Source organism: Gulosibacter sp. 10 (assembly GCF_900163695.1).
In the GTDB taxonomy this organism is placed as follows: Bacteria; Actinomycetota; Actinomycetes; order Actinomycetales; family Microbacteriaceae; genus Gulosibacter.
Genome location: NZ_FUIC01000011.1, coordinates 112,344 through 168,565, shown reverse-complemented (window position 1 = coordinate 168,565; position 56,222 = coordinate 112,344). Strand labels below are relative to the sequence as shown.

The 56,222-nt window shown below is 71.7% G+C and carries 51 protein-coding genes and 2 riboswitches (2 of these 53 cut by a window edge); of the genes, 18 read left to right on the top strand and 33 right to left on the bottom strand.

The genetic code is table 11. The features are described from left to right. The 5 genes from FM112_RS04385 to FM112_RS04365 all read right to left on the bottom strand — a co-directional run. Positions 1-1,270 carry the 5' portion of an MFS transporter gene (locus tag FM112_RS04385; protein ID WP_087004014.1) on the bottom strand. 38 nt of this gene lie to the left of the window's left edge, so the window shows 1,270 of its 1,308 coding nt (coding positions 1-1,270); the start codon lies at positions 1,268-1,270; the stop codon falls past the left edge of the window. A gap of 11 nt (positions 1,271-1,281) precedes the next feature. Further along, the gene (locus FM112_RS04380) at positions 1,282-3,054 is read right to left on the bottom strand and encodes a gamma-glutamyltransferase (protein ID WP_087004011.1); all 1,773 of its coding nucleotides are present in this window, start codon (positions 3,052-3,054) and stop codon (positions 1,282-1,284) included. Positions 3,055-3,969: 915 nt separating this feature from the next. Further along, positions 3,970-5,331, bottom strand: coding sequence for an FAD-dependent oxidoreductase (locus FM112_RS04375; protein ID WP_087004008.1), 1,362 nt, complete (start codon positions 5,329-5,331; stop codon positions 3,970-3,972). Between the two features lie 82 nt (positions 5,332-5,413). Then, positions 5,414-6,535 (bottom strand): polyprenyl synthetase family protein, encoded by a 1,122-nt coding sequence (locus FM112_RS04370; RefSeq protein WP_087004005.1) that lies wholly within the window; start codon positions 6,533-6,535, stop codon positions 5,414-5,416. Next, positions 6,532-7,260, bottom strand: coding sequence for a class I SAM-dependent methyltransferase (locus FM112_RS04365; RefSeq protein WP_254910374.1), 729 nt, complete (start codon positions 7,258-7,260; stop codon positions 6,532-6,534). Before FM112_RS04365 ends, FM112_RS04370 begins: the two co-directional genes overlap by 4 nt. A gap of 165 nt (positions 7,261-7,425) precedes the next feature. Here FM112_RS04365 and FM112_RS04360 point away from each other — a divergent pair, with 165 nt between their 5' ends. Next, entirely contained in the window at positions 7,426-8,703 is a 1,278-nt protein-coding gene (locus tag FM112_RS04360) for an isochorismate synthase MenF (protein WP_254910373.1), read from the top strand. Between the two features lie 89 nt (positions 8,704-8,792). On the opposite strand, the gene FM112_RS17505 is transcribed toward FM112_RS04360, so the two are convergent. Together FM112_RS17505 and FM112_RS04350 are read right to left on the bottom strand one after the other, a co-directional pair. Next, positions 8,793-10,823: a 2-succinyl-5-enolpyruvyl-6-hydroxy-3-cyclohexene-1-carboxylate synthase gene (locus FM112_RS17505; RefSeq protein ID WP_254910372.1), complete on the bottom strand. Its 2,031-nt coding sequence runs from the start codon at positions 10,821-10,823 to the stop codon at positions 8,793-8,795. After that, positions 10,820-11,284: a PLD nuclease N-terminal domain-containing protein gene (locus FM112_RS04350; protein ID WP_087003993.1), complete on the bottom strand. Its 465-nt coding sequence runs from the start codon at positions 11,282-11,284 to the stop codon at positions 10,820-10,822. Before FM112_RS04350 ends, FM112_RS17505 begins: the two co-directional genes overlap by 4 nt. 63 nt (positions 11,285-11,347) lie before the next feature. Here FM112_RS04350 and FM112_RS04345 point away from each other — a divergent pair, with 63 nt between their 5' ends. Then, positions 11,348-11,803, top strand: coding sequence for a DUF4229 domain-containing protein (locus tag FM112_RS04345; RefSeq protein ID WP_087003990.1), 456 nt, complete (start codon positions 11,348-11,350; stop codon positions 11,801-11,803). A 54-nt stretch (positions 11,804-11,857) separates the two neighbouring features. Here FM112_RS04345 and FM112_RS04340 read toward each other — a convergent pair whose 3' ends face one another. Genes FM112_RS04340 through FM112_RS04330 form a run of 3 tightly spaced genes read right to left on the bottom strand, consistent with a single transcriptional unit; the run spans position 11,858 to position 14,909 of the window. Continuing rightward, on the bottom strand, positions 11,858-12,811 hold the full coding sequence (locus FM112_RS04340; RefSeq protein ID WP_087003987.1) for a 1,4-dihydroxy-2-naphthoate polyprenyltransferase: 954 nt from the start codon (positions 12,809-12,811) through the stop codon (positions 11,858-11,860). Between the two features lie 36 nt (positions 12,812-12,847). Then, positions 12,848-13,780 carry an aldo/keto reductase gene (locus FM112_RS04335; protein ID WP_087003984.1) on the bottom strand — a complete coding sequence of 311 codons (933 nt, stop codon included), beginning with the start codon at positions 13,778-13,780 and terminating at the stop codon, positions 12,848-12,850. After that, the gene (locus tag FM112_RS04330) at positions 13,773-14,909 is read right to left on the bottom strand and encodes a dipeptidase (RefSeq protein WP_176386662.1); all 1,137 of its coding nucleotides are present in this window, start codon (positions 14,907-14,909) and stop codon (positions 13,773-13,775) included. The genes FM112_RS04335 and FM112_RS04330 overlap by 8 nt, the downstream gene beginning before the upstream one ends. A gap of 241 nt (positions 14,910-15,150) precedes the next feature. Between FM112_RS04330 and FM112_RS04325 the strand changes: the two genes are divergently transcribed. The 7 genes from FM112_RS04325 to FM112_RS04295 are packed head-to-tail and all read left to right on the top strand — an operon-like array spanning position 15,151 to position 22,394. Beyond that, positions 15,151-16,095 carry a MetQ/NlpA family ABC transporter substrate-binding protein gene (locus FM112_RS04325; RefSeq protein WP_087003979.1) on the top strand — a complete coding sequence of 315 codons (945 nt, stop codon included), beginning with the start codon at positions 15,151-15,153 and terminating at the stop codon, positions 16,093-16,095. 57 nt (positions 16,096-16,152) lie between these two features. After that, on the top strand, positions 16,153-17,178 hold the full coding sequence (locus tag FM112_RS04320) for a methionine ABC transporter ATP-binding protein (protein WP_087003976.1): 1,026 nt from the start codon (positions 16,153-16,155) through the stop codon (positions 17,176-17,178). Between the two features lie 3 nt (positions 17,179-17,181). After that, on the top strand, positions 17,182-17,844 hold the full coding sequence (locus FM112_RS04315; protein ID WP_087003973.1) for a methionine ABC transporter permease: 663 nt from the start codon (positions 17,182-17,184) through the stop codon (positions 17,842-17,844). Continuing rightward, the gene (locus FM112_RS04310; protein WP_176386661.1) at positions 17,841-18,848 is read left to right on the top strand and encodes an FAD-binding oxidoreductase; all 1,008 of its coding nucleotides are present in this window, start codon (positions 17,841-17,843) and stop codon (positions 18,846-18,848) included. Before FM112_RS04315 ends, FM112_RS04310 begins: the two co-directional genes overlap by 4 nt. After that, positions 18,845-20,044, top strand: coding sequence for a PLP-dependent aminotransferase family protein (locus FM112_RS04305; protein ID WP_087003967.1), 1,200 nt, complete (start codon positions 18,845-18,847; stop codon positions 20,042-20,044). The genes FM112_RS04310 and FM112_RS04305 overlap by 4 nt, the downstream gene beginning before the upstream one ends. Positions 20,045-20,100: 56 nt before the next feature. Further along, positions 20,101-21,111 (top strand): LLM class flavin-dependent oxidoreductase, encoded by a 1,011-nt coding sequence (locus FM112_RS04300; protein ID WP_087003963.1) that lies wholly within the window; start codon positions 20,101-20,103, stop codon positions 21,109-21,111. Beyond that, entirely contained in the window at positions 21,108-22,394 is a 1,287-nt protein-coding gene (locus tag FM112_RS04295; protein ID WP_087003960.1) for an LLM class flavin-dependent oxidoreductase, read from the top strand. Before FM112_RS04300 ends, FM112_RS04295 begins: the two co-directional genes overlap by 4 nt. Here the strand turns inward: FM112_RS04295 and FM112_RS04290 are convergent. Genes FM112_RS04290 through FM112_RS04280 form a run of 3 tightly spaced genes read right to left on the bottom strand, consistent with a single transcriptional unit; the run spans position 22,391 to position 25,033 of the window. Then, positions 22,391-23,656 (bottom strand): AMP-binding protein, encoded by a 1,266-nt coding sequence (locus tag FM112_RS04290; protein WP_087003957.1) that lies wholly within the window; start codon positions 23,654-23,656, stop codon positions 22,391-22,393. The genes FM112_RS04295 and FM112_RS04290 overlap by 4 nt on opposite strands. Continuing rightward, positions 23,656-24,567 (bottom strand): 1,4-dihydroxy-2-naphthoyl-CoA synthase, encoded by a 912-nt coding sequence (locus FM112_RS04285; RefSeq protein ID WP_087003954.1) that lies wholly within the window; start codon positions 24,565-24,567, stop codon positions 23,656-23,658. The genes FM112_RS04290 and FM112_RS04285 overlap by 1 nt, the downstream gene beginning before the upstream one ends. A gap of 40 nt (positions 24,568-24,607) precedes the next feature. After that, positions 24,608-25,033 (bottom strand): hypothetical protein, encoded by a 426-nt coding sequence (locus FM112_RS04280; RefSeq protein WP_140400568.1) that lies wholly within the window; start codon positions 25,031-25,033, stop codon positions 24,608-24,610. Between the two features lie 154 nt (positions 25,034-25,187). Further along, positions 25,188-25,282: riboswitch (TPP riboswitch) on the top strand. A gap of 95 nt (positions 25,283-25,377) precedes the next feature. On the opposite strand from FM112_RS04280, the gene thiD reads away from it, so the two are divergent. Genes thiD through FM112_RS04265 form a run of 3 tightly spaced genes read left to right on the top strand, consistent with a single transcriptional unit; the run spans position 25,378 to position 27,508 of the window. Further along, positions 25,378-26,202, top strand: a complete 825-nt coding sequence (gene thiD, locus FM112_RS04275) for a bifunctional hydroxymethylpyrimidine kinase/phosphomethylpyrimidine kinase (protein WP_254910371.1) — start codon at positions 25,378-25,380, stop codon at positions 26,200-26,202. After that, complete coding sequence (locus FM112_RS04270; RefSeq protein ID WP_087003945.1) at positions 26,199-26,861, top strand: TenA family protein; 663 nt, start codon at positions 26,199-26,201, stop codon at positions 26,859-26,861. Before thiD ends, FM112_RS04270 begins: the two co-directional genes overlap by 4 nt. Further along, the gene (locus FM112_RS04265; RefSeq protein WP_087003942.1) at positions 26,858-27,508 is read left to right on the top strand and encodes a TenA family protein; all 651 of its coding nucleotides are present in this window, start codon (positions 26,858-26,860) and stop codon (positions 27,506-27,508) included. The genes FM112_RS04270 and FM112_RS04265 overlap by 4 nt, the downstream gene beginning before the upstream one ends. A 33-nt stretch (positions 27,509-27,541) precedes the next feature. On the opposite strand, the gene FM112_RS04260 is transcribed toward FM112_RS04265, so the two are convergent. From FM112_RS04260 to FM112_RS04250, 3 genes are read right to left on the bottom strand one after another with little or no spacing between them, the layout of a single operon-like run. Then, positions 27,542-28,330 (bottom strand): ABC transporter ATP-binding protein, encoded by a 789-nt coding sequence (locus FM112_RS04260; protein ID WP_087003939.1) that lies wholly within the window; start codon positions 28,328-28,330, stop codon positions 27,542-27,544. Further along, positions 28,320-29,096, bottom strand: coding sequence for an ABC transporter permease (locus FM112_RS04255; RefSeq protein WP_087003936.1), 777 nt, complete (start codon positions 29,094-29,096; stop codon positions 28,320-28,322). The genes FM112_RS04260 and FM112_RS04255 overlap by 11 nt, the downstream gene beginning before the upstream one ends. Next, positions 29,096-30,142 (bottom strand): ABC transporter substrate-binding protein, encoded by a 1,047-nt coding sequence (locus FM112_RS04250; RefSeq protein WP_087003933.1) that lies wholly within the window; start codon positions 30,140-30,142, stop codon positions 29,096-29,098. Before FM112_RS04250 ends, FM112_RS04255 begins: the two co-directional genes overlap by 1 nt. A gap of 83 nt (positions 30,143-30,225) precedes the next feature. Further along, positions 30,226-30,320: riboswitch (TPP riboswitch) on the bottom strand. 90 nt (positions 30,321-30,410) lie between these two features. On the opposite strand from FM112_RS04250, the gene FM112_RS04245 reads away from it, so the two are divergent. Both FM112_RS04245 and FM112_RS04240 read left to right on the top strand, forming a co-directional pair. Beyond that, positions 30,411-31,424 carry an o-succinylbenzoate synthase gene (locus FM112_RS04245; RefSeq protein ID WP_087003930.1) on the top strand — a complete coding sequence of 338 codons (1,014 nt, stop codon included), beginning with the start codon at positions 30,411-30,413 and terminating at the stop codon, positions 31,422-31,424. Positions 31,425-31,759: 335 nt separating this feature from the next. Beyond that, complete coding sequence (locus tag FM112_RS04240) at positions 31,760-32,950, top strand: Fic family protein (protein ID WP_087003927.1); 1,191 nt, start codon at positions 31,760-31,762, stop codon at positions 32,948-32,950. Between the two features lie 90 nt (positions 32,951-33,040). Here FM112_RS04240 and FM112_RS04235 read toward each other — a convergent pair whose 3' ends face one another. From FM112_RS04235 to FM112_RS04225, 3 genes are all read right to left on the bottom strand, one after another. Then, positions 33,041-33,682 (bottom strand): methylated-DNA--[protein]-cysteine S-methyltransferase, encoded by a 642-nt coding sequence (locus tag FM112_RS04235; protein ID WP_254910370.1) that lies wholly within the window; start codon positions 33,680-33,682, stop codon positions 33,041-33,043. Beyond that, a complete protein-coding gene (locus FM112_RS04230) occupies positions 33,679-34,176 on the bottom strand; it encodes an RNA polymerase sigma factor (protein ID WP_087003920.1) in 498 nt (165 codons plus the stop codon). Before FM112_RS04230 ends, FM112_RS04235 begins: the two co-directional genes overlap by 4 nt. 73 nt (positions 34,177-34,249) lie before the next feature. Beyond that, positions 34,250-34,840 (bottom strand): hypothetical protein, encoded by a 591-nt coding sequence (locus FM112_RS04225; RefSeq protein WP_087003917.1) that lies wholly within the window; start codon positions 34,838-34,840, stop codon positions 34,250-34,252. Between the two features lie 884 nt (positions 34,841-35,724). On the opposite strand from FM112_RS04225, the gene FM112_RS04220 reads away from it, so the two are divergent. Further along, positions 35,725-36,696, top strand: coding sequence for a hypothetical protein (locus FM112_RS04220; protein WP_087003914.1), 972 nt, complete (start codon positions 35,725-35,727; stop codon positions 36,694-36,696). Then, on the top strand, positions 36,693-37,001 hold the full coding sequence (locus tag FM112_RS04215; protein ID WP_087003911.1) for a transcriptional regulator: 309 nt from the start codon (positions 36,693-36,695) through the stop codon (positions 36,999-37,001). The genes FM112_RS04220 and FM112_RS04215 overlap by 4 nt, the downstream gene beginning before the upstream one ends. A 626-nt stretch (positions 37,002-37,627) precedes the next feature. On the opposite strand, the gene ccsB is transcribed toward FM112_RS04215, so the two are convergent. From ccsB to FM112_RS04190, 5 genes are all read right to left on the bottom strand, one after another. Then, positions 37,628-38,731 (bottom strand): c-type cytochrome biogenesis protein CcsB, encoded by a 1,104-nt coding sequence (gene ccsB, locus FM112_RS04210; RefSeq protein ID WP_087003909.1) that lies wholly within the window; start codon positions 38,729-38,731, stop codon positions 37,628-37,630. A gap of 90 nt (positions 38,732-38,821) precedes the next feature. Then, complete coding sequence (locus tag FM112_RS04205; RefSeq protein ID WP_087003906.1) at positions 38,822-40,483, bottom strand: cytochrome c biogenesis protein ResB; 1,662 nt, start codon at positions 40,481-40,483, stop codon at positions 38,822-38,824. Next, positions 40,467-41,348, bottom strand: a complete 882-nt coding sequence (locus FM112_RS04200; RefSeq protein WP_369678160.1) for a cytochrome c biogenesis CcdA family protein — start codon at positions 41,346-41,348, stop codon at positions 40,467-40,469. Before FM112_RS04200 ends, FM112_RS04205 begins: the two co-directional genes overlap by 17 nt. Next, positions 41,345-41,953: a TlpA disulfide reductase family protein gene (locus FM112_RS04195; protein WP_087003902.1), complete on the bottom strand. Its 609-nt coding sequence runs from the start codon at positions 41,951-41,953 to the stop codon at positions 41,345-41,347. The genes FM112_RS04200 and FM112_RS04195 overlap by 4 nt, the downstream gene beginning before the upstream one ends. After that, positions 41,950-42,624: a histidine phosphatase family protein gene (locus FM112_RS04190; protein WP_087003899.1), complete on the bottom strand. Its 675-nt coding sequence runs from the start codon at positions 42,622-42,624 to the stop codon at positions 41,950-41,952. Before FM112_RS04190 ends, FM112_RS04195 begins: the two co-directional genes overlap by 4 nt. Positions 42,625-42,739: 115 nt before the next feature. On the opposite strand from FM112_RS04190, the gene aspS reads away from it, so the two are divergent. Next, on the top strand, positions 42,740-44,050 hold the full coding sequence (gene aspS, locus FM112_RS04185; RefSeq protein WP_087003895.1) for an aspartate--tRNA(Asn) ligase: 1,311 nt from the start codon (positions 42,740-42,742) through the stop codon (positions 44,048-44,050). 35 nt (positions 44,051-44,085) lie between these two features. Here aspS and FM112_RS04180 read toward each other — a convergent pair whose 3' ends face one another. Both FM112_RS04180 and FM112_RS04175 read right to left on the bottom strand, forming a co-directional pair. Continuing rightward, complete coding sequence (locus FM112_RS04180) at positions 44,086-44,505, bottom strand: PIN domain nuclease (RefSeq protein ID WP_087003892.1); 420 nt, start codon at positions 44,503-44,505, stop codon at positions 44,086-44,088. After that, on the bottom strand, positions 44,496-44,720 hold the full coding sequence (locus FM112_RS04175) for a hypothetical protein (RefSeq protein WP_087004143.1): 225 nt from the start codon (positions 44,718-44,720) through the stop codon (positions 44,496-44,498). The genes FM112_RS04180 and FM112_RS04175 overlap by 10 nt, the downstream gene beginning before the upstream one ends. A gap of 560 nt (positions 44,721-45,280) precedes the next feature. Between FM112_RS04175 and FM112_RS04170 the strand changes: the two genes are divergently transcribed. Beyond that, positions 45,281-47,794, top strand: coding sequence for an ATP-binding cassette domain-containing protein (locus tag FM112_RS04170; RefSeq protein WP_087003889.1), 2,514 nt, complete (start codon positions 45,281-45,283; stop codon positions 47,792-47,794). Between the two features lie 30 nt (positions 47,795-47,824). Here FM112_RS04170 and FM112_RS04165 read toward each other — a convergent pair whose 3' ends face one another. The 7 genes from FM112_RS04165 to pdhA all read right to left on the bottom strand — a co-directional run. Continuing rightward, positions 47,825-48,568 (bottom strand): DUF1345 domain-containing protein, encoded by a 744-nt coding sequence (locus tag FM112_RS04165; RefSeq protein ID WP_176386659.1) that lies wholly within the window; start codon positions 48,566-48,568, stop codon positions 47,825-47,827. 393 nt (positions 48,569-48,961) lie between these two features. Beyond that, the gene (locus FM112_RS16775) at positions 48,962-49,366 is read right to left on the bottom strand and encodes a hypothetical protein (protein WP_140400567.1); all 405 of its coding nucleotides are present in this window, start codon (positions 49,364-49,366) and stop codon (positions 48,962-48,964) included. 344 nt (positions 49,367-49,710) lie between these two features. Further along, positions 49,711-51,093, bottom strand: a complete 1,383-nt coding sequence (locus FM112_RS04160; RefSeq protein ID WP_254910369.1) for an amino acid permease — start codon at positions 51,091-51,093, stop codon at positions 49,711-49,713. Further along, complete coding sequence (gene hisC, locus FM112_RS04155; RefSeq protein ID WP_176386658.1) at positions 51,090-52,169, bottom strand: histidinol-phosphate transaminase; 1,080 nt, start codon at positions 52,167-52,169, stop codon at positions 51,090-51,092. Before hisC ends, FM112_RS04160 begins: the two co-directional genes overlap by 4 nt. Positions 52,170-52,358: 189 nt before the next feature. Further along, a complete protein-coding gene (locus FM112_RS04150) occupies positions 52,359-53,966 on the bottom strand; it encodes a dihydrolipoamide acetyltransferase family protein (protein WP_217874417.1) in 1,608 nt (535 codons plus the stop codon). Beyond that, positions 53,966-55,123, bottom strand: a complete 1,158-nt coding sequence (locus FM112_RS04145) for an alpha-ketoacid dehydrogenase subunit beta (RefSeq protein WP_254910368.1) — start codon at positions 55,121-55,123, stop codon at positions 53,966-53,968. Before FM112_RS04145 ends, FM112_RS04150 begins: the two co-directional genes overlap by 1 nt. Beyond that, a protein-coding gene (gene pdhA / locus FM112_RS04140) for a pyruvate dehydrogenase (acetyl-transferring) E1 component subunit alpha (RefSeq protein WP_087003879.1) crosses the window boundary here: on the bottom strand, positions 55,120-56,222 show its 3' portion. The gene runs 145 nt beyond the window's last position; only the last 1,103 of its 1,248 coding nucleotides appear in the window; the start codon falls outside the window, past its right edge; its stop codon occupies positions 55,120-55,122. The genes FM112_RS04145 and pdhA overlap by 4 nt, the downstream gene beginning before the upstream one ends.

The following is a 56,222-nucleotide window of genomic DNA, read 5'->3' as shown; positions in this document are numbered from 1 at the left end:
TCTCCCGCAGGCCGAGCGAGCAGAGGATCAGCACGAGCATCACGAATGCACCGTACACCGCCACCGAGACCGGGTTGCCGTCGAACACCACGAGCAGCCAGGTGGCGATGAACGATGCCGTGCCGCCGCCGAGCGCCGCGCCGATCTGGTAGCCCGCGGACATGCCGCTGTAGCGCAGGTGCGAGGGGAACTGCTCGCCCGAGAACGTGGGGATGGGGCCCTGCGTGATGCCCGTCAGCAGGCCGGTGATCCCGAACGCGATCGTCGCCATCGCCACGCTCATCGTGCCCACCATCGGGAAATAGATGAACAGGAACACCGCCATCGAGACGCCGCCGATCACCATCACCTTCTTGCGGCCGATCACGTCCGACCACAGCGCGCACAGCGGCGCGCTCGCGACGAGGACCGCGCTGTAGGCGAGCTGGCCGATGAGCGCCTGCGTCGAGTCGTAGCCGAGCGAGGTGAGGTACGACAGGAAGAAGGTGAAGCCGATGTACGCGATCGTGTTGTAGCCGTAGCTGACGCCGAGCACGAGGAAGATCTGCTTGGGGTGCTTCTTGAACATCTCGACGAAGGGGATGGTGCCCGAATCCGAGGTCTTGACCGGTTCCTCGCTCGGCATGCTGAGCCGTGCCAGCAGACCGATGATCACGAGCACGCCGCCGAGCCAGAACGGGATGCGCCACGCGAACTCCACGAGGTCGCCGCCCGCGACTGCGCTCGTGATGGCGAAGACGCCGGTGCCGATGAGCGTGCCGAGGCCGATGCCCATGCTGGTGAAGCTGCCCCACAGGCCGCGGCGGTTCGATGGCGCGTTCTCGAGGCCGAACAGCGCCGCGCCGCCCCATTCCCCGCCCGCCGCGAAGCCCTGGACGAGGCGCAGGAGCACGAGCAGGATCGGCGCCCAGATGCCGATCGTGGCGTAGGTCGGCAGGAACCCGATCGCCAGCGTCGAGACGCCCATCGTGATGAGCGTCAGCACGAGCATCGGCCGCCGCCCGATGCGGTCGCCGAAGTGGCCGATGATGACGCCGCCCAGCGGGCGGGCGAGGAAGCCGGTGCCGAAGGCGGCGAACGCGTAGAGCGTGCCGATGATCGGGTCGACCTCCGGGAAGAACACCACGTTGAAGACGAGGCCGGCGGCGAGGCCGTAGATGAGGAAGTCGTAGTACTCGAGGGCCGTGCCGATGCCCGAGACGAGGAACGTCTTGGTGGCTGTGACGTCGGTGAGCGGTTTCGTCGAGTCGTGGTCTGTGGTCGTGTGCATGATTTCGCCTTCTACGAGTTGTGCTGCGAGGCCGCGATCGCGGACTCCGTGCGGCCGTCGCCCAGAGCCCGTGCGATGTTCGGGCGGCTGAAGTCCATGGGATAGGGGTCGTTCGACTCGGGGATGATCCGCAGCCCGAGGTCGGAGACGCGGCCCGCGTGCCGCTGCAGCGACTGGGGCAGGATCAGCGAGGGGCCGCTCGCGTCGATGCGCGGCGTCGCGAGGGCGTCCGCCGCCGTCATCCCGCCGTCGACGAGCGCGATGACGAGCTGCGCGACGGCGCTGACGATCCGCCGTCCGCCCGAGGCGCCGATCGCGCTCTTCGTCCCGTCGCCGTGGAGCACCACGACGGGGCCCATGTTCGCGAGCGCCCTCGCACCGGGGGCGATGCTGTTCGCGGCGCCGGGAGCGGCGTTGAACCAGGCCATCGACGAGTCGAGGAGGAGCCCCGTGCGGGGGCAGACGATGCCGCTGCCGAAGTGGTTCGCCGCGGTGTGAGTGATGCTGATCACCCTGCCCTCGGCATCCGCTGCCGAGACGTGGGTGGTACCGCTCGTCGGGCCGTTCGCCCCGGCGGGACGCCAGACGGGCGTCTCCGCATCCTCCCCCGCGTGCCGCCACGGATCGTGCACGGCGTGGGAGGCGTACGTGAGCCAGGGGGCGCCGGCGGCCCAGCCGAGGACGTCCTGGCCCTGCTCGACGAGTCGCGCGAGCTCCGCGGCGTACTCGTCCGAGAGCAGCTCGTCGACGGGAACGGGGCGGAGCGCCTGGTCGCCGAGCCAGTGATAGCGGTCGGCGAACGCGTGCCGGAGGGCGAGGGAGAGGGCGCGCAGGCCCTCCCCCGAGTCGGCCGGCAGGGCTGGCTCGGGCCTCGCGCGCTGCCAGATCGCGAGGGCCTGCAGCTCGGTGAGGGCGCCCGAGGGCGCGTGCGAGGCGGCGACGACCGCCTCCCGATACCGCAGGAGGCGGGCCTCGCGGATTCGCGGCGCCGAGCGCTCGAGGTCCTCGGCGGCGAGGATGCCGCCCCGCTCGCGCGAGGATGCCGCGAGCGCCTCTGCGATCTCCCCGCGGGTGAGGCAATCCGCTCCGCGGTCGGCGACGAGCTCCAGGGTGCGGCCGAGCTCCGGCTGCATGATCGGCGGGTACTCGCCGAACGTCCGCCCGTAGCCGGCAGCCGTGGCCGCGCCCTTCGGCAGACCGCGGTCGTCGAGGAACACCCGGCGGGCCATCGGGTCGGCGCGCAGCCGCTCGATATCGCTCAACGCGGCCGTGATGTGCCAGGCGTCCGGTCGGTACCCCGAGTGGGCGGCCTCGATGGCGGGGCCGAAGACGGCCTCGCGCGGGAGCGCGCCGAACCGCTCCTGCGCGGTCGTGAGCCCCAGCAGCGTCCTGGGCACGCCCGAGGCGAGCGGCCCGTCCACGTTGGCGTTGCCGACCACCGGTGCGAGCCCGAGCACGGCCGGTTCGGCGCCCCGGCCCGGCTCCTCGAGTTCGAACATCCCGGGCGATGCGGCGAGGGGCGCCGTCGGCCCGAAATCGATCTCGACCGGCTCGCGGCCCTCCTCGGCGAGAATCGCGAAGCCGCTCCCCGCAAGGGTCGTCTCTGTGGGCTCGATCACCCCGCTCACGAGCGCCGCGGCCACTGCCGCATCCACGGCGTTGCCGCCTCGCTCGTACATGGCCAGCCCGGCCTGCACCGCCTGGTCGTGCGGCGCCACCACTGTTCCCGAGCCGCGATTCTCGCGAGTCGCGATCGCCGGCCTCTCCGTCGAATGTGCATGCATCCGGGTCTTCCTTCCGCTCCGTTGCAGGTCCGGGGAGCCTATGGAGGAAGCGAAGGCGCGACAATGAAATTTGCGTTCTTTGCGCAAAGAACGCAAAGCTCCTGCCTTGACCGGATGCCCCCGGCAGGGCCTCCCCGGCAGACTTCCCCGGCCGGACTACTGCCGCCGGACCTCCTCGGCAGGAGGCCATCGGCGGAGAGGCGCCCGTGGCGGAGGTGGGTCGCAGGATGCCGGGCTGCGGAGGGCGCCCTCGGCGGAGCGCGGGCACCGATCGTGGGCGACCGGGGCCAGGACTGGGCGAATAGCCGAGCGAACCCGCCCACCGACGCGGTGAGGCTATTCGCCCCGAACCGGGTGCCAGAACCGGCCGCCCGCCGAACCAGCCGACCGGCAGCCCGGCCATTCGAACCAGCAGCCCAGGGGCTCAGCCACTCGAACCGGCAGCCCAGGAGCCCAGGAGCCCAGGCACTCAAACCAGCTTCCTACCGGCTCAGCGGTCCGCCGCCCCGACAGCATCGGGAGGAATAGCCGGGCGGCACCGCATACTCCGCCGAATAGGCTATTCACCCCAAACCGGACATCCCATACACCGCTCCCCGCCCGCACCCGAGCCCGTTCACACCGCATCCGGGACGAATAGCCGAGCGGCGGCGCCTACAAGATCGAGCAGGCTATTCGCCCCGAACCGGGCGAACCGCCATCCCAGCCGGCGCCGGGTTCATCCGCTCCCCGCTACCAGCAGAGCTACCAGCACCGCGCCCGTCCGGCGCACGCGCTGCGCTCTCCCCCAACCGGGACGAATAGCCGAGCGAACCCGGCCACCGGCATGGCGAGGGTATTCGCCCCGGCCCCGCCGATCGGCCCTGCCGCAAACGGGGCGGGGCGGCCGGAGACGGGGCAGGGTACGAGCCGGGGTCAGTCCTCGCGCGAGATGCGCAGCATCTCGTCGCGGTCCACAACCTTGATGCGCTCGCGCTCGTGGGGCTCGCCCAGCGAGATCTCGTGCGAGTCGAGGTTGTGCCAGCCCTCGAGGTCGGTGAAGCGCACCCGGCGCTCCTCGAGCAGCCCGAGGATCTCGTTCTCGTCCTCGATGCTCGGCCGCCACCAGGTCTCCTCGCCCGCGAGCAGGTGCTCGATGGTCTCCTTGGCGTCCGACTTCGTGTGGCCGATGAGGCCGACCGGCCCGCGCTTGATCCAGCCGGTGGCGTACATGCCCGGCAGCTGCTCGCCGCCCGCGTCGACCACGCGGCCGCCGTCGTTGGGGATGACGCCGCGCTCGGGGTCGTAGGGCACCTGCTCGAGCGGGGATCCGAAGTAGCCCACGGCGCGGTAGAGCTGGCCGATCTCGTAGTCGCGCATCTCACCGGTGCCGCGCACGCCGCCCGAGCCGTCGGGCTCGGTGCGCTCGACGCGCAGCGCGCGCACGCGCCCCCGCTCGTCGGCGAGCACCTCGTGCGGGCGCGACCAGAAGTGCAGGTGGATGCGGCGGCTCGCCCCGGTCGGCGCATCCGCCGCGCGCCACTTGCCGAAGATGCGGCTGATGACGAGCAGCTGCTTGTTGCGCTTCGACTCCTCGTCGGCGGCGGGATCGCGGTCGAAGTCCTCCTCGTACACGACCATGTCGGTGTCCGGCACCTCGCCGAGCTCGCGCAGCTCGAGCGGGGTGAACTTCACCTGCAGCGGGCCGCGGCGGCCGAACACGTGCACGTCGGTGACCTTCGAGTCGCCGAGCCCGCGGTACACGTTCTCGGGGATCTCGGTGGGGAGCATGTCGTCGGCCTGCTTCGCGAGCACGCGCGCGACGTCGAGCGCCACGTTGCCGTTGCCGACCACCGCGACGTGCTCGGCGTCGAGCGGCCACTCGCGCGGGACGTCCGGATGCCCGTCGTACCAGTTCACGAAGTCGGCGGCGCCGTAGGAGCCCTCGGCCTCAATGCCGGGGATGTCGAGGGGCGCGTCGTGCATCGCGCCCGTCGCGAAGATCACCGCGTGGTACCGCTCGCGGAGGTCCTCGATCGTGATGTCGCGGCCGAAGTCGACGTTGCCGAAGACCCGGATGCCGCCGTTGTCGAGCACGTCGCGCAGCGCGTTCACGACGCCCTTGATGCGGGGATGGTCCGGGGCGACACCGTAGCGGACGAGCCCGTAGGGCGCGGGGAGACGGTCGAACAGGTCGATCGAGACCTCGTGGCGGCCCTCGGCCTCCTTCCGCAGGATGTCCGACGCGTAGATGCCGGCCGGTCCGGCCCCCACCACGGCGACGCGCAGTTTCGACATTCGTAACCTCCCCGGGCCAGCGGCCCTCTCGTGTCTCGGCGGGCCGACGGCCCGCCGCCTGGGCGCCCCGGGTCGGGGCGCGCTAGAAGTCCCGTGTGACGAGGCGCTCCGCGAACTCGCGCAGCGCCGTCTTCACGACGCCGTTCGGCAGCACGTCGAGCGAGCCCGTCGCCCGCCGCACGTGCTCCTGGGCCGTCTCGACGGTCTGCGCGGTCACGGCGTGCTCGCGCAGCTCCGCGATGATCGCATCCACTTCTTCGGGATCGCTGGAGCCCGCGGCGTCCTCGCGCGCGAGCGTCGGGTCGGCGCTGCCGGGCTCCGAGCCGGAGACGCGGGTGCGGATGCGCCGGAGCAGATCCGCCGCTTCCTCGTCGCCCTCCTGGGCCCGGCGCTCGAGGAGCAGCACGGGCAGGGTCTCGACGCCGGCGCGCAGGTCGGTGCAGGCGCGCTTGCCGGTGGTCTCGGCGCTCGGCGAGAGGTCGATCACATCGTCGACGATCTGGAAGGCGACGCCCACCGCCTCGCCGAACTCCGCCAGCGCGGGCCGGTACTCCTGCGGCGCGCCCGAGAGCATGATGCCGAACTCGGTGGCGGCACCGATGAGCGAGCCGGTCTTGTCGGCGAGCACGCGCAGGTAGTGCTCGATGCGGTCCTCGTCCTCGGAGGGGCCGATGGTCTCGTGCATCTGCCCCAGCACGAGCCGCTCGAACACGGTGGCCTGCAGCCGGATGGCCTCGGCCCCCAGGTGCGAGAACATCTGCGAGGCGCGGGCGAACAGCAGGTCGCCCGCGAGGATCGCGGTGGAGTTGCTCCAGCGCAGGTGCGCGGCGGTGACGCCGCGGCGCAGCGTGGCCTCGTCCATGACGTCGTCGTGGTAGAGCGAGGCGAGATGCGTGATCTCGGTCGCGGCTGCCGCGGTGAGCACCGCATCCGCGTCCGGGTCGGGGCCGAGCTGGGCGCTGAGCAGCACGAGCATGGGCCGCAGGCGCTTGCCGCCGGCGCCGAGCAGGTAGGAGGTCGTGACCTGCGCCACCTCGTCCGCGTACTGCACCTGCTCCAGCAGCGTGTCCTCCACGCGCGCGAGGCCGTCGTCGAGGGTCGCCTTGAGCTTGCGCTCGGCCGGGCGGCCGAACAGCTTGCCCGCGAACTTCGAGCTCACGTTGCCGTGCGCGGGCCGGCGGGTCGCCGAGGGCTGGGCGGTCAATTGCTCTCCTGCGCGGTCGTGGGGATCGGCTTGACGCCGCGGTGCAGCGCGACGATGCCGTAGGCGAGGTTGCGGTGCGCGACCTGCTCGTAGCCCGCCTCGCGCAGCCAGCTCGCGAAGGTGCGCTGATCGGGCCAGTCCTGGATGGACTTGAAGAGGTAGTCGTAGGCCTCCGGATCGGAGGAGACGAGCTTGACGATGCCGGGCATCGCGACGTTCATGTAGGTGTCGTATCCCCAGCCGATCACGGCGTTCGTGGGGCGCGAGAACTCGCACACCACGATCCGGCCGCCGGGCCGGGTGACGCGCAGCATCTCCGCGAGCGCCTTCTCGGGCCGCTGCACGTTGCGGATGCCGAAGCTCACCGTCGTGACGTCGAAGCTGCCGTCCTCGAAGGGCAGGTCGGTCGCGTCCCCCTGCTGGAAGGCGATGTTCGGATGGTCGCCGTGGCGCCTGATGCCCTCCTCGATCATGCCCTTGGAGAAGTCGAGCCCGGTGACCTCGGCGCCGTGGTCGGCGAGGATGCGCGAGACCGTGCCGGTGCCGCACGCGACGTCGAGCACGCGCTGGCCGGGACGCGGGTCGATCGCCTGCCGCGTCCGCGCGCGCCAATAGGGCGCGATGCCCGCGGTGAGCACGTCGTTCGTCAGGTCGTACTTTCGCGAGACGCGATCGAACATGCTCGACACATCGGCGGGGCGCTTTTCGAGGTCGACTTTGGTCACGCCCTTCATCCTATCCCGTGCCGTCAAGACGCACCCCCTCCGGAAGGAGGGGGTCGGCGGGGCCGTTTCCCCGGCTCCCCCGGCGCTGCTCCGCGGTCTCGGGCCGTTCCCGGGGCGAAGACCGGCGGCGCGGGCGATTCCGGGAGAGGACTAGGCTGAGACGACGTGAACGGCATCCCTCGACTCCGAGCTCGCACTCGCCCCATCGCTGATCCGGGCGATCTGCTGCGATTCGCCGATCCGCTTTCCCCCTCGGCCTGGCTGCGGCGCGGCGACGGGATGGTCGGGCGCGGCTCGGCCTGGCGCGCCGAGTTCTCGGGCCCCTCCCGCATCCGCGACGCCCGCCGCGCGTGGGCCCGGATCGTGGCCGAGGCCCGGGTGGAGGACTCGATCCGGCTGCCCGGCTCCGGGCTGATCGCCTTCGGCGCCTTCGCGTTCTCGGGGTCCTCGGCCGCCGCGAGCGTCCTCGAGGTGCCGGAGATCGTGATCGGCCGGGTGGACGGCCGCGCGTTCATGACCGAGATCTCCGTCGCGCGCGACGCCGCCGACGCGGGCCCGGTGCCGACCGTGCCCGTGCGGCTGCCCGTCCCCCTGCCGCACGGCGAGGACGCGCGCACGGAACTCGAGCCCGGCGTCATGGGCCGGGAGCGCCACCGCGAGGCGGTGGCCTCGGCCATCGCGCGCATCCGCGCCGGCGAGTTCACGAAGGTGGTGGTCTCGCGCGACCAGCGCGGCCGCCTGCCGGAGGGGACGGATCGGCGCCATATCGTGCGCCGGCTCGCCGCGGCCTACCCCGAGACGTGGACGTACGCGGTGGACGGCCTCCTCGGCGCGAGCCCGGAGATGCTCGTCCGGGTGATCGGCCGCTCGGTGACGGCCCGCGTGCTCGCGGGCACGCTGCCGCGGGGCGCCGACGAGGCCGCGGACCTGGCCGCGCGCGACGCGCTCGCCGCCTCCGAGAAGAACCGCGCCGAGCACCGCTTCGCGATCGACTCGGCCATCGACTCGCTCCGCGGGCTCGACACTCACGAGGATCCGGAGACCGGGCTCACGGCCTCCCCCGAGCCCTTCCTGCTGCGGCTGCCGAACGTGTGGCACCTCGCGAGCGACATCCGCGGCACCCTCCCCGAGGGGTCGAGCGTGCTCGACCTCGTGGAGGCGCTGCATCCCACGGCCGCGGTCGGCGGCACCCCCCGGCGCGAGGCGGTGGCCGCGATCGAGGAGCTCGAGCCCTTCGACCGGCGGCGCTACGCCGGGCCGGCCGGCTGGCTCTCGGCGGCGGGCGACGGCGAGTGGGTCGTGGCGCTGCGCGGCGCCGAGGTCGCGGCCGACGGCGGCGTCACCGCCTACGCGGGCGGCGGCATCGTGGACGGCTCGGACCCCGACGAGGAGTTCGCCGAGACGCTCCCGAAGTTCCGGCCGATCGCCGACGCGCTGGGCTGAGCCGGCGGCTCCGGCGCGCGGATGCGTCGCAGATCGCTGTTCGGACGGCCCGATAACCGCGGACTTCGACGCATCTGCGCCCGGAGCCCCTAGCGCGGCAGCGGTACCTCGATCACGAGCAGGCGCTCGGTGCGGTCGGTCAGCGCCTCCTCGAGCGTGCCGCGCGTGGTCGCCCGGCGGTAGGCCCAGCCGTAGGCCTCGGCGATCGCCCGGATGTCCGCCTCGCGCGGCGTGAACTGCACCCGGTCGAAGGCCTCGGCCCGCGCGGAGGACGCCACCTCGAGCGAGTCGAAGATCGTGCCGCCGCCGTCGTTGCCGACGACGATCTGGATGCGCGGCGCGTCCTCCCCGCCCTGGCCCACCAGCAGCGATCCCGCGTCGTGGAGGAACGCGAGGTCGCCCATCAGCACCCGGGTCGTGCCCGTGCGCGAGGGACCGTGCTCGCCGTGCTGGCTCGCGTGCGCGACGCCGAGGCCGGAGGCGATCGTGCCGTCGATCCCGGCGAGGCCGCGGTTCGCGTGCACCCTGATGCGCTTGCCCGGCACGCGCGAGTCGAGGTCGCGGATGAGTCGCGACGCCGCGACGTGCAGCCGGTCGTGCGGCCACGTGAGCCGCCACACCGAGTCGACGAGCATCTCCCGGCTCGCCGGCTCGCGCGAGACGGCGAGCTCGGCGCGGCCGAACCGCGCCCGCTCGCGGAAGTCGGCGCTCCGCGACGCCCGGACGTCGGGGGCCTCCGGATCCGAGTCGAGCTCGACCTGCAGCCTGCGGTCGGCCGCGATCCAGTCATGCAGCCGGGCCTCGGCCTCCTCCCGCAGCGGGGCCGTCTTCGCGGAGCCGGCCGGGAGGGCCGAGCCGAATGCGAGGACCCGCACCTCGGACGCCGCCTCGACGCGCTCGTGCGGCCGGAATCGCGGCGCCCCCGGCTGATCGACCGCGACGACTCGCACGCCCTCGCGGCCCAGCAGGTCCGGCACCTCGCGGCTCAGGGTCGGATGGCCCACGACGATCACGAGCTCGATCGCGTCCCGCAGCGCGGGGACGGGGCTGTTCGCGCCGAGCAGCGCGCGGTAGTGCGCGATGGCGTTGCGGCCGAACCGGGATCCGCTCGAGACCTCGGCGATGAGAGGCCAGCCGCCCTGGCGCGCGAGCCGCTCGCCGAGCTCCCCGGCCCGGTCGCCCGCCACCACCACGGCGTCCGGCCACTCGGCGGGGTCGATCTCGATCGCGGGAGCGGGCTCCGCCGAAGCGGGCGCCGAGGCGCCGCCCGTCGCGGTTCCTCGGAGCGGCGGCAGCGCGCCGAACTCGAGCAGCGGCGCCGCGTCCAGGGCCGGGACGCTCCCCGGGGTGCCGTCGGCGGGCGCCCCGACGGCGCCGGGGCCGGCGTGCGCCGCGAGGTCGTCCGAGATCGCTGCCGCGAGCTCCGCGGGCAGGCCGCGGCCGGGCTCCCCGTCGCGGATGCGCCGGTCGCCGTCCTTCCCAGGCCATGCCTCGAGCGTCCGCGGGGCCGGCAGGCCCGCGTCCTCCCCGCCGGCGCCGAGCAGCCGCACCGCGCCGTCCATTCTTGCGGACAGATCCGGCACCGGCCCCGAGAGCGGCTCGCGGAAGGCGACGTTGCAGTGCCAGGCGCCCCGCGCATCCGCGATGGCCGCCCCCGCGGCGCGATACAGGTCCGGCTCCGCGCCCGTCGGCGCGGGGAGAGAGACCACCGGCACCTCCGGGCCGAAGAGCCCGGGCTGGCGGGTGGTCTGGTTCGCGCCGGTGCCCTGCAGCTCCTCGGGGCGGTCGGCGGTCAGCGCGACGAGCGGGACCCCGGCGTGCAGCGCCTCGAGCATCGCCGGGGCGAGATTGGCGACGGCGGTGCCGGAGGTCGTGATGACCGGCACGGGCCGATCGGATTCGCGGGCGATGCCGAGTGCGAAGAAGGCCGCGGAGCGCTCGTCGATGCGGACGTGGAGCCGCGCCGCGCCGATCCGCTCGAGCTCGGCGGCGACGAGCGCGAGGGCCTGCGAGCGCGAGCCGGGGCACACGACGATGTCGCGGACTCCCCGCTCCACCGCGGCGAGCAGCAGCTCGATGGAGGCGTCAAGCGCGGGCGAGCCGGGCGCGCCCGGGGTCACTGGCGGCGACCCTCGTCATCGCCGTTCGACTCGGAGTCGGTGGTCTCGTCGGAGTCGTCGCCCTCGTCGTCCTCGCCGTCGACGACCGAGGCGCCGCCCGTGTGGCTCGAGGGATGGTTGCGCATCGTGTTCTGGCGGTCGCGCTCGATCTCCTCGTCGAGCAGGCGCATCTGCTCCTCGAGCTCCGCGATGCGGTCGTCGTGCTCGTTGCGGACGGTCATCGTGTCGCCGTAGACCTGCGAGTCCTCGGGCGGGATGCGCTGGGCCTTGGCCTGGCCGTTGCCCTTGCCGATGAAGATCCACAGCAGCGGCCCGATGACGGGGATCAGCAGCACGACGATGATCCAGATCGGCTTCTGCAGCACCCGCGCGCGGCGGCCGTCCGTCATAGCGCAGTCGACCACCGCGTAGATGGTGAGTGCCACGGCCACGACGATGCCGAGAATGATCCAACGTCCCATGCACGGCAGTCTACTTGGCGGCGACTGATCACCGCCGTCACGGCCCTTTCGTAGACTGGCCGGATGAACACCTCCCGCGCCTGGGTCATCTACACCATCGTCCGCGTCCTCGCCTTCATCGTGCCGTTCGCGATCATCATGCTGGTGCTGCCCGGCTGGCAGTGGAACTGGCTCGTCGGGCTGGTCGTCGCCACGATCGTGAACCTCTCGGTCACCGAGATCTTCCTCCACGAGCACCGCACGATGATCGCCAAGTCGTTCCAGGACCGCCAGGAGGCCCGGGAACGGGGCAGGATCGATACCCGGCGCCCCATCGACGTCGAGGAGGACGAGATCCTCGACGCGCAGGAGGCCGAGGCCGCAGGGCGGGACGACGCGGCCGGCACGCCGGCGCCCGAAACCTCCGGGGGCGACGTCCCCGACAAGGGATCCCCGGCCGACGCCGACGAAGGGCGCGAGCGCTCGGATGCGCCAGAACACGGCGCCGAGCGGAATCCGGATGGTGGGAAGCGCGACTGACGTTCGCTCCTCGGCGGCCCGCGCACGCGAGGGGATGCGCTCCCGCACCTCCCGCTAGAGCACGAACCCCGGCAGCACGAGCCCGACGCCCATCAGCAGCGCCCAGAGCAGCGCGCCGAGCGAGATGAGCTTGAGGGCGAGGACGAGGTCCTTCGGGGTCGTGGTGGTCGAGGTGATGATCACCGACGGGACGGCGAGCAGCAGCGCGAACAGCGCGAACAGCGCGTTCGGGTAGACGAAGCCGAACATGACGGTCACGAGGAACGGCAGCAGCGCGAACAGCCCGAACACCACCCGGGAGCCGCGCACGCCCATCCGCACCGCGAGGGTGCGCTTGCCCGCGAGCGTATCGGTGGGGATGTCGCGGATGTTGTTCACCATGAGCACGGCGCAGGAGAACAGCCCTGCCGCGACGGCGAGGAACCAGGCCGGCTGCGGCACGAACAGCACCTGCACGAAGGCCGTGCCGATCGTCGCGACGAGGCCGAAGAAGATGAAGACGAACACCTCGCCGAGCCCCGCGTAGCCGTAGGGGCGCTTGCCGCCGGTGTAGAACCACGCCGCGAGGATGGCCGCCGCGCCCACCGCGAGCAGCCACCACTGCTGCGTGGCGAAGCACAGCCACAGGCCGAGCAGCCCCGCCGCCCCGAAGAAGGCGAAGGCGACGGTGCGGACCACCGCGGGCCGCACCCGGCCCGAGCCGGTGAGCCGCGGCGGGCCCACCCGGTGGTCGTCGGTGCCGCGGATGCCATCGGAGTAGTCGTTCGCGTAGTTCACGCCGATCTGCAGCGCGAGCGCGACTCCGAGGGCCGCGAGCGCGCGGACCCAGTGGTACTGTCCCGGCTCGACGGCGATCGCCGCCGCAGTGCCGAGGATGACCGGCACCAGCGCGAGGGGCAGCGTGCGCAGGCGCGCGCCCTCGATCCAGTCGCCGACGGTCGCGCGACCGCCCTTGACGCCGCCGCCGCGGGGTTGCTGGGTCGGATTGTTCGACTTCTGTTTGGCCACGGTGACGATTCTAGGGCGAGCGGTACACGGATCGGGCTACCAGGCCAGCAGCTCCAGGTCCTCCGCGCTCAGCCGTACACCGCGCGCGAAGAACAGCTGCGCCAGCTGCCGCTCGTCCCTGGCGCTCGCGATCGGCACGATATCGGCCTCCTGCGCCCCGAACCAGGCCAGCGCGATCGCCGCCGCGGGAACGCCGTGCCGATCGGCGACCCGATGCAGGTTGCGCTGGAAGCCCGCCGATCGAGGGTCGTCCAGCCTGTCCCTGATCTTCTGCGTGTGATCGGTGACCAGGCCCGGGTTCTCGAAGTACTTGCCGCTGAGATAGCCCGACTCGAGCGAGTGGTAGGCGAGGAACCGCACCCCTTCGAACCCCGCGAAGTCCCGCTCGAACGCTTCCCGGTTGACGATGCTGTAGCCATGCTGGAGATAGGTGATCGGCGTCAGCCCGTGCTCGCGCACGAGCGCCTGCGCCTCCCGGAACCGATCCGGCGAGATGTGCGAGTAGCCGAGTGCGCCGATCAGCCCCTGCTCCTTCAGCTCGTGGAACGTGCCGAGCGTCTCGAGCAGGTCGGTCTCGGGGTCGTCCTTGTGCGCGTAGTACACCTCGAGGTGATCGGTGCGGAGTCGCTCGAGCGACTCCTCGAAGGCGGCGAGGATGTTGTCCCGGCTCAGCCCCGGCCGGACGGCGGAGAAGCCGACCTTGCTGGACAGGTGGAGGTCGGCTCGCCTCCCGGAGCCGGCGATCCAATCGCCGACGGCCCGCTCGGCGGCTCCCGTCGTGCTGGACTCCACCCACTCGGTGTAGTTGTCGGCCACGTCCACGGCGACGCCGCCGCCGGAGAGGAACGCGTCGATCAGCCCCGGCGTCTCGTCCCTCGGCACGGTCCACCCCAGTACGTTGCCGCCGAGCACGAATGCGCCGAGCGGCCGCCCCGGGCCGTCGGGCTGCGCTGCGCCGGCGCTAGGCATCGCCGGCGCTCCGGACGTCGTCCCAGACCCGCAGCAGATTGCCGCCCCAGACCTTCGCGACCTCGGCGTCGTCGTATCGGCGGCGCAGCTCCGCGGTCACGTTCGGCGTCTGCGTGTAGTCCAGCCAGCCGCCGACTCCCCCGCCGTGGTGGAAATCGGAGGCGATGCCGACATGATCGACCCCGACGAGCCGGACGACATGGTCCACCGAGTCGATGAGATCCGCGACGTCGGTCTTGGGCCATCCGTTACGGACCTTGGCGTGGTATTCGCCGAAATAGTCCTGGAACTTCTGCTCGTCCCATTCCGCGGTCTCGGGATCGAGCAGCGCGTAGTAGTCCGCGGGCCCCCGGTAGCCGGGCAGCCCGAACCGCTCCCGGAGCTCGCGGATGTCCGCGACCACCTTGGGGTCCTCGCCGCGGAAGCGGTGGTAGCCGTCGAACGCGACGATCTGCACGAGTCCGCCGCCCTCGGCGATGGCGACGATCTCCTCGTCGCCGAGCGTGCGGTCGGCCTCCCCCACCCGCGCCTTGAGCCCGTTGTGCGAGGCGATCACGGGCGCCTTCGACCGGTCCAGGATGCGCCGCCGGGCCGCGACGGAGACCTGGGCCGTATCGATGACGACGCCGCGGCTGTTGAGCAGCTCGATGCCCTGCTCCCCCAGCCCGCTCAGGCCGTCGTAGCCGTCCTCCGCGTTCGCCGACGCGTAGGGGCGCGAGGAGTGCGCCCACTGGTTGTTGCCGATGAAGCCGAAGTCCACGATGGCGACGCCCCGGTCGAGCCACTGCTCGAGCGCCGCGAGGTCGCGCAGCGGACGCGCGTTCTGCAGCGAGTGCACGAAGGAGAAGACGCCCCGTTCGGCGTTCGCCGCGATCTCCGCGCTCGAACGGGCGATCGCCGCCCGCCCCTCCGAGGCGGACGCCTCGCGCTCCACCGCCTCGAACGTCTGCGCGTACTCCCGCAGACCGCTCTCCGCCTCGGCCTCGCGCGGGATGCGGCTCGCACGGACGGGCACGATCGCGGCGGCCACGCCTCCCTGCAGCGCCTCCGCGAGCGGGAAGGAGTATCCCGAATCGGATTCCGCCACATCCGCGTGGCCATCGATGACGATCAGTTCATCCGTGCTCAATGCTCCTCCAAAGGTCGCTCGACGAATCGCCCCAGTATGCGAGCACCCCATCCGCAAGGCCACCCGTTTGTCCTCGGATGACTCACGGCTACGAAATATGCGCTTCCGTGACTCCCCGTGACCGGGCCGCTCGCACGACCGGAGCGCCGCCGCATAGCGTTCGGCCATTCGCCCCTCGATCGCATCGACCGGGGCGGTCCTTCCTCCCCTACTTCCCCACCCCACAGTCAGGAACAGCGCCATGTCGACTCAAGAAGCCATCGAGAACCGGATCGGGGACCAGCGACGCAAGCGGAGGCGCTGGTGGATCATCGCCGCGGCCGTCGTGGTGATCGCCATCGTCGCGGCGATCCTGGTCCCCCGCCTGCTCAGCTCCTCCTCGGCGGAAGACGGGGACCTCATCCCCATCTCGATCGCCGACACGAGTCAGAGCACGTACCAGGACGCCGTCATCGAGGTGGGCCGCGAGAACGGCCTCGACATCTCCTTCGTGAACTTCGACGACCCGAACATCCCCAACCGCGCGGTGCTCGACGGCGAGGTGGACGCCAACGCCTTCCAGCACCTCGGCTTCCTGAGCACCTTCAACGCGGAGTCCGATGCCGACATCACCCCGGTCTTCGCCATCTCCATCACCACCTACGGCCTCTTCTCCGACAAGCACGACAGCCTGGAGAGCCTGCCGGACGGCGCTCGGATCGCGATCTCCGAGGACCCTTCGAACTTCTCGCGCTCCCTGTTCATCCTCGAATCGGCGGGGCTCATCGAGGTCGACGACGCGGCGGGGCTGTTCCCCACCGAGGCGGACATCACCTCGAACCCGAAGAACCTCGAGCTCGTCCCGCTGGCCTACGCCTCCGTCCACACGGCGTACACCGACCCCGCCATCGACGGCGTCGTGATCGCCGTCGACGACTTCGACCCGGCGCTCGGGCTTCGCGGGGACGACGCCCTCGCGCTCGAGGACCCGACCGCCGAGTCCTCGCAGCCGTACGCCATCGTGCTGGCCACCACCGCGGAGCGCGCCGACGACCCGGTATGGGATGCGCTCGAGAAGACCTACCGCGATGAGCGCGTCGAAGAGGCCTTCATCGAGGAGAAGAACGGGCTGTCCACGCTGGTCGAGATCCCGTCCGAGGACCTGCGCGACACGCTCGCGTCGATCAGCGAAGAGTACAACGACTAATACGACGCCCGGTCGGGCGCCGGTCCTCCGGCGCCCGACCCGTTACGCGGGAGACCCATGACTGAACGGATCCGATTTGATTCGGTCTCGAAGGAATACCCCAGTCGCCAACGACGCGAGACGGTGTCGGCGCTGAGCGGTATCGACCTGAGCATGAGATCGGGAGAGATCTTCACCCTGATCGGCCCCTCCGGCGCGGGGAAGTCCACATTGCTGCGGATGATCAACGGGCTCGAGAAGCCGACCTCCGGCTCGGTGCTGGTCGACGGCATCGAGGTGCAGAAGCTCCCCAAGGGCGAGCTGCGCACGCTCCGGCACCGCATCGGCATGGTCTTCCAGCAGTTCAACCTCTGGAACTCGCGCACCGTCTACGGGAACATCGCCGCCCCGTTGAAGATCGCGGGCTGGAAGGAGGACAGGATCGCGCCGCGCGTGGCCGAGTTGCTCGACTTCGTCGGGCTCGGCGACAAGGCGTTCGCGCATCCCAAGCAGCTGTCCGGAGGCCAGAAGCAGCGCGTGGGCATCGCCCGAGCCATCGCCGGGCGGCCCGACATCCTCCTGGCCGACGAGGTGACCAGCGCGCTCGACCCCCAGACGACGAAGGAGGTCGTGCAGCTGCTCAAATCCGTCAATCGCGAATTCGGCATCACCATCGTCGCGGTCACCCACGAGATGGATGTCGTGGCGCACCTCGCCGACCGCGTCGCCATCCTCTCGAAGGGCGAGCTGGTCGAGATCGGCGAGCTCGAGCGCGTGTTCTCCCGCCCCGACCATCCGATCACGGGATCGCTCGTCGGCTCGTACGCCCGCACCGCGCTGACGGCCGAGGAGCAGGGTGCGATCCGGATGGAGAGCGATGCCCGGTTCATCTCGATCCGCGTGGAGAGCGCCGTCGTGGACTCCCCCGTGATCTCGCGGATCGCACGCGCGCACAGCGTCGATTTCACCTTCGTGCAGGGCGGCGTCGCCCATGTCAAGGGGCAGCCCTACGGGCAGATCAGCCTCGCCCTGTACGGCGAGGACGCCGCCGTCGACGCCTTCCTCGAGGACCTCACCGGCTATGCCGAGATTGCGGAGTGGTAGCCCATGGATTTCGGAGTCGTCCTGCCCAAGCTCGGCACCGCGCTGGGAGAGACCCTCTTCATGGCGTCGGTCGCGTTCTTCTTCGCCGTGATCATCGGCCTCGGCCTCGCCATCTTCCTGTACGCCACCCGGCCCGGGCAGGTGTTCGAGCACAAGATCGTCCACAATGCGCTCAACATCTTCGTGAACCTCGTGCGCCCGATCCCGTTCGTGATCCTGCTGATCGCGGTGGCGCCGATGACCCGGGCCCTCATCGGCACGAGCATAGGCCCCGCGGCGGCCATCCTGCCGCTGACGATCGCCTCGGCCGTGGGCATCGCCCGGGTCGCCGAGACCAACCTGGTCGCGGTCGATCCCGGCGTGATCGAGGCGGCCGAGGCGGCCGGCGCCTCGCGCCTTCACATCCTCTTCGGCTTCGTCGTCAGGGAGGCGCTGGGACCGCTCATCCTCTCGATGACCTTCATCTTCGTCGCGCTCATCGACGCGACCGCGGTCGCGGGGGCGGTCGGCGGCGGCGGTCTTGGTAACCTCGCACTCACGTACGGCTATCAGCGATTCGACTACCCGGTCGTGATCGCCGTCATCATCACGCTGATCGCGCTGGTGCAGCTCGTGCAATGGGTAGGGAACCGGATCGCTCGCAGAATCATCGAGGGGGCCCGATGAGCCACGCGCCGCAGACGGATCTGCTCGTCATCGGAGCCGGGGTCCTGGGCCTCAGCATCGCGGCGGAGGCCGCGACGAGAGGCGTGGAGACGCTCCTCGTCGCCGCCGAGGAGCGGGACCGCACGGCGGTCTCCGCGGCATCGTTCGCGTGCATCAACGTGCACGAGAAGCAGCCGGAGGCGTACACGCGGCTGCACCTCCGCGCCATCGCCGCGCATCACGAGCTCGACGGCCGCGTCGGCGACGGCGCCGCCTGGCTGCGCATCATCGGCGCCGACTTCTTCGGCGAGCACCATGCCGATTGGGGATACGTCGACGTCGACGCGTACGGCCGGGCGCACTCATCCGCGCTCGAGGCCGCCGGAGGGCGGATCCGGCGCGGCGTGCGCGTCCTCTCGATCACGCCGGGCTCCGGCCGCGCCCCCGTGCTGGTCGAGACCACCGCGGGCGCCATCGCCGCTCACCGCGTCGCGATCGCCGCTGGGGCGGGCACCTCGGAGCTCGTCCCAGGGCGTCTTCGCACCCCTCGTCTCGCAGCCACCGCCGGTCTGCCTGGGTTTCTCGCGCGCGTCTCCGGCGAGAGCCCCGTGGACCGCGTGGTGGTGGAGCACGAGCTGAGCGTCCGCCCGGACGGCCCCGGACGGTTCGCCGTCCAGTCGCTGGCGCTCGAGCACGAGTTCGAGCGCACGGGGCGCCGCGCAAGCGCGGCGGCGGTCCGGGCGCCGCTCGCCGAGCGGATCGGCCGCCGGTACGGGCTCGCGCTGCGGGAGGATGCGATCATCTCCGTCGACGAGGCGCCGCGGCCCATCTCGCCTGACGGGCTGCCGGTGCTGGGCCTGCTGGCCCCGGAGATCTACGTGGCGATCACGCACAGCGGCGTCAACCTCGCCCCGCTCATCGGCCGCGCTGCGGTCGACGAGCTGCTCGGCACCGCCGACGCGGATTTCGCGCCGTTCCGACCCGACGCTGCCCCGCAGCCGACCCATCGCCGAAGGAAACCATGACGACCACCACGTACGACGCCGCCAGCCGACTGCTCGCGAGCATCCCCGATCGCCGCGGCTTCGGCGACGCCACCCTCATCCGACAGGACGCCGAGACCGTCAACCTCGGCGGCGGCAACCCCGACCGCGAGCTGCTGCCCGCCGAGCTGTTCGACCGGGCGACGGAGGACCTGTTCACCGACCCCGGCACGGCGACCACGGTCCTGCACTACTCCGGCGCGGCGGGCTTCGACGGGCTGCGGGAGGCCATCGGCGCGCACGAGGGCATCGATCCCGCGCGCGTGATCGTCACCACGGGCGGCGCGCAGGGCATGGCGCTGGCGGTGCTCGGCAGCCTCGACGACGGCGACACCGTCGTCGTGGACAACCCCGTCTACCCGCTGTTCCTGCGCACCCTCGACCTCGTCAACGTGCACGTCGAGTCGGTGCCGGTGGACGTGGACGGCATCGACCCCGACGCGCTCGAGGCGAAGCTGCGGGCTGGCCTGCGGCCGCGGGCCGTCTACACGGTGCCCACCTTCCACAACCCCTCCGGCGTCTCGCTCTCGGCGGAGCGCGAGGCCCGACTCGTGCAGCTCGCCGAGCAGTACGGGTTCACGATCCTCGTCGACGACCCCTACCGCGAGATCACGTTCTCGGGCGAGCGCCCCCGCTCGCGCCGGGCGTTCACCGACACCGACCGCGCCGTGCTCATCGGCTCGTTCTCGAAGACCCTCGGCACGGGCACCCGCCTCGGCTGGATCGGCGTACCGCCGGAGCAGGCGGCGCGCTACGCGAAGCTCCGCAACCGCCTCGACGGCCAGAGCAGCGGCATCGTGCAGGAGCTGGTGCGGCGCATCATCACGGGCCCCGGCTACGTGCCCTCGCTCGTCAAGGCGGGCGCGCGCTACCGGCAGAAGGCCGAGCTGCTCAAGGGCGCGCTGCGCGACCAGTTCGGCGAGCGCATCGACTGGGTCGAGCCCGAGGGCGGGTTCTTCCTCTGGGCCCGGCTCGACGAGGACGTCGACTTCGACGCGCTCTTCGCCGAGGCGCAGCGGCGCGGGGTCACCTACCAGCGCGGCGACTGGTTCGCGGCCCACCCCGATCTCGCCGCGCCCCTGCGCAACGCGTTCCGGCTCTCGTACTGCGAGCTCGACGAGGCCTCGCTGCGGCTCGGCGCCGACCGTCTCGGCGCCGCCTGGCGCGAGATCCGCTGACCCCTCCCCCGCGCGCCGATGCGCGGCCGCTCCCGACACCCCCGAAAGGCATCCGCATGACCCCGAGCGCTCCCCTCCGCGGGGCCCGACTCCGAGCCGCCCAGCTGCTCGAGCTCTCCCGGCGCCCCGACCTCGGCGCCGAGCTGCGCGCCGCCGGCATCGGCTTCCTCGTCGTGCGCGAGGACGACTCGCAGCTCGGCCAGGACGCGCACGACGCGAAGGCCCCGGCGTTCATCGCCGCCGCCCTGCGCGCCCTCGACGGGATCGGGGTGCTCGCCTCGATCGATCTCGCGCGCCTCGAGCCCTTCAACGCGGCGCGGGAGATCGCGACCCTCGACATCCTCTCGGGGGGCCTCGCGGGCCTCGCCGTGCAGCCGCCCGGCCCCGCGGCCGGGTACGCCCGCGTCGGCCTCCGCTACCGCGACCTCGACCGCCCCGAGGAGTGGCTCGACGAGGCGCTGCAGGTGGTCGCCGCGCTCTGGACCAGCTGGGAGCCGGACGCGGTGGCGCGGGACTGGTCGAGGAACCGGTTCCTCGACGCCGCCAAGGTGCGCCCCATCGATTTCGAGGGCGAGCACCTCTCGGTGCGCGGCCCCGCCGCCACGCCGCGCTCGCCCCAGGGCCGGCTGCCGGTGCTCGCCGATCTCGCCGAGGCGCGGCTCGACCGGCTGCCCCGGTGGACGGAGCGCGCGGATCTCGTGCTGACCGGGCTGCGGGAGACGGATGCGGGGCCGGAGGCCGGGCGAGAGGCGGAGCCCGGGCCGGCGCGGCCGGCGGCTGAGCGGCTGCTGCTCGCGGTGGACGGCGACGGCCCGCTGCCCGAGGTGCTCGGGGACGCCGCGGGGATCGTCGTCGACGTCTCCCGCTCGGAGGAGGATGCGCTCGCGCTCCTCCGCGCCCGCGGCGCGGAGCTCGACGACCGCTTCGGCGCGGCCGCGCCCGGCGCCGGGACGCTCCGCGAGCGACTCGGGCTCGGCGCGCAGGACGGAGACGGCGGAGGCGACGGCGGACACGGCGGGCACGGACGCGAGGCGGGCCCGCGCGAAGAGACGGAGACGACACGATGACCGAGCTGCGACGGGTGCACATCGGCGTGCAGTACAACGCCGAGGATCCGCACGAGATCTGGCACCGCGAGCACCTGCCCTCGATCAACACGCGCGAGAGCTTCGAGCGGGCCGCGGAAGTGGCGGAGCGGGCGCTGTTCGACTTCTACTTCCAGGCCGAGACCTCCACGATCGGCGAGGGGCCGGACGGCCCGCTCGAGCCCAACGTCTCGGGGCGGGCGGACAACATCACGGCGCAGTCCTTCCTCGCGGCGAGGCACCCGCATCTCGGCTTCGTCTCGACGATCAACACGACCTACAACAACGCCCTCGACATCGCCAAGCGGCTCGGCAGCCTCGACGCGATCGCCCCTGGCCGCGCGGGCTGGAACCTCGTGCTCGGGGGCAGCCCGCTCGCCTACCGCAACTACCGCCCGCTGCCCGAGCCGATCCGCGCCGACGACGGGCCGTTCGACCGCTACCGGTACGGGCTCGAGGTGCTCGAGGCGGTGCGCGGCTACCTCGGCGGCGGCGACCGGTTCGAGTACCGCGGCGAGTACCTCGACATCGACGCGCGACCGCTGCGCATCGGCGCCCCGAGCGATCCGTTCGTGTTCTACGCGGGCGGGTCCGGCCGCAGCCGCGACTTCGCCGCGGCGAACGCCGACGCGATCTACAGCCACTTCTCCAACCTCGAGCACGGGCCGCGGTTCACCCGCGACATGCACGAGCGCCTGCGCCGCTTCGGCCGCGACCCCGAGCGGTTCAAGGTGTTCTCCCGCGTCGCGGTCATCGCCGCCGAGAGCGACGCCGACGCGCGCGAGCTCGAGCGCGACATCCTCCCCTTCCAGGTGCATCCCGACACCGTGCTCGCGGTGATCCGCGCCGTGTGGGGGCCCGGCTACGAGGACTTCGACGTGGACGGCAGCCTCCCGAGCGCCGACCCGCCCGAGGGCGCCGAGACCGGCTCGGTGGGATCGCTGCTCGGGATGTACTGGGAGGGCGACGCGCGGCGGGCGGCGAAGCACCTGCGCGCGCTGCAGGACCGCACCGGGTTCGGCGCCCGGCAGACCATCGTGCACGCGAGCGGCACCGACCTGATCGTGGGCGGCCCCGCGACCGTGGCGGGCCGGCTCAGCGAGCTCGTGCAGCGGCGCGCCACCGACGGCTTCGTCATCGTGCCGCACATCGCGGGCACCTGGCTGGAGCCCTTCGCCGAGCTCGTGGTGCCGGAGCTGCAGGCCATGGGCGTCTACCCCGAGGAGTACCGCGCGGAGTCGCTCCGCGAGCGGGTGCTCGCCTAGCTCGCGCCGTCCGGCCGTCCGGCCGCCTCCGCCGCGAGCTCGCGGATGCGCCGGCGGTCGGGCTTGCCGCTCGGCAGCATCGGCAGCTCGGCCACGCGCAGGCGGCGGACCGGCCTGGCGGCCCGCCCCAGCCGCACCACGGCGTCCCGCAGCGCGGCCAGGTCGGCGGCCTCATCCCCCGGGCCCTCGCCCGCGCAGACGATCGCGACCGACTCGCCCCATTCGGCGCTCGGCACCGCCACCGCCACCGCCTCCTCGAAGCCCGAGAGCCTGCGCACGCCGCGCTCGACCTCGTCGAGGTCGACCTTCTCCCCGCCCGAGATGAGCACGTGATCGAGCCGGCCGGTGACGGCGATGCGCTGGGCGCCGAGCGACTCGGCGGTCTCCGTCACCGCGCCGCCGTCGCTCGTGCGGTACCAGCGCCGCCCGTCCGCCTCGACGAAGGTCTCTGCGGTGCGCGCCTCCTCGCCCAGGTAGCCGGCCGCGAGCACCGGCCCGGACAGCCACAGCTCCCCGGCCTCGACCCGCGCCCGCACGCCGTGCAGCGGCACGCCGTTGTAGACGCAGCCGCCCGAGGTCTCGCTCGCCCCGTAGGTGGTCGTCACGGCCCAGCCGAACGACCGGGCCCGCTCGAGGATGTGCCGCGGCGTCGACTGCCCGCCGACGAGGATGCCGTCGAACCGGCCCAGGCGCGCGGAGATCCGCTCGCGCTCGGCCCACGAGCGGTCCTCACCCGACACCGCCTCGACGAGCCGGATCAGCTGCGCCGGCACGAGCGAGACGTAGCGCCGCTCCGCGTCCATGCGCGCGGCGAGCGCCTCGAACTCGAGCGGATCGAATCCGCCCTCGGCGACGACGGGCCGCGTGCCCGCCTGCAGCGAGCGCGCGAGCACCTGCAGCCCCGCCACGTAGTTGGCCGGCAGGCACAGCAGCCACTGGCGCGTGGGGTACGGCGAGCCGGCGCGGATGCCCCGGCCCGCGGCGAGCGCGTCGAGGCGCTCGTAGGTCGCGGCGCCCGAGGCGTGCAGCGCCCGCGCGGTGAGCATGACCCGCTTGGGCCGCGCGGTGGATCCGCTCGTCTCGACCACGGCGGCGACGTCGGCGGGCGCGCCGTCCGGGATGCCCGCGGGCGGCTCGAGCGCGGCGGAGCCCTCCGCGGGCACCGGCATGACGGCGGGCCCGGCGCCGCTCATCGCGTCGTCGAGCGCCCGCATGACCGCGAGCGGGTCGGCGGCCGAGACGATCCGCAGTTCGCGCGGCATCAGTAGTGCCAGGGGAAGGGGGCCCAGTCGGGGTCGCGCTTCTCCAGGAAGGAGTCGCGGCCCTCGACGGCCTCGTCGGTGCCGTACGCGAGCCGGGTCGCCTCGCCCGCGAAGAGCTGCTGCCCCGCCAGGCCGTCGTCGGCGGCGTTGAAGGCGAACTTGAGCATGCGGATCGCGGTGGGCGACTTGCCGAGGATGGTCTCGGCCATCCGCAGCCCCTCGGCCTCGAGCTCCGCGTGGGGCACGACCCGGTTCACCGCGCCCATCTCGTAGGCCCGCTGCGCGTCGTAGGTCTCGGCGAGGAAGAACGCCTCGCGCGCGAGCTTCTGCCCCACCTGCTTCGCGAAGTACGCGGAGCCGTAGCCGGCGTCGAAGGAGCCGACGTCGGCGTCGGTCTGCTTGAAGCGCGCGTGCTCCTTCGAGGCGATCGAGAGATCGGTCACCACGTAGAGCGAGTGCCCGCCGCCGGCCGCCCAGCCGTTGACCACCGAGATGACCACCTTCGGCATGAAGCGGATGAGCCGCTGCACCTCGAGGATGTGCAGCCGGCCCGAGCGCGCGGGGTCGACGCTCTCGGCGGTCTCGCCGCTCGCGTACTGGTAGCCGTCGCGGCCCCGGATGCGCTGATCGCCGCCCGAGCAGAAGGCGTGGCCGCCGTCCTTGGGGCTCGGGCCGTTGCCGGTGAGCAGGACGACGCCGACCTTCGAGCTCTGCCGCGCGTGGTCGAGCGCGCGGTACAGCTCGTCCACCGTCTGCGGCCGGAACGCGTTGCGAACCTCGGGCCGGTCGAACGCGACCCGGGCGATCCGCCCCGTCGTGTCGAGGTGGTACGTGATGTCGTCGAAGTCGAAGCCCTCGACCTCGCGCCATCGCGTCGGGTCGAAGGTGTCCGAAACGGTGTCGTGGCTCATGCGCCTACGCTACCGCGACGCCCCTCGACGGCGCCCGCGGCTACCAGTCGATCGGCGCGTGCGGGAGCTGGCCCCCGTTGACGATGAGCTGGATGAGGGTGTTCCCCACGAGCCAGGCGGGCGGGGCGCCCACGACGAAGGAGCAGATGAGCGAGAGGATGCCGGCGCCGCGGCCGGACCGGTAGAAGATCGCGTACAGGGACGCGGTGATGCTCGCGAACCCGAGGACGCCGGCGATGAGCAGCCACATCTGCAGCTCGAACTGGCGGGAGATGCCGAAGACGTTGAACAGGTACATGCCCGCCATGAGGTCGGCGACGAAGGTGAGCACCGCGCCGAAGAACGCCCAGTGGCCGACCTTCCACCCGAAGGGGTTGAGCATCTGATCCACCCACGGCGCCGGCACGTCACTGGCGTGACGATACTGCGGGGCCTGGGGCTTCCGAGTGACTCGCGCTTGCGTCATGGGTGGGATGTCCGTTCGATGAACCTGCTGACGGATCGTGCCGTCGATTCGGTCAGTCTAGCGCCGCGCGACTTGGGACGTCGTGCACGCCGGCGCAGGCGCGGGGCGCCCCGGGGAGCTCGGGGCCGCCCCGTCGCGGCGTTGTGGTAGCTTGGCCGCAGACACGGGGTGCCCCGCAGAGGGGGCTGAGATCACACCCGGGAACCTGATCGAGTTCGCACTCGCGGAGGGATGTCGTCGATGGACGCAGCATGTGCCGCACCGGTATCGGTGCGCGAGGCGCGCGCCCCTTCGTCTCCGGGTTCCGAGAACCAGGAAAGGGGCAGCAGCAGTTGATTCCCAATGTGCTCACCATCGCCGGCACCGACCCGACGGGCGGCGCCGGCATCCAGGCGGACCTCAAGGCCTTCTCGGCCCAGGGCGCCTACGGCATGAGCGCGGTGACCGCGGTCGTCGCGCAGAACACCCGCGGCGTCCGGCGCTTCGTCGCGCTCGACCCGGCCTTCGTGCTCGAGCAGATCGCGTCGGTCTTCGAGGACGTCCGCGTCGACGCGGTGAAGATCGGGATGGTCGCGAACGCGGGCATCGCCGAGGCCATCGCGCGCGGCCTCGACGAGTACGCGCGCTGCCCCGTCGTGCTCGACCCCGTCATGGTCGCGACCAGCGGCGACCACCTGCTCGCGGACGACGCCGTGGCCGCGGTCCGCGAGCTGCTGGTGCCCCGCTCGACCGTCATCACCCCCAACCTCCCCGAGGCCGCCGTGCTCGCCGACCTGCCCGCGAGGCCGGACGACGTCGACGCCATGTACGAGGCGCTGCCCGCGCTGCGCCGTCTCGGCGCCGACTGGGTGCTGCTCAAGGGCGGCCACCTGGGCGGCGAGACGAGCACCGACATCCTCGACGGCGAGCGCACGGTCGAGCTCACCGCCCCGCGCGTGGACACCGTCAACGACCACGGCACCGGCTGCACGCTCTCGGCGGCCATCGCCGCGAGGCTCCCCCGACAGGACGCGGTCGAGAGCGTGCGCGCCGCGAAGGCGTACCTCACGGCCGCGCTGCAGCGCTCGGAGGAGCTCGACGTGGGCGGCGGCCGCGGCCCCGTCCACCACTTCCACGAGCTGTGGGACGCCGCGGCGCGCCGCCCCGAGCGGGAGGAGGCGATCCGATGACCGCGTCCTTCTCCGAGGCCCTGCGCGAGCGCCACGCCGAGACCTGGCGCGCCGCCGTGCGGCACCGGTTCGTGGCCGAGCTGCTCGCCGGCGATATCGACGACGACGTCATGGCCGGCTACCTGGTGCAGGACTACCGGTTCCTCGACGGCTTCCTCGCCCTCGTGGGCGCGGCGATCGCGAGCGCCGACGCGCTCGAGGCCCGGCTCGCGTTCTCGGCCTTCGCGGGCGAGATCGCGGGCGACGAGAACACCTACTTCCTGCGCGCCTTCGACGAGCTCGGCGTCTCCGAGGCGCTGCGCGCCGAGACCCCGGACACCGCCGCGACGGCCGCGTTCAAGGCCCTGTTCCGCGAGGCCGCGGAGACCCGCGACTACGCGGCCGCGGTCGCGGTGCTGCTCGTCGCGGAATGGCTGTACCTCGACTGGGCCGCGACCGCCTCCGCGCCGCGCCCGGAGCGCTTCGTGCACGACGAGTGGATCGAGCTCCACGACTTCCCCGAGTTCCACGACCGCGTGGCCTTCCTGCGCGCCGAGCTCGACCGCGTCGGGCCCGCGCGGCGCGAGATCGCCGAGGACTTCTTCGCCCGCGCGGTGCGGATCGAGCTCGACTTCTTCGACGCGTGCTACGAGGCGCCCCTGAGCGGGAGGAAGGCATGACGCTCTTCGACGACCTCAAGGCCGCGATCGGCGAGACCTGGGAGGCCTACACGCGGCACGAGTTCGTGACCCGGCTCGGCGAGGGCAGCCTGCCCCTGCCGGTGTTCCAGGACTACCTCGTGCAGGACTACCGCTTCCTCACGCAGTTCGCCCGCGCCAACGCCCTGGCCGCCTACAAGGGGCGCACGCTCGCCGAGATCCGCGAGGGCGCCGAGGCGCTGTCGGTGATCCTCGAGGAGACCGAGCTGCACCGGCGGCTCACGGCGCGCTGGGGCATCCCAGAGCCGGAGCTCGACGCGGCGCCCGAGAAGATGGCCACGGTGGCGTACACCCGGTACGTGCTCGACGCGGGACAGTCGGGCGACCTGCTCGATCTGCACGTCGCCCTCGCGCCCTGCGTCATCGGCTACGCCGAGATCGGCGCCGCGCTCGAGCCGCGGCGGCACGAGGGCCATCCCTACGGCGAGTGGATCGCCGAATACTCGGGCGAGGCGTTCCAGGCCGGCGCCGCCGCGGCCGTGCGGCGCCTCGACTCGCTCGCCGAGGGCGCGCTCACCGAGCGCCGCTTCGGCGAGCTCGTCCGGCTCTTCCGCGCGGCCACGCGCCTCGAGACCGACTTCTGGCAGCAGGCGGTCGACGCGCAGTAGCCGGGGGCGGCTCCGCCCGAGGGCGGGCCGCCCTCAGCCGACCGGCCGCCCCGCCCTCGTGAGGTGCTCGAGCAGCGTCCGCTCGAGCGCCGCGAACTCCGGCCCCGTGGTCGCCTCGATGCCGCGCGGCCGCGGCAGCGCCACCTCGAGCGCGAGCGTCACCCGGGCCGGCCGCGGGCTGAGCACCACCACCCGGTCCGAGAGCAGCAGCGCCTCCCGGATGTCGTGCGTGACGAGCAGCGCGGTCCACGAGTGCTCGGCCCACACCTCCTGCAACCAGGCCTGGAGCTCCATGCGGGTGAGCGAGTCGAGCGCGCCGAAGGGCTCGTCGAGCAGCAGCGTGGGCCGCCCCTGGGCGACCGTGCGCAGCAGCGCCGCGCGCTGCCGCATCCCGCCCGAGAGCTCGAAGGGGTGCGCATCCTCGAAGCCCGCCAGCCCGAAGCGCGGGAAGAGCTCCCGCACCCGCGCCCGCGCCTCGGCGCGCCGCACGCCCTGCACCTCCAGGCCCAGGGCGGCGTTGGCCAGCACGGTGCGCCATGGGAACAGCAGGTCGCGCTGCGGCATGTACGCCGCGTGCGCGGGCGAACCCGTCGCATCCCGGCCATCCACCTCGATGCGCCCCGAGGTCGGACGATCCAGCCCCGCGATGAGGTTGAACAGCGTGCTCTTGCCCGCGCCGGAGGGGCCGATGACCGAGACGAACTCCCCCGGCGCCACCGAGAGCGAGATGCCGTCGAGCACCCGGAGGGGCTCGCCGCGCCGGCCGGGGAAGGTCCGGACGAGGTCCGAGAGCCGCAGTCGCGGCACGACGTCATGCGTCATTCGCGGTCGCCTTTCGCTGTTCGAGATGCCACGGGATCACGAGGCGCTCGAGGAGGTGGGTGGACAGGTACAGGGCGACGCTGACGAGCGCCGTGATGGCCACGGCCGCGAGCACGAGGTCGGTGCGGAAAGCGTTCTTCTGCACGCTCATGTAGATGCCGAGGCCCTGCTGCGCGCCGACGTACTCGGCGAAGATCGCGCCCGTCACCGCGTAGGTGATGCCGATGCGCAGCGAGGTGAAGAACCCCGGCAGCGCCGAGGGCAGCCGCACGAGCAGGAACCCGCGCACCTTCCCGGCGCCCATGCTCCGCAGCAGCCCCGAGGCCTGGCCGTCGGCGCTCGCGAATCCCTCCACGAGGCCGACGACGATGGGGAAGAAGGTCACGAGCGCGACCACGAGCATCTTCGGCCACAGCCCGAAGCCGAACCAGATGACCATGAGCGGGGCGATCGCGATGACGGGGATCGTCTGCGAGGCCACGAGCAGCGGCATCAGCCCGCGGCGCACCGTCGGGAAGAAGTCCGCGAGGATCGCGAGCACCCACGCGCACAGCAGCGAGAGGCCGAAGCCGGCGGCCGTGACCCCGAGCGTGGCGAGCGTGTGGTCGAGGATCGTGGCCCGATGCTCCCAGCCCATGCTCGCCACGCGCGAGGGCGCGGGCAGCACCTGGGGCCGCACCTCCGTGACGCGCACCGCGGCCTCCCACACCACAAGGGCGACGGCGAGGAAGACGAGCGGGGCCCAGACCCGCGAGCCCGAGCGCATCACTCGCCGAGGTACTCGTTCGTGAAGAGGCTCGACCAGTCGGGCTCCTCCTCGAGCGGCGCGCCCTCGCCGTCGGCGAGGAGGTCGTGCTCGTAGAGGAAGGCGCCGAGCTCGCTCCACTGCTCCTCGGTCTGCAGGCCGAACTCGCCCTGCTCGTCGAGCATGAACTCCTCGGAGAGCATCTCCTGGCTCTCGATCAGGAAGTCCAGGTCGGTGAGCACGTCGCTGTTCTCCTGCTGCAGGATCTCGGCCGCGCCGGCCGGGTCCTCGATCGCGTCCTCGTAGCCCCGGGCGATGGCCTGCACGAAGCCGCTCGCGAGCTCAGGGTTCTCGTCGAGCCACGTGCCGTTGCCCGTGATGATCACCTGGTAGTTGTCGGGGAAGCCGTAGTCGGTGTAGGCGAAGTTCTTCAGCTCCACGCCGCGGTGCTCGGCCTCGATGCCCTCCCAGGCGACGAACGGCACCGTGAAGTCGACATCGCCGTTGTAGAGCGCCTCGTACGCGGTGGTGCCGAGCACGACGGTCTCGAACTCGCCCTCGCCGCCCGCGCGCTCGATGACGCCGCGCATGATGGCCTCTTCGGCGGGCGTGCCGAAGCCGCCGTAGACGAGCCCGTCGAGGTCGTCCAGGCCCTGGATGTCGTCGCGGTCCGCGAGCACGCTCACCTCGGTGGTCCAGGTCTGCTGCACAGCGAGCACCGAGACGAGATCCGCGCCGGCGGCCATCGTCACCGAGGTGGAGTCCTGGAAGCCGATGCCGAACTCGGCCCGGCCCGAGTCGACGAGCACGTCGGCGCTGCTGTTGTTGTACGGCACGATCTCGACCTCGATGCCGGCCTCGGCGAAGTAGCCCTCGCTCATCGCGACGTAGAGCCCCGTGTGGTTCGTGTTGGGGGTCCAGTCGAGCGCGAAGCGGATGGTCGTGAGGCCGTCCTCGCCCTCGGACGCGCCGGCCGCGCAGCCGGAGAGCGCGAGGGCGGAGACGGCGGCGACGGCCGCCAGGAGGCGTCGGCGGCGGCGCGGGGTCGCGGATCGTGGTGCGGTCATGTCGGTGGCTCCCTTCGAGGCGAAGGAGTACCCGAATGCACCGCGAGCGCCGCCGCGGACAGGATGCTGCCGCGGGGTGCGCGAGGACGTTCTGCTGACAATTCCTTCGCCAGTACTAACTGGATCAGGTTCGACGGGTGTGTTCTCAGCCCCAGGCGGGGCACCCCGTGTCACTGCAGCCACCATAGCGCACCTTCGCGACGGCGTCGCGAAATCCGTCCGGAGCCCGCCCGCCCGGCCCCGCATCCGCGTCGGGCAGGATGGGGGCATGCTCCTCCCCGCGCTCGACGACCTCCTCGCCCGCACCCGCATCGTGTCGCTGCCGCTGAACACGCGCTTCCGCGGCGTGACGCATCGCGAGGCCGCGCTCATCGAGGGCGACCAGCGCATCGGCGGCACGGCGGCGTGGGCCGAGTTCTCGCCCTTCCTCGAGTACGGGCCGGCCGAGGCCAGTCACTGGCTCGCGGCGGCGCTCGAGTACGGCTTCGACCCGGAGCTCGAGCGCTTCGTCGAGGGCGAGGTGCCCGTGAACGCCACGGTGCCCGCCGTGCCGCCCGAGCGCGTGGCCGAGGTGCTCGCCCGCTTCGACGGCTGCGGCACGGTCAAGGTCAAGGTGGCGGAGCGCGGGCAGGTGCTCGAGGAGGATCTCGCCCGGCTCGAGGCGGTCGCCGCCGCGGCGCCGGATGCGGGGCTGCGCATCGATGCGAACGGCGGCTGGGGCCTCGAGGAGGCGGAGCGGGCGCTGCGCGCGATCGCCGGTCGCGGCATCGAGCTCGAGTACGCCGAGCAGCCCGTCGCGACCGTGCCCGAGCTCGCCGAGCTGCGCGGGCGCATCCGCGCGCTCGGGCTCCCCGTCCGCATCGCCGCGGACGAGTCCATCCGCAAGGCCGAGGACCCGCTGGCCGTCGTGCGGGCCGCCGCGGCCGACCATCTCATCCTCAAGGCGCAGCCGCTCGGCGGGCTGCGGCGGGCCGTGCGGATCGTCGAGGAGACGGGCATGAGCGCGACCGTCTCGAGCGCCCTGGACACCTCGGTGGGCATCGTGATGGGCGCCCAGCTCGCGGCGCGGCTGCCGCAGCCGCGCTACGCGGCGGGCCTCGGCACGGTCTCGCTCTTCGCCGCGGACGTGCTGCGCGAGCCGCGCCGCCCGGCCGGCGGCGCCGTCTCCCTCGCCCCCGCAGTGCCGGATGCGGCGCTGCTGCGCGAGCACGCCGCGCCGCCCGAGCGCGTCGCGTGGTGGCAGGACCGCATCCGCGCCTGCCACGCGCTGCTGGGAGGCTGAGCCGCAGCGCAGGCTACGAGCATTCGCGCAGGCTCGCGCATCGTCCTTCTCATCGGTTCCCGCCGGGAAAAGCTATGCACGCTCCAACGCACGTGGGAGATGCCCACCCGACTTCCAACAGAACAGCGCATCAACTAGGAAGTTCGGCGCACGCTCCAACGCACGTGGGAGATGCCCACCCGACTTCCAACAGAACAGCGCATCAACTAGGAAGTTCGGCGCACGCTCCAACGCACGTGGGAGATGCCCACCCGACTTCCAACAGAACAGCGCATCAACTAGGAACCTCCTGCCAACTTCCAACAAACAACCATCCGAAGTTGTAATATGACCTGATGGATGGAAGCAGGTTCAGCGACACCCGTTTCGGGAGTGCGACGATCGAGCCGGGAAACAAGTGGGCATTCACCTACTACCTGCCGAAGCCGATCCCACGGTCGCTGGAGCTGCCGCCCGATACCGTCAGGCTCTTGTCCGAGGCCGACGCCTCCCTGGGCCACCTCCAGGGGCTTGGAACGATTATCACCGAGCCAAGCCTGCTCATCGGCCCCTATCTACGACGCGAAGCTCTCGCCAGCTCCCGTATCGAAGGAACACAAGCCTCGCTTTCAGAAATCTTCCAATCTGAAATCGACGAGTCCGCGTCGAACGATGACACCGCCGAAGTACACCGGTACCTCGCGGCCAGCGATCAGGCATATCGACTGGCGCAGAAGCTTCCCATCACCCAGCGGCTCATCTTGCAGGTACATGAAACGTTGCTGACAGGAGTGCGCGGAGAAGAGAAGTCACCCGGAGAATTTCGACGCACGCCGGTCTGGGTCGGCCATGCCGGCGCAACACCGGAAAACGCAATATACGTTCCGCCGCTACCCAAACATCTCGGCGATCTCCTTGCGGATTGGGAACGATTCGTGAACGATGACGGCCGCGGATTGCCCGCCCTGATTCAGGCAGCGCTAATGCACTACCAATTCGAGACGATCCACCCGTTCCTGGACGGCAACGGACGCATCGGACGCCTACTCATCAACCTGGTCTTGATGGAACGAGGACGACTCAACTTGCCTCTTCTCTACCTTTCGAGCTACTTCGAGAATCACCGAGACCGGTACTACGAGAGGCTTCAAAACGTACGGGAAACAGGCGATATCGACGGGTGGCTTCGATTCTTTCTGGAAGCCGTGCAAGCCCAGGCGCAAGACGCCATCAGCAGGGCTCGAGAGTTGATCCAGATCCGTGAGCGGTACACGAAAACCGCGAGCCAGGAACGCTCGAGCCTCATCCGCCTTGTCAATCTGATCATCAAAAACCCGTTCGTGACAGTCAAATATGTGCAATCACAACTCGAACTAACGAATCAAGGGGCTCGAAACCTGATCAAGAAGGCTGAGAGTAATGGCTGGCTGAAGAGCCTCGGAAGTCACGGACGCGGCGGGCGGGAGCGGTGGTACGCACCCGAGATCCTCAACGTCATGGAAATGCCGATGACCTACACCGAGAAGCCTGCGGAGACTCCGAGATGATGGCCGGCATGCCCCGGCCCGCTGGAACCGCTCTCGGCTAGCGGTGATCAACCACTGCACTCGCGTCCTTGACCCGCCCCCCGGCGCCGATCATGCCGCGCGCTCCAGGCGCAGCAGCGCCGTCTTCGCGTCCAGGCCGCCGATGTAGCCGCCGAGGCCGCCGTCGGCGCGCAGCACGCGGTGGCAGGGCACGACCACGGGCAGCGGATTGGTCGCGCACGCGCTGCCCACCGCGCGCACGGCCTTCGGGCTGCCGACGGATTCCGCGACCTCCTTGTAGGTGCGGGTGCGGCCGTAGCCGATGCGCGGCAGGAAGCGCTGCACGCTCTCCCGGAAGCCGGAGGACAACGCGTGGTCCAGCGGCAGGTCGAAGCCGCGCCGCTGGCCCGCGAAGTACTCCTCGAGCTCCGCGGCGGCCGCGTCCAGCCGGGCCGGCGCCTCGAGCACCCGCGGGCTGATCCGCTCGGCGAGGGTCTCCAGCACGGCGTCGAATCCCTCCCGCTCGAACGCGACGCGCACGAGGCCCCGACCGGTGGCCGCGAGCAGCAGCGTGCCCACGGGCGTGCCGAGCGTGCGGTAGGCGACGTCGAGCACGCCCTCCTCGTCGGCGCGGGCGGCGATACCGGCGCGGAGGCGGTCGAGGTGCGCGTCCGCGACGGGGAACAGCTCGGCGGCCGGCCGGGTGCCGGCGCTCATGGGGGCGTCTGTGTTCATGGGGTTGTCTGTGTTCATGGGGTCGCTCCTTCCTGCTTCCCGTCCGCGCCGTAGACCCGGCGCAGCCGCTTGATGCCGTCGGCCGCTGCCCGGCGCACGGCGTCCGGGGTGCCGCCGATCAGCGCCGCGGTCTCGGCGTGCGGCAGCCCGCCGAGGTAGTGGTAGGCCACCGCGAGGCGCTGACGCTCGGGAAGCGCCGCGACGGCGAGCCACACCTCCTCGTCGTCGCGGCCGGGGTTGCCGATCGTCGAGGGCCGTTCGGGCACGCGGTCGACGGGGATCGCGTGCCGGGCGCGGAGGCGGACCACGTCGATCGCCTTCCGCCGGGCCACCCGCACCAGCCACGCCTCCGTGTTCGTGCTCTCCGGCAGCTCCGGCCAGGCGCGCAGCGCGGCCAGGAACGTCTCCGACCAGGCGTCGTCGGCGTCCGCGCCCGGGCCGAGCACCGCGCGGCAGACTCGCAGCACGGTCGCCCCGTGCCGCTCCACCGCCCGCTCGAATGGTTGTTTCATCGTCATCGCACGGTAGACGCGCCGGCCCGGGGAAACGTGAGATGCGGATTTCCGGCGGCCGCCGCGGGCGCGCTTACAGCCGGCTGCCGATGATCTTGCCGAGCTCGAACACGCCGCGGAACTTGGCCGGCGCGTACATCGCGAGCGCGGAGCGGAGCGGGCCGACGAGCGCGCGGTTCGACGCGAAGGTCATCGCGCGGGTCCGGCCGCCCAGCGAGAAGGTGCCGGAGCGGAGCGGGGGATGCGCGCGCTCCCAGCCGTCGATCGCGCCGGTGAACAGCACCCGGATGCGCCAGAAGCGCAGCATGACGAGCCGGGTGCGGGGCGGGCGCACCCTGGCGGTCTCGATGCCGACCCACTCGAGCTGCGGCCAGGGGACGAAGAAGGATTCGTGCGGCTTGCGGCCCTCGTAGCCGATCCCCTCCGGGGCGATGACGAAGTACCGGGGGCGGGCGTCGATCCACATGCCGAGGAGCATGCCCCCGGCCACGAGGAAGCACACGACGGCGACCCAGTAGCCCTGCTGCAGCGTCTCCGCGTCGGCGTCCTCGTCGGGCCATGCCCCCATCGCCGTGAGCAGGGCGAGCACGCCGAACACCGCGAAGATGAGGATCGGCGGGAGGAAGGCGGAGTAGTTCGGCGGGATGCGGATGCGCTGGACCATCGCCTCGATCCTCGCGGGGCGCGTCCGCCCGCGCAACCTCCTCCGGAGGGAGGTGCTGCAGCATCCCTGGGAGGAGACGGGTGGGACGTCGGTGGGGCGTCGGGTGGCACGTCGGTGAGCCCGTCGCAGGCGCTGATGCCCGTAACTGCGCCGGTGGCCGCGCTTGTGCCCGTGCCTGTGCCCGTCGCCGCGACCGTGTCCGCGCCTGTGCCCGAGGCCGTGTCCGCGCCTGTGCCGGGGCCTGGGCTGTGTCGGTACCCGGGCCTGTGCCGGCACCTCGGCCTGGACTCGTGCCTGCGCCTGGGCTCGTGCCTGTGCCTACCTGTACTTGTGGCCGTGTCTGTGCCTGAACTGGGATGAATAGCCGCGCGGCACAGCATATGCGGATGCCGAGGCTATGCATCCCGCCCGCGTCGTCGTTCGCCGCTGGCAGCTCTGGCAGTTCCCGTGATCTCGGCGGCTCCGGCCGTCTGGGCAGCTCCTCCGGTCCCGGCAGCCCTAGGATCCTTGGCAACTCCGGCGGTCTCGGCAGCTCCGGCGGCCCTGCGCTCTTGGCAGTCTCAAGACCCCCGGCAGCCTCCGCGGCCCCGCACTCCTGGCAGCCCCAGGACCCCCAGCAGCCCGCGCAGCCCCGCAGTCGGCTATCCCGGCTGGTCAGTACCGGCGCGACAGTCTCGGCCCGAACCCCCTCAACCGCCCCTACCAGTACACCGCGGGAACGCGGGCCAGTGCTGGACCAGTCGCGCGATCGGGACGGATGGCCAGACGAACGCGCATATGTCCGCGCCCGCGCTCCACGTCTCGATCCGGCCAGGGCAGCCACGGCCTCCCGTATGGTGGCGCACCGCCTTGCTCGAACTTTCCATACGGCATACACTTTCCAGATGGAAAGCAAGCCGAGCGCCGAGGAAGCCGCGGAGCAGCTGCGGGACTACGAGACGCTGCGCGAGCGCAGTCTGCAGCGGGGTCCGTCCCGCGGGTTCGCGCTGCTCGGGCTGTGGCAGGCGATCATCCTGTGCGCCTATGCGGCGATGGTGCTCCTGACGCTGACGCACTACGACAGCCCCTTCCACTTCGTGCTGCCGATGCTGCTGCTCGGGAGCATCTTCGAGGGCGCAGTGCAGCGGTTCTCGGTGCGTCGGCGACGGAGCCCCTGGTGGTACGCGATCTGGGTGGCGCTCGCCGCCGCGATCGTGCTCCTGGGCATCTTGCGCGTCGGGGAGACGCGGTATCCCGCATGGGTCGATGTGCTCGTGCTCGCGGCGATCTTCGCCGCGCTCCTCTTCGAACCCGTGCGGCAGCTGCGCCGGACTCGCGGCGGCGAGCTCGGCTGGGCGCCGCAGCCGCTGAGCACGCCGGTGCGATGCATGACCGTGCTCGCAGGACTGGTCCTCGGGTTCCTGATCGCCGCGGTCCAGTGGCAGTACGCTCCGACGGCGATACCGGTGCTCGGCGCGGTGCTCGCCGGCGCGACGGTCCTGCTGTCCCGCAGCCGCTGGGGGCTGGAGCGCGCCGGATTCGAATGGGCGCCGAGGCACTGGTTGGCCTTCAGCGCGGGTCTCGCAATCCTGTACGCGGCGATCCTGCTCGACAGCTTCACCGATGCGCTGACGACGTCGGCCTGCATCGTGTCGGGAGCGATCGCGGCGCTGCTGATCGCGAGCGCCGCATTCACGCCGCGGCGCAGCGCGGCCGAGGCGCCGGGAGCACCCCCGCAGGACTCGTCCGGGTCCGAGCCCGGCGGCGCCGACCCGACAGGCTCCGGTCTCGTCAATAGCGACGCGACCGGCGCCGATCCGGTGGACCCCGACGCGACCGCGGGACCCCGGCCTTCGGCGGATGAGCACCGCGGATGACCCCGCATCCACGACACGGCCTCGACGAGGCGTTCCAGACGCCGGTCCGCTTCTCGCTCATGGCGGCGCTGCGAGGCGACGCCGAGATGGACTTCCGCACGCTGCGGGAGCTGCTCGACACGAGCGATTCCGCGCTCAGCAAGGCTGTCGCGCGGCTCGAGGGCCTCGGCTATGTGCGCACCACTCGCGGCTACGTCGGCAACCGGCCGCGCACCTGGGTCGCGTCCACCGCCAAGGGCCGGCGCGCATTCGCCAGCCACCTCGCGGCCCTGCGCGCCATCGCGGGCGACTACCCGGAGACGTAACCGAGCGGAGACGTGACCGCGCGGAGGCCGGATCCCGGCGTATCGGCTCGGGAGCCGGGTGCGTTCGGGACGCATAGCCGCGCGAACGCTCCCACGAACGCGCGGCCGCTATTCGCCCCGACGGCGCACTCCCGGAACCGCCGCCGGCCTGCCGAGAACACCGGCTTCGTCGACAGCGCCCGGTGCGGGCTCGGGCTCAGACCCAGACCCAGACCCAGACCCAGACCCAGGATCGGTCCGTCATCCGGCCGGGAGCCGAAACCGCCTGCCGCCAGGCCCGGGCCCGTGCCCGGTGACGGACGGAGCCGGGGCGCAGAGACTGAAACGGGACGGATAGCCGGGCGGAGGAGCATGCGTCCTCGCCTCCGCTATCCGACCCATTCGCGCCACAGCACGCACGCCACTTGCCCCGTTCGCACCAGCGCCGCCGCGTCATCGCAGGCACATCGCCGCGACCAGGCCACCGCAGGCACATCGCCGCGACCGGGCCACCGCAGCCGGCGCGAAACGGCCCGACGCGAAGCGGTCCGGGGCGAAACGGCCCGGCGCGAGGCAGGCCTCCCTGAAGCTGGCCGCTGCGAAGCAAGCCGCCGCGAAGCGCTCCAGCACGAAGCACCCCGGGCGCGCTACAGCCCCGAGTAGGCGTGCAGGCCGTCGAAGAAGACGTTGACGATGCCGAAGTTGAAGACGATGGTGAGGAAGCCCGCGATCGACAGCCAGGCCGAGGGCGAGCCGCGCCAGCCGCGGGTGCCGCGCGCGTGCAGGTAGCCGGCGTAGACGATCCAGATGATGAGCGTCCACACCTCCTTCGTGTCCCAGCCCCAGTAGCGGCCCCAGGCCCGCTCGGCCCAGATCGCGCCGGCCACGAGCGTGAAGGTCCAGAAGATGAAGCCGATGACGTTCACGCGGAACGCGAGATCCTCGAGCCGTTCGGCGCTCGGCATGGCCGACAGCCAGCTCCGCCGGCGATCGGCGCCCGCCCGGATCGCCGCCTCGCGGCGCTGCTGCAGCAGCTGCAGCACCGAGAGCCCGAAGCCGAGCGCGAGGAAGCCGGTGCCGAGCGAGGCGACGAACACGTGCACCACGAGCCACCACGACTGCAGCGCGGGCTGCAGCGGCACCACGTCGACGTAGAACCCCATCGTCGCGATCTGCAGCGTGAGCGTCGCGAAGCCCACGATGAAGGTGCCGAGGAAGCGCAGGTCCTGCCAGAGCTGCATCGCGAGGAACACGGCCACGATGAGCAGCGAGGAGGTGAGCGAGTACTCGAACATGTTCGACCACGGCACGCGCTCGGCCGCCACGCCGCGCAGCACCGTCGCGACGAGGTGCGCGGCGAACGCGACGCCGGTGATCCACATCGCGATGGGCAGCAGCACGGTGCCGCGCTTGTCGCGCCAGCGCTCGCCCTTGGCCTTCGATCCCCCGCCGGACCTGATGCCCGACGCGTCGCCGCCGTCGGTGCCCGCGATGCTCGAGCTCAGGATGCCCGCATCCGAAGCCGAGGCCGACGGCGCCGCCTCCGCCCCGCCGTCCGCGGGCCCGCCGACGCCCGCGCCGACGAGCTCGCGCGACCGCGCGGTCGCGCCCAACGCCGAGCCGGTCTTCTTCACGGCGGTCTTGCGGCCCCGCAGCGCGAGGTCGAAGGTGAAGAGCACGAACGCGACGCTGTAGAGCACGATCGCCACGTAGAGGGCGTTATTGGACCAGTCCGAGAGAGATTCCGTCAATATCCAGTCTTTCGCTATCCGACGGGTGAGGCCGGGGTCGGCGCGGCAGGCCGGGAGGCTCCTGCGGAATGGCGCCGATGCTGCCCCAGTTTAGGCCGATTCCTCCCGTTCGTCAGCCTTCCACGAGACGAGCGCCCTGGTCTGGGCCTCCACGAGCTCGTTCAGCGCCCGCTCGATGTTCGGATCCTCGCCGCGCGCGAGGCCCGCGAACTCGAGCAGCACGCCGTCGCCCTGCCTGCTCGCCTTGACCCACATCCGGCGCCGCGGCACGAACAGCGAGACCACGAGCCCGGCGATCATGAGCCCCGTGAAGATCGCGACGGGCACCCGCGTGTAGTCGCGGTGCACGTCGAAGGAGGCGTAGCGCGGCACCTCGGCGTCGAGCGTCATGGTGCCGAGGCCGTTCGGCAGCTCCACCGTCTCGCCGGGCCGCAGCTGCAGCCCGGCCACGCCGGTCTCGCCGCCCGCGATCTGCTCGAGGTCGGTGGTGTCGAGCGAGTAGACCGAGACGGGCGTGCCGTAGTCGAGCCCGAGGTCGCCCACGTACACGTTGAACGTGAGCACGGGGTTGTGCATGTCCTGGTGCCCCGAGGTGAGCGCGCCCGAGTCGAGCTCGACCGCGGTCGGGTAGAAGAAGCCGAGGAACCCGACCTGCTCGTCTAGCCCGTCGGGCACCTTCACGACGCCGGTGGAGGTGAGGAAGTCGTCCTGCGGGATGAAGGCCACCGACTCGCGGTACACCTCGTTGCCCTCCGGATCGCGCACCGTGATGGTGGGCGCGTAGCCGTTCGTCAGCAGGTACGTGTCCATGCCGTCGAGCCGCAGCGGGTTGTTCACCTGGATGAGCTCCTCGCGGGGCTCCCCGCCGGGCTTCTGCACCGTGACGTGGGCGCTGAAGTCGAGGGGGATGCCGATCGCGTTCGGGTTCTCCTCCTCGTAGGTGACGTCGAGGTCGTCGAGCCGCAGCGAGAACGGCTTCAGCTCGTCCTCGGTGAAGAAGCGGCCGGGGTTGAACGAGGAGTAGCTCACGAGCCCGTTCACGAAGGTCTGCCCCTCGACGAGCACGCGCTGGCCGTGCCAGTTGAAGCCCGAGAACACGCCGATCGAGAGGATGATGCCGAGCATCGCGACGTGGAAGAGCAGGTTGCCGGTCTCGCGCAGGTAGCCGCGCTCGGCCGAGACCGAGATGCCGCGCTTGCCGGCGTCGAAGAGCTCGGTGCGGTAGCCGCTGCGGCGCAGGATGCGGCGCGCGCTGTCGATGATCGCGCCCTCGCGGCCGGCCCAGCGCTCGTCGAGCGAGACCTTCGCGTAGTCGTCGAGCCGCGACAGCCGCGCGGGCGTGCGCGGCGGCCGCGAGCGCAGCGCCCTGAGGTGGTGCGAGGTGCGCGGCAGGATGCAGCCGACGAGCGACACGAACAGCAGGATGTAGATGCTCGAGAACCACCACGACGAGAACACGTCGAACATGCCGATGCTGTCGAGCACCGGCGCGAGGTCGGGGTGCTCGTCGAAGTAGATCGTGACGCCGTTCGGGTCGCTCGAGCGCTGCGGGTAGATCGACCCGGGCACCGAGGCGATCGCGAGCACGAGCAGCAGGATGATCGCGGTGCGCATGCTCGTGAGCCAGGTCCACAGCCCGCGCGCCATCGAGACGACGGGGCCGGTCTTCTTGGCCGGGTGCTTGCGCTGTCGGGCGTCGTGGGGCTCGTAGCCCTCGCGCCCCGCGTCGATGTGATCAGATGGGCGAGACATAGCCGGGAAGCATTGCTCCGATGTAGGACACGAACCGCTGCCAGATGCCCGCCACCATGAGCAGTCCGATGAGGATGATGATGCCGCCGCCGATGAGGTTGATGGTGCGGATGTGGCGCTTGAGCCAGCCTACCCACGTCGTGGCGGCGTTCCAGCCCACCGCGGCGAGGATGAAGGGCACGCCGAGCCCGATGCAGTAGGCGAAGGCGAGCAGCGCGCCCCGGCCCGCGGAGGCGGAGTCGAAGGAGAGCGACTGGATGGCGACGAGGGTCGGTCCGAGGCACGGCGCCCAGCCCAGCGCGAAGATCGCGCCGAGCAGAGGGGCGCCGACGAGCCCCGCCGGCGCCGCGCGGAGCTTGAGCGTGCGCTGCCAGGGTCCGGACATGCCGATGAACACGAGGCCCATGAGGATGACCACGACGCCGAGCACGCGCATGATCGTGTTCTGGTACTGCATGAACCACACGCCGAGCTGGCCGAACACGGCCCCGGTGAGCACGTAGATCACCGAGAAGCCGAGCACGAAGAGGGCGGCGCCGAGCGCGACTCGGCCGCGCGCGGGCGCCTGGGTCTGCGTCTGCCGGGCCTGGGCGACGCGGGTGCCTCCGGGCCGCGACCCGCCCGCATCCGCGTCCGCTTCCTCGGCGCCCTTCGCCGCGCGGGGCCCGGAGACCGCGCCGAGCATCCCGACGTAGCCGGGGATGACGGGCAGCACGCAGGGCGAGGCGAAGGAGACGAAGCCGGCGACGAGCGCGAGCGGCAGCGCGAGGAGCAGCTGCCCGCTCATGATCGTCTCGCCGGGGCTCGCGGCGAGCGCGACCCCCGTGGCGGACGTGAGCGCCGGCAGCGCCAAGGCGGGGGTCACTCGGACGACTCTTCGAGCACCGTGTCGATCATCGAGGCGAGCACCGACGGGTCGGCGACGCCGCGGATGACGGCGGCGACCGCGCCGTCGCGGTCGATGACGAGCGTCGAGGGGATCGCCTGCGGCGGCACGTTGTCCGAGAAGGCGAGTCGGACGGAGGCGGTCTCGACGTCGAGGATGGACGGGTAGGTCACCCCGAACTCCTCGGCGAAGGAGAGCGCGGTGGGCGCCTGGTCGTACACGTTGACGCCCACGAACTGCACGCCCTCGTCCTGGTAGTCCTGATGGGTCTGCTCGAGGTCGGCGGCCTCGAGGCGGCAGGGCGGGCAGGCCGCGTACCAGAAGTTCATGACCACGACGTCGCCGGCGAACTGCTCGCTGCCGAGCGTCTCGCCGTGCTCGTCCTCGCCCGAGTACTCGACCGGGGCCTGCCGATCGGCGGGCGGGATGACCTCCCACGAGCCGTCCCCGGCGACGTAGCCCTGCTCCGAGTCGGCGGCGTACTGCTCGGCGAAGCCCTCGTTCGAGCAGCCGACGAGCAGCAGCGCGGCGGCCGCGACGAGCGCGGCGCCGGCGCGGCGATGGCGGCGGATTCGGCGGTTCACACGGCTCCCTGATCGGTCGCGGCGGCGAGTTCGCTCGCGGCGGGTTCGCGGTAGTCGGCCTCGACGAAGCCGGTCGCGGGGTGGTATTCGAGCACGGTGATGCTCGAGAGCGAGCAGCGGCGCTTGGCCGGATTGTGCGGCAGCGGCTGCTGCGAGACCGCCCGATGCACCATCCAGATCGGCAGCTGATGCGACACGACGATAACATCGGCGGTCGCGTGCCCCGCGGCCCGGGCCTCGCGGCTCGCGTCGGCCGCGTGCTCGAGGATGGCCTCGCGCATCCGCGCCTTGACCTCGGCGTAGGGCTCGCCCCAGCTCGGCACCCAGGGGCGCAGGAGGCTCGACCAGCTCCGCGGCTCGCGCCACGCGGGCCTGTCGCCGTGCATCCGCTTGCCCTCGAAGGTGTTCCAGGGCTCGATGACGCGCTCGTCGAGGATGGGCTCGAGCCCGAGCGCCTCCGCGATCGGCGCGGCGGACTCCCGCGTGCGCTGCAGCGGGGAGACCACGAGGCGCGCGGCGGGCACCTGGCGCTCGGCGAGGTCCTCGGCCGCGAGCGCCGCCATCCGGTGCCCCCGGCGGCTGAGCCCGTAGTTCGGGAGTCGGCCGTAGAGCACCCCGTCGGGGTTGAAGACTTCGCCGTGTCGGACGATGTGGATGCGCTGGGCCTGCATGTCTCACATTCTAGGCGCCCGGACTTCCGAGCCGCCCGGCCCCGGCCGGAGACCCGGCGCGGAATGCCGCATCCGGGCCCGCGCGGCATCCCCCGTCGGCCGGTAAGCTGTCCGGGTGACTGAACGTACGCTGATTAACGCCCTCGCCCCCCTCGAAGACGGCCCGGTCAAGATCCAGGGCTGGGTCGACACCGTCCGCGATCAGAAGAAGGTGCAGTTCGTCGTGCTCCGCGACGAGACCGGCGCCCTCCAGCTCGTGAATCCGCGCGCCGAGGGCCGCGAGCACATCAGCGACGTCATCTCCGGCCTCGCGCAGGGCACGATGCTCACCGTGGAGGGCGACCTCAAGCACGACGAGCGCGTCAAGCTCGGCGGCCTCGAGGTGAAGATCTCCTCGATCCGGGTCGAGTCGGAGGCCGACCCCGAGACGCCCATCGCCGACGACTCCTCGATCGACAAGCGCCTCGACTGGCGCTTCCTCGACCTGCGCACGCGCCGCAACAACGCGATGTTCCGTGCGCAGACCACGCTCACGCACGCGATGCGCGACTACTGGTACGAGCGCGACTACATTGAAGTCTTCTCGCCCAAGCTCATGGCCACGGCCTCGGAGTCGAACGCCGAGCTCTTCAAGGTCGAGTACTTCGACGGCACCGCCTACCTCGCGCAGTCGCCGCAGTTCTTCAAGCAGATGGCGCAGTCGGCGGGCTTCGGCAAGATCTTCGAGATCGCGCCGGTCTTCCGCGCCGACCCCTCGTTCACCTCGCGCCACGCGACCGAGTTCACCGGCGTGGACGCGGAGATCTCGTGGATCGACTCGCACGCCGACGTCATGGACATGCAAGAGGAGCTCATGCGCACCGCGCTCGCCGCGGTGAAAGAGCGCCACGGCGAGGAGCTCGCGGAGCTGTTCGACGTGGACGTCGTGGTGCCCGAGAACCCGATCCCCCGCATCCCGCTGCTCGAGGCCCGCGAGATCGTGGAGTCGCGCGGCCACAAGTTCGAGCGCAACGACCTCGACATGGACCCGGAGGGCGAGCGCGAGATCGGCCGCTGGGCGCTCGAGGAGCACGGCTCCGAGTTCGTCTTCCTCACCGACTACCCCGCGTCGATCCGGCCGTTCTACCACATGCGGGACGAGCAGGACCCCTCGATCACGAAGTCCTACGACCTCATCTGGAACGGCGTGGAGATCTCGACGGGCGCGCAGCGCGAGCACCGCATCGACGTGCTCACCGAGCAGATCGCCGAGAAGGGCCTCGAGCCCAAGGAACTCGACTTCTACCTCGACTTCTTCCGCTACGGCGCTCCCCCGCACGGCGGCTTCGGCATGGGCCTCGCCCGCATGATGATGCTCATGCTGCACCAGCCGAACCTCCGCGAGGTCACCTACCTCTTCCGCGGGCCCAACCGCCTGCAGCCGTAGCCGGCGCGGGTTGCGCGGCCGCCCGTTTCTCTCCGCTACTTCAGCGCCAGCGTCTCTACCGGCTGCCCGGTGATCCGGGCGATGAGGTCGAAGTCCTTGTCGACAGCGAGCACCGTGAGTCCAGCCTTTTCCGCCGTTGCCGCGATCAGGAGATCCGGGATGGACGGCGCACGGTGCCGCCCGCGGTCGGCGAGCAGCATCTGCACCTCGAAGGCCCGATCCTCTATCGCCGGCGTGAGGTGCTCGATCGGCATGAGCGACAGCGGCGGCGAGCCGAAGGCTTCCCGTCCGGCTTCTCCCGACCGGATGGAGAAGCCGAACTCGAGCCTCGTCACCGTCGAGAGCCGCACCAGACCGCGCTCGATGCGCGCGTTCCACTCGTCGATGTGCGACGCCCGACCGGCCTGCATCCGCACGTACGCCGACTTGTCGATCAGCCAGCTCGTCACCGCCATGCGTCGCCCATCACCGCAGGCTCCTCCAGGTCGCAGAAGATCTCGGCCGAGCGATTCCAGTCGGCCGCGGTGACCACGGCCTCCGAAGTCGCAGGCTGGGCTCCCTCGAGCTTCCGGCGCAGGAATTCATTGCGAGACAGCCCCTGTGCAGATGCCTCGGCGTCGATGCGCTCGACGGCCTGGGCGCTGAGCCCGCGGACGAGTATGTTCGTCATGACCACTACCTCCTTCCGGTGATGATATCGCGATATCATCACGATGTCAGTCTATCGCTCTCGAAAAATGAGATACCGAATAGACGTCGAGGACGCGATAAGCGTCCCGCCCACCGACACCCTGCGGGGCGAACCAGACGATGTCGTGAGATCGGGACACGAGTATCGAGGTCACCGCCTCCGCGGCACCAGAGTCAACTCACTCCCCGGCGTCTCATACCGCCGCTTCGCCTCCGTCGCGTCGATCCAGCTCATGCTCCCGCTGCCGGCATCCTGCAGCCACGTATTGAACCGGCCGCAATACCGCCAGTTCCACTCGTCCGCCGAGCGAAGATCAGGCCAATGCTCACGTCTATTCGGGAGGATATTCCCCAAGAATCCCTCCCGTCGCTTCATTCGTCCCGGAGCTACTCGCATCACGCTCGGTGCTGCGAACGAATACTCGCCCTCACCGCCCCATCCCCGCGAGGACATCGCCATGCCCCGCCGCGGGCCCAACCGCCTGCAGCCGTAGCCGGCGCGGGTTGCGCGGCCGCCTCCGGCGGGCCACCCTGGACGCCATGGCCGTCTCCCCCGCATCCTCGCCGTTCTCCTCCGCAGCGCCCATCACCGAGATCTCGGTGGTGGGCGCTCGCGAGCACAACCTCGCGGACGTCTCGGTCTCGATGCCGCACGGCGCCCTGATCGCGATCTGCGGCGTCTCGGGCTCCGGGAAGTCCTCCCTGGCGTTCGACACGGTCTACGCCGAGGCGCAGCGGCGCTACCTCGAGTCGGTGTCGCCCTTCACCCGGCACCTGCTCGGCGCCGTAAACTCCCCCGAGGTGGACCGGATCACCGGGCTGCCGGCCGCGATCGCGGTCAAGCAGCTCGTCTCGAGCCCGCCGGAGCACTCGAGCGTCGGCACGCTCTCGCAGGTGGCCGATCTGCTCCGCGTGCTGTTCTCCCGCATCGGCGAGTACCCGCCCGGCCAGGGGCACCTGCTCGCCTCGGCGTTCTCCCCCAACACCGTCGAGGGCGCCTGCCCGGCGTGCGCGGCCAAGGGCAGCATCCACGAGATCGACGTCGACGCCTCCGTGCCGGACCCGCGGCTCTCGATCCGCGAGGGCGCGATCGCGGCGTGGCCCGGCGGCTGGGTGGGCCTCAACTTCCGCCGCGTCGCCGAGGTGCTCGGCGTGGACATCGACGCGCCCTGGCAGGATCTGCCCCGATCCACGCGCGACTGGCTCCTCACCACGGAGGAGACGCCCACCGTCACGGTGCATCCCACCGACGCCACCACGGAGTACGGCGGCCGCGCCTACGAGGGCCGGTTCCGCAGCGCCCGCCGCTACCTGCTCGACACGGTGACGAAGAGCGGCAGCGCCGCGATGCGCGAGCGCGCCCTGCAGTTCCTCCACGACACGCCCTGCCCCGAGTGCGGCGGCAGCAGGATCGCGCGGGCCGCGCTCGGCGTGGTCATCGGCGGCGAGAACATCGCCGAGGTCTCGCGGCGCAGCCTCGTCGACATGGCCCGGTTCATCCGCCGCGCCGTCGAGCACGAGGGGCTCCCGAGCTCGGGCGCGAAGCACGACGCCGCCCGGCTGCTGCTGAGCGAGCTCGAGAAGCGCGTGGCGGTGATCGACTCGCTCGGCGTGGGCTACCTCGCCGCCGACCGGTCGGCGGCCACGCTCTCGGCCGGCGAGCTGCAGCGCCTCCGCCTCGCGGCGCATCTCCACAGCGGCCTGCACGGCATGCTCTACGTCTTCGACGAGCTCTCCACCGGCCTGCACCCGGCCGACATCGACCACCTGTTCGCCTTCATCGAGCAACTGCGCGACTCGGGCAACACCGTCATCCTCGTCGAGCACGAGATGGCCACGGTGCGGCGCTGCGACTGGGTCGTGGAGCTCGGCCCGGGCGGCGGCGCGCGGGGTGGGCGGGTCATGTTCGCGGGCTCGGTGGATGCGGCGCTCGCCGGCGACGCCTCGACCGCGGAGCGGCTGCGGAACGCGCCGCCGGAGGACCTCTGGCGGGAGCCGCGGCGCTTCGACCGCCGGATCCGGCTCGAGGGCGTCACCACCAACACCCTCGACGGCGCCCCGATCGAGTTCCCCGCGGGCGCGCTCACGACGGTCACGGGCGTCTCGGGGTCCGGCAAGAGCTCCCTGCTGCGCTCGGTCGCCTCCCTGGCCGCCGCATCCGGCACCGCGTCCCTCCTCGAGGACGAGCCGCAGGCCGGGGTGAGCGGCGAGGAGCGGCGCGGGCTCGCCGGCGCGACCGCGTCGGGGCTCGACGCCGTCTCGCGCGTCGTGAGCTTCGACCAGAGCGCCATCGGACGCTCGCCGCGCTCGGTGATCGGCACGTACATCGGCATCTTCGACAAGTTCCGCTCCCTGTTCGCGAAGCCCCTCGAAGCGCGCTCGCGCGGCTACACGGCCTCGCGCTTCTCGTTCAACACCGCGGCCGGCCGCTGCCCGCGCTGCGAGGGTCTCGGCACGATCACGATCGACCTCGTCCACCTGCCCGCCTCGAGCGGCAAGTGCCCCGAGTGCGACGGGCGGCGGTTCACCGAGGACACGCTCGAGATCGAGGTGGACGGGCTGAACATCGCCGACGTGCTCGCGCTGTCGATCGACGCGGCGGCCGACCGCTTCGGCGCGTCGCTCGGCGCCGCCGACCACTTCGAGGCGCTGCAGCTGGTCGGGCTGGGCGGCCTGCTGCTCGGCCAGTCCACGGCCACGCTCTCCGGCGGCGAGGCGCAGCGGCTGCGGCTCGCGGCGGCGCTGCGGGCCCGGCCGCGGCGCGAGCACTCGCTCTTCATCCTCGACGAGCCGATGAACGGCCTGCATCCGAGCGATGCGCGGGTGCTCGGCGGCCTCTTCCAGCAGATCGTCGACGAGGGCAACACGGTGCTGATGGCGGATCACAACATGGAGATCGCGGCTGGCTCCGACTGGCTCATCGACCTGGGTCCGGGGGCGGGGCCGCGGGGCGGCCACGTGGTGGCGGCCGGCCCGCCTCGCGAGGTCGCGGCGGCGCGATCGGGGGTGACGGGCAGCATCCTCGCCGAGCGCTTTCTCGACGCCACCGGCTGACGGCGCGCGACCGGGCCCGAGCGCCTGCGCTCAGGTGGCCGAGGAGACCGTCACGGAGATGAGCAGCGCGATGATGACCGTGTTGAAGACGTAGGCGAGCACGTTGTGCTTGAGCGCCGTGCTCCGGATCGACGCGGTGCGCACCGAGGCCTGGCCGAAGCCGTAGGCCGTGGACATCTGCACCGCGAGCCAGACGAAGTCGCCGAGGCCCGGCGGATCGGCCGTGTCGCCGAACCGCACCGCATCCGCCGCGGCCCACTCGCGCAGGTAGCGCACCGCGAAGCCGAGCACGATGAGCGCCCAGGAGGCGACCACCGCGGCGAGCGCGCCGAGGGCCGCGTAGGGCTGCTCGCGCAGGCCCGGCACGAGCACCAGCAGGCCGACGATGAGGAGCGCGAAGAAGCCCATCCACATCGCGATGCTCACCTCGTCGGCGCCGAACTGCCGCAGGCGTCTGGCCTCGCGCGCACTCTGGGGCGCCGACCAGCGGGCCGCCCGCGCGAGCTCCTCGCCCTCGATCCCGCGGAAGGCCCAGAACGTGAGCACGGCGTAGAGGACCGCGCTCGACAGCAGCATGAGCCCGTACGCCGCGGTCATGAGCGCGAACAGCTCCGGCCGGGCAGCCGAGCCGGGCTCGAGCACGGCGATCAGCACGATGATGAGCGCCAGACCCGGCAGGTTCGAGAAGAGCTGCCGGGGCCCCTCCTTCGCGAGCAGGCGCGGCCTGTTCGCCCGGGTGCTGCCGGGGCGCGATGCGTGCGATGGGGTGCTCACGATTCCGAGGGTAGTGCGGCTTCGCGATTCGAGCGCCTCGCTCGCCCGACGGGTCGGCATATGGCGCACTCGAGCCGTCCTGTCGGATTATGCTTACCTTCCCCGACTGGATCGCATGCAATGCAGGAGACACTCACCACATGAATCGCACCTATTCCTTTCCCGGGAGGGAAGTGGTGCCCTGTCAATATGCAATGCGGAGACAGCGTCTTCGGGTATCAGCACGACAAAGAAGGAAAGCAGCATTCCCGGCAAAATCAATACGATGCTGCTGGAACCCAGGCGTACAGGGAATGGGAACGTGGGACGACTTGATGAATATGACAACCGCCTCGCTCATCTGCGCCCATCAACCATTCCCGATGGGCGTAACCTCAATCATCTCCACTGCCATCAGCCGTAGACCCCCAGACCGTCATCCCAATGCACATCCGCAACGTCGGCGCTCCACCAGATCTCCTCGAAGAGTTCCAGAGCCAAGCCCCTCCCCTCCTCGTTCCAGACCTGTCGCACCGCTGGAGATTCCCAACGAGATTTTACGCTGACATTAGCAATCCACACATCATGCCACCTGCGAAGCTTTGCCGTGAGCTCTGCGCTAATCCCCAAATGATATGGCTCAAGCGGCCCCTCGATTACGTCCCACAGCGGCCAGCGGTGACCGTGCTCGGATGCAAAGCGAACCTCGCGGATCTCCCCTCTCCTCGCCCGCTCCGCACGCGCAATAGTCATGTCAGACGTAGCAAAGGGAGGAACCAATAACTCCGTCTGGTCGAACGGATCGATGACGCGTTCCACCCATCCTCGAGACTGCAGGAAACGGGAAGAGGCTATGCGCGCTGGTTCTTGGAACATACACATCACCGTAACCGCCTCTGCGGAAACCAGGGCTTCACGTACGCAACATCAATAAGAAAAACACGTGACGCTTCTCGCGGGCTTGCCCAATGCCGGCCGGTTCATCATCGACCACCGGGGAGAGCGTGTCGACGCCGCGCTCGTTCGTTCGATGAATGCGCAGCTGATCCGGGGGCGCGGCCCGGTTCGCCCGTCATCCGCCCGGATCGACCCCGGCGGGAGACTCCCGAGCCGCGGCGCACCGCCCGGCCGGCACAGCGCGGTCGCCCCGCGCCGCGGCCCGATCAGCCCGCGCCCTGCCCCTTACGGCGCCGCCTCGCGATGAGCAGGCCCGCGAAGATGAGGATGGTCAGTCCCAGCGTCGAGAGCAGCTGCTCGCGCGGGCCGGGGGTGAACAGCGCGAGCACGGTGATCGCGACCAGCAGCACCGCCCCGGCCGCCCACAGCACGGTCCGGCTGGTGCGGGAGCCGTCCCAATCGCGGTGCAGCACCGCGTAGGAGGCGATCACGGAGGCCCACACGACGAGCAGCGTCGAGCCGACGATGTTCAGCAGGATGGGCAGCACCTGCTCGGCGGCGACGAAGTTGAACACCACCGTGATGAAGCCGACCGCGACCGAGACGAGCACGGCGCCGCGGGGCACGCCGCCCTGCGAGATGCGCATCAGCCGCTTCGGCGCGTGGCCGCGCTCCGCGAGCGAGAACGCCATGCGCGAGGCGCCGTAGAGGTTCGCGTTGAGCGCGGAGAGCAGCGCCACGATGATCACGAGCGACATCACGAGGTCGGCGCCGGGGATGTTCAGCGCCTGCAGCACCGCGACGAAGGGCCCCTCGGCGAGGCTCGCGTCGTCCCAGGGCAGCACCGTCACGATCACGAAGATCGAGCCGAGGTAGAAGACCAGGATGCGCCACATCACCGAGCGCACGGCGCGGTTCACGTTCTTGGCGGGGTCGTCGCTCTCCGCGGCGGCGATCGCGACGATCTCGGTGCCGCCGAACGAGAAGATGACGATGAGCAGCGCGGCCGAGATGCCCAGCATGCCGCCGGGCGCGAAGCCGCCCTCGGCGGTGAGGTTCGACAGGCCGGTGGATTCGGCGGTCGGCAGCCAGCCGAAGAGAAAGGCGAAGCCGAGGACGAGGAAGACGCCGATGGCCACGACCTTGATCACGGCGAACCAGAACTCGAAGCGGCCGTAGTTCTTCACGCCGAACATGTTCACCGCGGTGAGCACGGCGAGGAAGCCGAACGCCCACACGCCCTGGTGGACGACGGGGATCCACGCCGAGGCGAGCGCGGCGGCCGCGGTGGCCTCGGCTGCGATCACGACGACGAGCTGGAACCAGTAGAGGATGCCGACGGCCCCGCCCGTGGTCTGGCCGAACGCCTTGCCCGCGAACACCGAGAAGGCGCCGCTCTGCGGATCCTTCGCGGCGAGCGCGCCGAGCATCCACATGAGCAGGATGACGAGCAGGCCGGCGACCACGTAGGAGAGCAGCACGGCGGGCCCGGCGACCGCGATGGCCTCGCCCGAGCCGACGAACAGGCCCGCGCCGAGCGCGCCGCCGAGGCCGATCATCGCGATCTGCCCGCTCGTCATGGACTTGTGCAGGCCGGTGGTCACGCCCGAGGTGGTCGGGTCGGCGCGCACGGCCTCCTTGGCGCTCACAGCACGGCCCCCAGCGCCTTCGCGATCTCGACCACGCGGTCGTTCGCCTCGGGCGTGCCGATGGAGATGCGGATGCCCTCGCCGGGGAACGGCCGGACGGCCACGCCGCCGGCCTCGAAGGCCTCGGCGGCCCGCGCCGTGGCCTCGCCGAGCGGCAGCCACACGAAGTTCGCCTGCGAGGGGACGACCTCGAGGAAGTCGAGCTGCTGCAGCGCGGCGGTGAGCCGGGCGCGCTCGGACTTGAGCGTCTCGACCCGCTCGTTCAGCTCCTCCTCCGCCTCGAGCGAGGCGACCGCGGCCTCCTGCGCGAGCGCGGAGACGCCGAAGGGCAGCGCGACCTTGCGGAGGTGCTCGGCGAGCGCGTCGTGCGAGATCGCGTAGCCGATCCGCAGCCCCGCGAGCCCGTAGGCCTTGGAGAAGGTGCGCAGCACGGCCACGTTGGGGTGGCGGCGGTAGCAGTCGATGCCGTCGGGCGAGTCCGCGGCCTCGTTGAAGTGCTCGTAGGCCTCGTCGATCACGACGGTGACGTGCTCGGGCACCTTCGCGAGGAAGTCCTCGAGCGACCGCGCATCCACGACCGTGCCGGTCGGGTTGTTCGGGTTGCACACGAAGATCACGCGGGTGCGCTCGGTGATCGCCGCGGCCATGGCCTCGAGGTCGTGGCCGTGGTCGGCGTCGAGCGGCACCTGCACCGGCACGGCCCCCGCCACGCGGGTGAGGATGGGATAGGCCTCGAACGAGCGCCACGCGAACACGACCTCGTCGCCTGGCGCGGTGAGGGCGTGCACGATCTGGCCCGCGATCTCGACCGAGCCGGCGCCGAGCGTGATGTGCTCGACCGGCACGTCGAGGCGCTGCGCGAGCGCGTGCACGACGGGGGTGCCGGCGATGTCGGGGTACCGGTGGATCGAGCCCGAGAGGATGCCCGAGACGCGATCGACGACGGAGGGAAGCGGCGCGAACGGGTTCTCGTTCGACGAGAGCTTGTACGAGGGGCCGCCTCCGGGTGCGGAGACGGACTTGCCGGGCTTGTACGCGGCGATGTGCTCAAGGCCGGGGCGGAATTGGGTTGACACGGATGGTCCTCGCTTTGTCGACGGTGACATGACCCTGGCGACGCTAGTGACCTTCGGCAAAATGGGCAAGCTATCGGAGTATGGCCTTACAACTTGTCAGGTATTTTTCTCGCATGATGACCGAGTTTCGGAACTCATGACGAGATTACTGAGCATCATGCCCGATCGATTGAAGGCCGGCGCAGCCGATCAGAGGTCGGCGTAGAGCAGCGCGGGGCGCTCGATCCGGTCGGTCACGAAGGTGAGGAAGGCGCTCGCCTCGCCGCCGTCGCAGACCCGGTGGTCGAACACGAAGCTCACCGTCGCCGCCGTGCGCACCGCGAGCTCGCCGTCCACCACCCACGGGCGCTCCTTGAGCCGGCCGATGCCGAGCATCGCCGCCTGCGGCAGGTTGATGATGGGGCTCGACCCGTCCACGCCGAACGCGCCGTAGTTGTTGAGCGTGAACGTGCCGCCCTGGAGCTGCCCCGGCGCGTATCTGCCCCGCGGCGCCTCCGCCACGAGCTCGCCGATCGCGTCCCGGAGCTCGCGCAGCGTCATCCCCTCCGCGCCGTGCACGACCGGCACGGACAGCCCCCTCGGGGTCTGGGCGGCGATGCCGAGGTTCACGCCTCCGTACTCGAGGATCTCGTCGCGCTCGGCGTCGAAGGAGGCGTTGAGCCGCGGATGCGCGCGGAGCCCGGCCACGACGATCCGGGCGATCAGCGTCGTGAGGCTGAACCGCTCGCCCGCGTCCTCCTGCAGCCGCGCGCGCAGCTCGAGCAGCGGGGTCGCGTCCACGTCGAGCCACACCGTGGCCTTGGGCACGGTGGCGTGGGACTCAGCCATGTGCTCGGCGATGATGCCGCGCATGCCCTCGACGGGGATGCGCGTCGCGGCAGCTGCGGATGCGGCGGCGGACGGAGCAGCGGCTGCGTCGGCGGGCGGCTGCGCGGCCCGCGCCGCGTGCCGGGGTGCGCCGGACTGCGGGGCCGGCTGCGGGGCGGAGGCACCGGACTGCGGGCCGGGCGCGCCCGCCGGGGGCCGCTGCGCGCCGGCGTCGGCCTCCGGCGCAGGTGCGGCGCGCAGCAGTTCGGCCGCGGCGCGCACGTCCTCGCGCAGCACCAGGCCGTTCGGCCCGCTGCCCTCGAGATGCCGGGCGTCGAAGCCCTCCGCCTGCGCCTCGCGGCGCACGAGCGGCGACATCACTGGCGAGCTGCGCCGCTCGTCGAGCAGCGCGGCGGATGCCGGGGCGGCCCGCGAGGGGACCGGCTGCGGCCCGCGCCCACCGCGCCGGCGGCGGAACCTGCCGCCCTCGGGGCGGCGCAGGCGCGTGGTCGACTCGCTCGTGCCGTAGCCGATCAGGACCGCGCCGGAGTCGTCCCCGCCGGGCTCGTCGCCGCGAGACGCACCCCCGTCGGGCTCGCCGCTCCAGCCCCGGCCGACATCCGCCGCGGAACCGGGGCCGGCATCGCGGCTGGAGCCCGCGTCACCGCCGGTGCCGGCATCGCCACTGGGGCCGCCACTGCCCGCCGCACCGTCAGCCGCACCCTCGAGCGCATCCAGGGGCGCATCCACGGGCGCGACCGAGAGCAGCACGTCACCGGCCCGCAGCGTCTCGCCCTGCTGCGCGCCGAGGGCGGCCACGCGGCCGGCGTACGGCGTCGGCAGCTCGACCACCGACTTCTCCGACTCCACCTCGACCACGATCTGGTCCACCGCGACCTCGTCGCCCGGCGCCACGCGCCATTCGACGATGGTGGCCTCGACGAGCCCCTCGCCGAGGTCGGGCAGTATGAACTCCTGCATGCCGGTCATCACCACTCCCACGTGTCGAGCGCCGCGAGCACCCGCTCCGCGGTCGGCAGGAAGTACTCCTCGAGCTTCGGCGCCGGATACGGCACGTCGAAGCCCGTGACGCGCAGCACCGGCGCGTCGAGCCAGAAGAAGTCGCGCTCGCCCACCCCGGCCGCGACCTCGGCGCCGTAGCCGCCGAACCGCGCCGCCTCGTGGATGATCGCGGCGCGCGAGGTCTTGCGCACCGATCGCGAGACCGTCTCGTCGTCGAACGGCGAGAGCGTGCGCAGATCGACGACCTCGAGATCCAGCTCCTCCTCGGCGCCGAGCCGGGCGGCCTCGAGCGCGACCTCGACCGCGGCGCCGTAGGCGAGCAGCGTCGCATCGCGCCCCTCGCGCACCACTCGCGCCTGGTCGAAGCCGACGCCGGCGTCCCCGCGGCGCACCTCGCCCTTCTGCCAGTAGCGGCGCTTGGGCTCGAAGACCACCACCGGATCCTGCGAGGCGATCGCGCCCCGCAGCAGGTGATAGGCGTCGTGCGCGGTGGAGGGCGTCACGACGGTCAGTCCCGGCGTGTGCGCCCAATAGGCCTCGGAGGAGTCGGAGTGGTGCTCGACCCCGCCGATGCCGCCGCCGTAGGGGATGCGGACGACGAGGGGCAGCTCCACCCGGCCGCGGGTGCGGTTGCGCATCTTCGCGGCGTGCGAGAAGGCCTGCTCGAGCGCCGGGTAGCTGAAGGCGTCGAACTGCATCTCGACCACCGGGCGCATCCCCGCCATGGCCATGCCGATCGCGGTGCCGAGGATCCCGGCCTCCGCGAGCGGCGAGTTCCAGACCCGCTCGCGGCCGAACTCGGCCGCGAGGCCGTCCGTGACGCGGAAGACGCCCCCGAGCGGGCCGACGTCCTCGCCGAAGACGACCACGTCGGCGTCCTCCTCGAGGGAGTCGCGGAGCGCGGCGTTGAGCGCGCCCGCGATGCTGAGCGTCTCGGCGGTGCCGGCGGTGTCGGCGGGCGCGGCGGCGCTGCCGGGCTCGGGCTGCCGGGGCGCATCGGGCTGCCTGCCGGGGCCGGGGCCGGGGCTCGTCGTCGGCGCCGTCCGGCGCTGCGGGGCGGTCGGACCGCGTCGCACGTCCTCGTGCGCCGCGGCGGGGTCCGCGAGGTGCTCGGTGGCGGTCATCGTCTCGCTCCTTCGGCGGCGTGCGGGGCGCCGCGCTCCGCGGCGCCGGTCTCGGCCGGGTCCCCGGCCGGATTCTCTGCGGGGTTCTCTGCCGGGTTCTCTGCTGCGGCGAGCTCCTCGGCAAACATCGCGCGCTGCTCCTGCAGGGCTCTGCGGGGCGTCGAGTAGACGTGCTCGAAGAGCTCGAGCGGATCGATCTCGGGCTGCTCGTTCATCGCCTCGCGCGTGGCGGCGGCGTTCGCCTCGGCCTCCTCCGCCACACGGGCGTCGAAGGCGTCGTCGAGCTCGCCGCGGGCCCGGAGATGGGCCGCGAGGCGCGCGATCGGGCAGTAGTCCTCCCAGGCCGCGGCCTCCTCGGCCTCGCGGTAGCGCGTGGGGTCGTCGGAGTTGGTATGGGATTCGAGGCGGTAGGTCCGCGCCTCGACGAGCGTCGGCCCCTCCCCCGCCCGCGCGCGCCGGGCCGCGTCCCGCAGCACCGCGATCACGGCGGCGACGTCGTTGCCGTCGACCCAGACGCCGCGCATCCCGAGCCCGGCCGCGCGATCGGCGATCGAGCGCGAGCGCGTCTGCTCCTGCAGCGGCGTCGAGATGGCGTACTGGTTGTTCTGGACGAAGAAGATCGCGGGGGCCTGCCAGACGGCGGCGAAGTTCATCGCCTCGTGGGCGTCCCCCTCGCTGGCGCCGCCGTCGCCGAGGTAGGCGAGCGCGACGGTGCCGCGGCCGCGGAGCCGCTCGGCGTGCGCGAAGCCCACCGCGTGCAGCGCCTGCGTCGCGAGCGGCGTCGACTGCGGGGCGATGCGCCGCTCGTAGGGGTCGTACGCGTTGTGCCAGTCGCCGCGGAAGAAGGAGAGCAGCAGCCGCGGCGGCACGCCGCGGGTCAGCAGCGCCGAGGAGTCCCGGTAGCTCGGGAACATCCAGTCCTCGGGTTCGAGGGCGAGGACCGAGCCGACCTCGCCCGCCTCCTGCCCGTAGGCGGAGGGATAGGTGGCCAGGCGGCCCTGCCGCGTCAGCGCGGTGACCTGCGCCTCCCAGCGGCGGGCGATCACCATCCGCCGGTAGGCGTCGCGCAGCGTGTCCGCATCCGGCAGCGCGAAGCCGT

What these genes read in the sequence shown, in the direction of transcription:
- FM112_RS04380 (WP_087004011.1), bottom strand. Translation starts at nt 3,054, where the DNA reads ATGCATGCACATTCGACGGAGAGGCCGGCGATCGCGACTCGCGAGAAT.
- FM112_RS04375 (WP_087004008.1), bottom strand. Translation starts at nt 5,331, where the DNA reads ATGTCGAAACTGCGCGTCGCCGTGGTGGGGGCCGGACCGGCCGGCATC.
- FM112_RS04350 (WP_087003993.1), bottom strand. Translation starts at nt 11,284, where the DNA reads ATGGGACGTTGGATCATTCTCGGCATCGTCGTGGCCGTGGCACTCACC.
- FM112_RS04345 (WP_087003990.1), top strand. Translation starts at nt 11,348, where the DNA reads ATGAACACCTCCCGCGCCTGGGTCATCTACACCATCGTCCGCGTCCTC.
- FM112_RS04335 (WP_087003984.1), bottom strand. Translation starts at nt 13,780, where the DNA reads ATGCCTAGCGCCGGCGCAGCGCAGCCCGACGGCCCGGGGCGGCCGCTC.
- FM112_RS04325 (WP_087003979.1), top strand. Translation starts at nt 15,151, where the DNA reads ATGTCGACTCAAGAAGCCATCGAGAACCGGATCGGGGACCAGCGACGC.
- FM112_RS04320 (WP_087003976.1), top strand. Translation starts at nt 16,153, where the DNA reads ATGACTGAACGGATCCGATTTGATTCGGTCTCGAAGGAATACCCCAGT.
- FM112_RS04315 (WP_087003973.1), top strand. Translation starts at nt 17,182, where the DNA reads ATGGATTTCGGAGTCGTCCTGCCCAAGCTCGGCACCGCGCTGGGAGAG.
- FM112_RS04310 (WP_176386661.1), top strand. Translation starts at nt 17,841, where the DNA reads ATGAGCCACGCGCCGCAGACGGATCTGCTCGTCATCGGAGCCGGGGTC.
- FM112_RS04305 (WP_087003967.1), top strand. Translation starts at nt 18,845, where the DNA reads ATGACGACCACCACGTACGACGCCGCCAGCCGACTGCTCGCGAGCATC.
- FM112_RS04300 (WP_087003963.1), top strand. Translation starts at nt 20,101, where the DNA reads ATGACCCCGAGCGCTCCCCTCCGCGGGGCCCGACTCCGAGCCGCCCAG.
- FM112_RS04295 (WP_087003960.1), top strand. Translation starts at nt 21,108, where the DNA reads ATGACCGAGCTGCGACGGGTGCACATCGGCGTGCAGTACAACGCCGAG.
- FM112_RS04290 (WP_087003957.1), bottom strand. Translation starts at nt 23,656, where the DNA reads ATGCCGCGCGAACTGCGGATCGTCTCGGCCGCCGACCCGCTCGCGGTC.
- FM112_RS04285 (WP_087003954.1), bottom strand. Translation starts at nt 24,567, where the DNA reads ATGAGCCACGACACCGTTTCGGACACCTTCGACCCGACGCGATGGCGC.
- FM112_RS04280 (WP_140400568.1), bottom strand. Translation starts at nt 25,033, where the DNA reads ATGACGCAAGCGCGAGTCACTCGGAAGCCCCAGGCCCCGCAGTATCGT.
- FM112_RS04270 (WP_087003945.1), top strand. Translation starts at nt 26,199, where the DNA reads ATGACCGCGTCCTTCTCCGAGGCCCTGCGCGAGCGCCACGCCGAGACC.
- FM112_RS04265 (WP_087003942.1), top strand. Translation starts at nt 26,858, where the DNA reads ATGACGCTCTTCGACGACCTCAAGGCCGCGATCGGCGAGACCTGGGAG.
- FM112_RS04260 (WP_087003939.1), bottom strand. Translation starts at nt 28,330, where the DNA reads ATGACGCATGACGTCGTGCCGCGACTGCGGCTCTCGGACCTCGTCCGG.
- FM112_RS04255 (WP_087003936.1), bottom strand. Translation starts at nt 29,096, where the DNA reads ATGCGCTCGGGCTCGCGGGTCTGGGCCCCGCTCGTCTTCCTCGCCGTC.
- FM112_RS04250 (WP_087003933.1), bottom strand. Translation starts at nt 30,142, where the DNA reads ATGACCGCACCACGATCCGCGACCCCGCGCCGCCGCCGACGCCTCCTG.
- FM112_RS04245 (WP_087003930.1), top strand. Translation starts at nt 30,411, where the DNA reads ATGCTCCTCCCCGCGCTCGACGACCTCCTCGCCCGCACCCGCATCGTG.
- FM112_RS04240 (WP_087003927.1), top strand. Translation starts at nt 31,760, where the DNA reads ATGGATGGAAGCAGGTTCAGCGACACCCGTTTCGGGAGTGCGACGATC.
- FM112_RS04235 (WP_254910370.1), bottom strand. Translation starts at nt 33,682, where the DNA reads ATGAACACAGACAACCCCATGAACACAGACGCCCCCATGAGCGCCGGC.
- FM112_RS04230 (WP_087003920.1), bottom strand. Translation starts at nt 34,176, where the DNA reads ATGAAACAACCATTCGAGCGGGCGGTGGAGCGGCACGGGGCGACCGTG.
- FM112_RS04225 (WP_087003917.1), bottom strand. Translation starts at nt 34,840, where the DNA reads ATGGTCCAGCGCATCCGCATCCCGCCGAACTACTCCGCCTTCCTCCCG.
- FM112_RS04220 (WP_087003914.1), top strand. Translation starts at nt 35,725, where the DNA reads ATGGAAAGCAAGCCGAGCGCCGAGGAAGCCGCGGAGCAGCTGCGGGAC.
- FM112_RS04215 (WP_087003911.1), top strand. Translation starts at nt 36,693, where the DNA reads ATGACCCCGCATCCACGACACGGCCTCGACGAGGCGTTCCAGACGCCG.
- FM112_RS04205 (WP_087003906.1), bottom strand. Translation starts at nt 40,483, where the DNA reads ATGTCTCGCCCATCTGATCACATCGACGCGGGGCGCGAGGGCTACGAG.
- FM112_RS04190 (WP_087003899.1), bottom strand. Translation starts at nt 42,624, where the DNA reads ATGCAGGCCCAGCGCATCCACATCGTCCGACACGGCGAAGTCTTCAAC.
- FM112_RS04180 (WP_087003892.1), bottom strand. Translation starts at nt 44,505, where the DNA reads ATGGCGGTGACGAGCTGGCTGATCGACAAGTCGGCGTACGTGCGGATG.
- FM112_RS04175 (WP_087004143.1), bottom strand. Translation starts at nt 44,720, where the DNA reads ATGACGAACATACTCGTCCGCGGGCTCAGCGCCCAGGCCGTCGAGCGC.
- FM112_RS04170 (WP_087003889.1), top strand. Translation starts at nt 45,281, where the DNA reads ATGGCCGTCTCCCCCGCATCCTCGCCGTTCTCCTCCGCAGCGCCCATC.
- FM112_RS04150 (WP_217874417.1), bottom strand. Translation starts at nt 53,966, where the DNA reads ATGACCGGCATGCAGGAGTTCATACTGCCCGACCTCGGCGAGGGGCTC.
- FM112_RS04145 (WP_254910368.1), bottom strand. Translation starts at nt 55,123, where the DNA reads ATGACCGCCACCGAGCACCTCGCGGACCCCGCCGCGGCGCACGAGGAC.